This window comes from Stenotrophomonas sp. YJH_SMC_58, from assembly GCF_059369635.1.
The window spans coordinates 172,285-228,044 of sequence record NZ_JCAFSW010000006.1 but is presented as its reverse complement, the minus strand read 5'-3'; the positions used below and the strand labels follow the sequence as shown (position 1 = coordinate 228,044).

General features: G+C 66.4%; 53 protein-coding genes and 1 tRNA gene (2 of these 54 only partly in view). 22 read left to right on the top strand and 32 right to left on the bottom strand.

Going from position 1 to position 55,760, the window contains the following annotated elements; genetic code table 11:
* On the bottom strand, positions 1-257 hold the 5' portion of the coding sequence (locus AC5P68_RS10625) for a Maf family nucleotide pyrophosphatase (protein WP_032966937.1). 352 nt of this gene lie to the left of the window's left edge; 257 of the gene's 609 nt are visible here — the first part of the coding sequence; the start codon lies at positions 255-257; the stop codon falls past the left edge of the window.
* 131 nt (positions 258-388) lie between these two features.
* Between AC5P68_RS10625 and AC5P68_RS10620 the strand changes: the two genes are divergently transcribed.
* The 4 genes from AC5P68_RS10620 (at position 389) to AC5P68_RS10605 (ending at position 6,574) form a co-directional block, all read left to right on the top strand.
* Positions 389-1,126 carry an SIMPL domain-containing protein gene (locus AC5P68_RS10620; RefSeq protein ID WP_005410531.1) on the top strand — a complete coding sequence of 246 codons (738 nt, stop codon included), beginning with the start codon at positions 389-391 and terminating at the stop codon, positions 1,124-1,126.
* A 213-nt stretch (positions 1,127-1,339) separates the two neighbouring features.
* Positions 1,340-1,990 carry an energy transducer TonB gene (locus AC5P68_RS10615; RefSeq protein WP_033835323.1) on the top strand — a complete coding sequence of 217 codons (651 nt, stop codon included), beginning with the start codon at positions 1,340-1,342 and terminating at the stop codon, positions 1,988-1,990.
* Between the two features lie 196 nt (positions 1,991-2,186).
* Positions 2,187-5,024 (top strand): TonB-dependent receptor, encoded by a 2,838-nt coding sequence (locus tag AC5P68_RS10610; protein ID WP_005410533.1) that lies wholly within the window; start codon positions 2,187-2,189, stop codon positions 5,022-5,024.
* Between the two features lie 128 nt (positions 5,025-5,152).
* A complete protein-coding gene (locus tag AC5P68_RS10605; RefSeq protein WP_033835339.1) occupies positions 5,153-6,574 on the top strand; it encodes a basic amino acid/polyamine antiporter in 1,422 nt (473 codons plus the stop codon).
* A 73-nt stretch (positions 6,575-6,647) separates the two neighbouring features.
* Here AC5P68_RS10605 and AC5P68_RS10600 read toward each other — a convergent pair.
* From AC5P68_RS10600 to grxD, 11 genes are all read right to left on the bottom strand, one after another.
* Positions 6,648-6,724 (bottom strand) — tRNA-Asn (locus tag AC5P68_RS10600).
* A gap of 47 nt (positions 6,725-6,771) precedes the next feature.
* On the bottom strand, positions 6,772-7,197 hold the full coding sequence (locus tag AC5P68_RS10595; protein WP_005408861.1) for a type IV pilin protein: 426 nt from the start codon (positions 7,195-7,197) through the stop codon (positions 6,772-6,774).
* A gap of 13 nt (positions 7,198-7,210) precedes the next feature.
* Entirely contained in the window at positions 7,211-11,014 is a 3,804-nt protein-coding gene (locus AC5P68_RS10590) for a pilus assembly protein (protein ID WP_049454052.1), read from the bottom strand.
* 11 nt (positions 11,015-11,025) lie between these two features.
* A complete protein-coding gene (locus AC5P68_RS10585; protein WP_005408859.1) occupies positions 11,026-11,547 on the bottom strand; it encodes a pilus assembly PilX family protein in 522 nt (173 codons plus the stop codon).
* Between the two features lie 3 nt (positions 11,548-11,550).
* Positions 11,551-12,720: a PilW family protein gene (locus tag AC5P68_RS10580; protein ID WP_005408858.1), complete on the bottom strand. Its 1,170-nt coding sequence runs from the start codon at positions 12,718-12,720 to the stop codon at positions 11,551-11,553.
* Positions 12,717-13,217, bottom strand: a complete 501-nt coding sequence (pilV, locus tag AC5P68_RS10575) for a type IV pilus modification protein PilV (protein WP_005408857.1) — start codon at positions 13,215-13,217, stop codon at positions 12,717-12,719. The genes AC5P68_RS10580 and pilV overlap by 4 nt, the downstream gene beginning before the upstream one ends.
* The gene (locus AC5P68_RS10570) at positions 13,214-13,729 is read right to left on the bottom strand and encodes a GspH/FimT family pseudopilin (RefSeq protein ID WP_005408856.1); all 516 of its coding nucleotides are present in this window, start codon (positions 13,727-13,729) and stop codon (positions 13,214-13,216) included. Before AC5P68_RS10570 ends, pilV begins: the two co-directional genes overlap by 4 nt.
* 161 nt (positions 13,730-13,890) lie before the next feature.
* Positions 13,891-15,279, bottom strand: a complete 1,389-nt coding sequence (gene ppnN / locus AC5P68_RS10565; RefSeq protein ID WP_495216614.1) for a nucleotide 5'-monophosphate nucleosidase PpnN — start codon at positions 15,277-15,279, stop codon at positions 13,891-13,893.
* A gap of 252 nt (positions 15,280-15,531) precedes the next feature.
* Positions 15,532-18,777, bottom strand: a complete 3,246-nt coding sequence (locus AC5P68_RS10560) for a TonB-dependent receptor (RefSeq protein ID WP_005408854.1) — start codon at positions 18,775-18,777, stop codon at positions 15,532-15,534.
* 231 nt (positions 18,778-19,008) lie between these two features.
* Positions 19,009-19,785, bottom strand: a complete 777-nt coding sequence (locus tag AC5P68_RS10555) for an SDR family NAD(P)-dependent oxidoreductase (protein ID WP_414497672.1) — start codon at positions 19,783-19,785, stop codon at positions 19,009-19,011.
* Entirely contained in the window at positions 19,782-20,102 is a 321-nt protein-coding gene (gene grxD / locus AC5P68_RS10550; protein ID WP_414497734.1) for a Grx4 family monothiol glutaredoxin, read from the bottom strand. The genes AC5P68_RS10555 and grxD overlap by 4 nt, the downstream gene beginning before the upstream one ends.
* 121 nt (positions 20,103-20,223) lie before the next feature.
* Here grxD and AC5P68_RS10545 point away from each other — a divergent pair, with 121 nt between their 5' ends.
* Complete coding sequence (locus tag AC5P68_RS10545) at positions 20,224-20,802, top strand: superoxide dismutase (protein ID WP_414497671.1); 579 nt, start codon at positions 20,224-20,226, stop codon at positions 20,800-20,802.
* A gap of 114 nt (positions 20,803-20,916) precedes the next feature.
* On the opposite strand, the gene AC5P68_RS10540 is transcribed toward AC5P68_RS10545, so the two are convergent.
* The 3 genes from AC5P68_RS10540 to purE all read right to left on the bottom strand — a co-directional run bounded on the left by AC5P68_RS10540 (position 20,917) and on the right by purE (position 23,019).
* A complete protein-coding gene (locus tag AC5P68_RS10540; RefSeq protein WP_049431900.1) occupies positions 20,917-21,258 on the bottom strand; it encodes a carboxymuconolactone decarboxylase family protein in 342 nt (113 codons plus the stop codon).
* Between the two features lie 112 nt (positions 21,259-21,370).
* Positions 21,371-22,519 (bottom strand): 5-(carboxyamino)imidazole ribonucleotide synthase, encoded by a 1,149-nt coding sequence (locus AC5P68_RS10535; protein ID WP_049454048.1) that lies wholly within the window; start codon positions 22,517-22,519, stop codon positions 21,371-21,373.
* Positions 22,516-23,019: a 5-(carboxyamino)imidazole ribonucleotide mutase gene (gene purE, locus AC5P68_RS10530; RefSeq protein WP_005412808.1), complete on the bottom strand. Its 504-nt coding sequence runs from the start codon at positions 23,017-23,019 to the stop codon at positions 22,516-22,518. The genes AC5P68_RS10535 and purE overlap by 4 nt, the downstream gene beginning before the upstream one ends.
* 58 nt (positions 23,020-23,077) lie before the next feature.
* Here purE and AC5P68_RS10525 point away from each other — a divergent pair, with 58 nt between their 5' ends.
* The 4 genes from AC5P68_RS10525 to AC5P68_RS10510 all read left to right on the top strand — a co-directional run bounded on the left by AC5P68_RS10525 (position 23,078) and on the right by AC5P68_RS10510 (position 25,728).
* Positions 23,078-23,347 (top strand): Trm112 family protein, encoded by a 270-nt coding sequence (locus AC5P68_RS10525; RefSeq protein WP_049402738.1) that lies wholly within the window; start codon positions 23,078-23,080, stop codon positions 23,345-23,347.
* Complete coding sequence (nadC, locus tag AC5P68_RS10520; protein ID WP_005408846.1) at positions 23,344-24,195, top strand: carboxylating nicotinate-nucleotide diphosphorylase; 852 nt, start codon at positions 23,344-23,346, stop codon at positions 24,193-24,195. The genes AC5P68_RS10525 and nadC overlap by 4 nt, the downstream gene beginning before the upstream one ends.
* 113 nt (positions 24,196-24,308) lie before the next feature.
* Positions 24,309-25,310 carry a DUF2272 domain-containing protein gene (locus tag AC5P68_RS10515; RefSeq protein WP_005412807.1) on the top strand — a complete coding sequence of 334 codons (1,002 nt, stop codon included), beginning with the start codon at positions 24,309-24,311 and terminating at the stop codon, positions 25,308-25,310.
* Between the two features lie 67 nt (positions 25,311-25,377).
* Positions 25,378-25,728, top strand: a complete 351-nt coding sequence (locus AC5P68_RS10510) for a DUF3301 domain-containing protein (protein WP_005408844.1) — start codon at positions 25,378-25,380, stop codon at positions 25,726-25,728.
* 46 nt (positions 25,729-25,774) lie between these two features.
* On the opposite strand, the gene AC5P68_RS10505 is transcribed toward AC5P68_RS10510, so the two are convergent.
* The 7 genes from AC5P68_RS10505 to AC5P68_RS10475 form a co-directional block, all read right to left on the bottom strand.
* Positions 25,775-26,227, bottom strand: a complete 453-nt coding sequence (locus tag AC5P68_RS10505) for a ClpXP protease specificity-enhancing factor (RefSeq protein WP_005412806.1) — start codon at positions 26,225-26,227, stop codon at positions 25,775-25,777.
* An 84-nt stretch (positions 26,228-26,311) separates the two neighbouring features.
* Positions 26,312-26,947, bottom strand: coding sequence for a glutathione S-transferase N-terminal domain-containing protein (locus AC5P68_RS10500; protein ID WP_005408842.1), 636 nt, complete (start codon positions 26,945-26,947; stop codon positions 26,312-26,314).
* Positions 26,948-27,081: 134 nt separating this feature from the next.
* Positions 27,082-27,831 carry a cytochrome c1 gene (locus AC5P68_RS10495; RefSeq protein WP_288418297.1) on the bottom strand — a complete coding sequence of 250 codons (750 nt, stop codon included), beginning with the start codon at positions 27,829-27,831 and terminating at the stop codon, positions 27,082-27,084.
* Positions 27,824-29,083, bottom strand: coding sequence for a cytochrome b (locus AC5P68_RS10490; RefSeq protein WP_005408840.1), 1,260 nt, complete (start codon positions 29,081-29,083; stop codon positions 27,824-27,826). Before AC5P68_RS10490 ends, AC5P68_RS10495 begins: the two co-directional genes overlap by 8 nt.
* On the bottom strand, positions 29,083-29,703 hold the full coding sequence (gene petA / locus AC5P68_RS10485) for a ubiquinol-cytochrome c reductase iron-sulfur subunit (RefSeq protein WP_004151998.1): 621 nt from the start codon (positions 29,701-29,703) through the stop codon (positions 29,083-29,085). The genes AC5P68_RS10490 and petA overlap by 1 nt, the downstream gene beginning before the upstream one ends.
* Before the next feature lie 194 nt (positions 29,704-29,897).
* A complete protein-coding gene (locus AC5P68_RS10480) occupies positions 29,898-30,818 on the bottom strand; it encodes a lytic transglycosylase domain-containing protein (protein WP_049431894.1) in 921 nt (306 codons plus the stop codon).
* A gap of 46 nt (positions 30,819-30,864) precedes the next feature.
* Positions 30,865-31,833, bottom strand: coding sequence for a helix-turn-helix transcriptional regulator (locus AC5P68_RS10475; protein WP_033834738.1), 969 nt, complete (start codon positions 31,831-31,833; stop codon positions 30,865-30,867).
* Between the two features lie 80 nt (positions 31,834-31,913).
* Between AC5P68_RS10475 and AC5P68_RS10470 the strand changes: the two genes are divergently transcribed.
* Positions 31,914-32,534 (top strand): glutathione S-transferase family protein, encoded by a 621-nt coding sequence (locus AC5P68_RS10470; RefSeq protein ID WP_049402735.1) that lies wholly within the window; start codon positions 31,914-31,916, stop codon positions 32,532-32,534.
* Positions 32,535-32,699: 165 nt separating this feature from the next.
* Positions 32,700-34,118 (top strand): tRNA (N6-isopentenyl adenosine(37)-C2)-methylthiotransferase MiaB, encoded by a 1,419-nt coding sequence (gene miaB, locus AC5P68_RS10465; RefSeq protein ID WP_231522171.1) that lies wholly within the window; start codon positions 32,700-32,702, stop codon positions 34,116-34,118.
* 60 nt (positions 34,119-34,178) lie between these two features.
* On the opposite strand, the gene AC5P68_RS10460 is transcribed toward miaB, so the two are convergent.
* From AC5P68_RS10460 to AC5P68_RS10450, 3 genes are read right to left on the bottom strand one after another with little or no spacing between them, the layout of a single operon-like run.
* Positions 34,179-35,291, bottom strand: a complete 1,113-nt coding sequence (locus AC5P68_RS10460; RefSeq protein WP_049431887.1) for an ABC transporter permease — start codon at positions 35,289-35,291, stop codon at positions 34,179-34,181.
* Positions 35,288-36,211 carry an ABC transporter ATP-binding protein gene (locus AC5P68_RS10455; RefSeq protein ID WP_012479664.1) on the bottom strand — a complete coding sequence of 308 codons (924 nt, stop codon included), beginning with the start codon at positions 36,209-36,211 and terminating at the stop codon, positions 35,288-35,290. The genes AC5P68_RS10460 and AC5P68_RS10455 overlap by 4 nt, the downstream gene beginning before the upstream one ends.
* Positions 36,212-36,231: 20 nt before the next feature.
* Positions 36,232-37,188, bottom strand: a complete 957-nt coding sequence (locus AC5P68_RS10450; RefSeq protein ID WP_049402732.1) for an HlyD family secretion protein — start codon at positions 37,186-37,188, stop codon at positions 36,232-36,234.
* Between the two features lie 482 nt (positions 37,189-37,670).
* Here AC5P68_RS10450 and AC5P68_RS10445 point away from each other — a divergent pair, with 482 nt between their 5' ends.
* The 8 genes from AC5P68_RS10445 (at position 37,671) to AC5P68_RS10410 (ending at position 44,289) form a co-directional block, all read left to right on the top strand.
* The gene (locus AC5P68_RS10445) at positions 37,671-38,657 is read left to right on the top strand and encodes a PhoH family protein (RefSeq protein ID WP_033834734.1); all 987 of its coding nucleotides are present in this window, start codon (positions 37,671-37,673) and stop codon (positions 38,655-38,657) included.
* Positions 38,654-39,139, top strand: a complete 486-nt coding sequence (gene ybeY / locus AC5P68_RS10440) for an rRNA maturation RNase YbeY (RefSeq protein ID WP_032966554.1) — start codon at positions 38,654-38,656, stop codon at positions 39,137-39,139. The genes AC5P68_RS10445 and ybeY overlap by 4 nt, the downstream gene beginning before the upstream one ends.
* A 48-nt stretch (positions 39,140-39,187) precedes the next feature.
* Positions 39,188-39,796: a hypothetical protein gene (locus AC5P68_RS10435; RefSeq protein ID WP_414497670.1), complete on the top strand. Its 609-nt coding sequence runs from the start codon at positions 39,188-39,190 to the stop codon at positions 39,794-39,796.
* Between the two features lie 75 nt (positions 39,797-39,871).
* Positions 39,872-40,480 (top strand): hypothetical protein, encoded by a 609-nt coding sequence (locus tag AC5P68_RS10430; RefSeq protein ID WP_111108360.1) that lies wholly within the window; start codon positions 39,872-39,874, stop codon positions 40,478-40,480.
* On the top strand, positions 40,480-41,067 hold the full coding sequence (locus AC5P68_RS10425; protein ID WP_172958410.1) for a hypothetical protein: 588 nt from the start codon (positions 40,480-40,482) through the stop codon (positions 41,065-41,067). The genes AC5P68_RS10430 and AC5P68_RS10425 overlap by 1 nt, the downstream gene beginning before the upstream one ends.
* Before the next feature lie 64 nt (positions 41,068-41,131).
* A complete protein-coding gene (locus AC5P68_RS10420; protein ID WP_005408827.1) occupies positions 41,132-42,013 on the top strand; it encodes a CorC family transporter in 882 nt (293 codons plus the stop codon).
* Positions 42,010-43,260, top strand: coding sequence for a lipoprotein N-acyltransferase Lnb domain-containing protein (locus AC5P68_RS10415; protein ID WP_033834730.1), 1,251 nt, complete (start codon positions 42,010-42,012; stop codon positions 43,258-43,260). The genes AC5P68_RS10420 and AC5P68_RS10415 overlap by 4 nt, the downstream gene beginning before the upstream one ends.
* Positions 43,261-43,266: 6 nt before the next feature.
* Positions 43,267-44,289, top strand: coding sequence for a magnesium and cobalt transport protein CorA (locus AC5P68_RS10410; RefSeq protein WP_414497669.1), 1,023 nt, complete (start codon positions 43,267-43,269; stop codon positions 44,287-44,289).
* A gap of 118 nt (positions 44,290-44,407) precedes the next feature.
* Here the strand turns inward: AC5P68_RS10410 and AC5P68_RS10405 are convergent, their stop codons facing one another.
* From AC5P68_RS10405 to AC5P68_RS10390, 4 genes are all read right to left on the bottom strand, one after another.
* Positions 44,408-45,772: an NAD-dependent succinate-semialdehyde dehydrogenase gene (locus AC5P68_RS10405; protein ID WP_099474829.1), complete on the bottom strand. Its 1,365-nt coding sequence runs from the start codon at positions 45,770-45,772 to the stop codon at positions 44,408-44,410.
* An 83-nt stretch (positions 45,773-45,855) separates the two neighbouring features.
* On the bottom strand, positions 45,856-46,698 hold the full coding sequence (locus AC5P68_RS10400; RefSeq protein ID WP_005408823.1) for an ABC transporter permease subunit: 843 nt from the start codon (positions 46,696-46,698) through the stop codon (positions 45,856-45,858).
* On the bottom strand, positions 46,695-47,627 hold the full coding sequence (locus tag AC5P68_RS10395) for an ABC transporter permease subunit (protein WP_049454030.1): 933 nt from the start codon (positions 47,625-47,627) through the stop codon (positions 46,695-46,697). The genes AC5P68_RS10400 and AC5P68_RS10395 overlap by 4 nt, the downstream gene beginning before the upstream one ends.
* Positions 47,624-48,760 carry an ABC transporter ATP-binding protein gene (locus AC5P68_RS10390; RefSeq protein ID WP_033834728.1) on the bottom strand — a complete coding sequence of 379 codons (1,137 nt, stop codon included), beginning with the start codon at positions 48,758-48,760 and terminating at the stop codon, positions 47,624-47,626. Before AC5P68_RS10390 ends, AC5P68_RS10395 begins: the two co-directional genes overlap by 4 nt.
* Before the next feature lie 273 nt (positions 48,761-49,033).
* Here AC5P68_RS10390 and AC5P68_RS10385 point away from each other — a divergent pair, with 273 nt between their 5' ends.
* On the top strand, positions 49,034-50,434 hold the full coding sequence (locus AC5P68_RS10385) for a flavin-containing monooxygenase (RefSeq protein ID WP_033834727.1): 1,401 nt from the start codon (positions 49,034-49,036) through the stop codon (positions 50,432-50,434).
* Positions 50,435-50,472: 38 nt separating this feature from the next.
* Here AC5P68_RS10385 and AC5P68_RS10380 read toward each other — a convergent pair whose 3' ends face one another.
* From AC5P68_RS10380 to AC5P68_RS10370, 3 genes are all read right to left on the bottom strand, one after another.
* Positions 50,473-51,582 carry a polyamine ABC transporter substrate-binding protein gene (locus AC5P68_RS10380; protein ID WP_005408819.1) on the bottom strand — a complete coding sequence of 370 codons (1,110 nt, stop codon included), beginning with the start codon at positions 51,580-51,582 and terminating at the stop codon, positions 50,473-50,475.
* A 91-nt stretch (positions 51,583-51,673) separates the two neighbouring features.
* Entirely contained in the window at positions 51,674-53,071 is a 1,398-nt protein-coding gene (locus AC5P68_RS10375; protein ID WP_005408818.1) for a glutamine synthetase family protein, read from the bottom strand.
* Positions 53,068-53,829 carry a gamma-glutamyl-gamma-aminobutyrate hydrolase family protein gene (locus tag AC5P68_RS10370; RefSeq protein WP_033834726.1) on the bottom strand — a complete coding sequence of 254 codons (762 nt, stop codon included), beginning with the start codon at positions 53,827-53,829 and terminating at the stop codon, positions 53,068-53,070. The genes AC5P68_RS10375 and AC5P68_RS10370 overlap by 4 nt, the downstream gene beginning before the upstream one ends.
* A 161-nt stretch (positions 53,830-53,990) precedes the next feature.
* Here AC5P68_RS10370 and AC5P68_RS10365 point away from each other — a divergent pair, with 161 nt between their 5' ends.
* Entirely contained in the window at positions 53,991-55,268 is a 1,278-nt protein-coding gene (locus AC5P68_RS10365) for an NAD(P)/FAD-dependent oxidoreductase (RefSeq protein ID WP_049402721.1), read from the top strand.
* Positions 55,269-55,318: 50 nt separating this feature from the next.
* On the top strand, positions 55,319-55,760 hold the start of the coding sequence (locus tag AC5P68_RS10360) for an MASE1 domain-containing protein (protein ID WP_049431862.1). The gene runs 1,163 nt beyond the window's last position; 442 of the gene's 1,605 nt are visible here — the first part of the coding sequence; the start codon lies at positions 55,319-55,321; the stop codon falls past the right edge of the window.

Here is a 55,760-nt window from a genome sequence, read left to right as displayed (position 1 = left end):
TCGGCCGGCTTGCCGAACACTTCACCGTCCAGCACCACCTCGGTGTCCGAGCCGAGCACCCGCGCCTGCGGATCATCGGCCAGCACCCGGGCCAGGCCGGCGCGCGCCTTGTCGGCGGCGACCCGGCACACATACTGTTCGGCGCTTTCAGCGGGCGCGCGCTGCTCGACGACCTCCAGGTCCAGGGCCTGGAAGGGGCGTCCGAGTCGGGCCAGCAACTGGTTGCGTCGGGGGGAGCGGGAAGCAAGATAGAGCATCGGCACAGCATAACCTGAGGCCGCCACCTGAATCGTCGGCAACCCGTCCCGGAACGCGTTGAACCCCGAACGGGCTCACAGCGCGTTCATCGCTACGACACCACCCTCAACGGCACAACAAGGAGTTCTCCATGCGCCTGACCGCCACCCCGCTGCTGCTTGCCCTGTCCCTCGCCCTTGGAACCTCGATGACTGCCCATGCCGCCCCGTCGTCGCCGTCGATCGCCGCCGCGGCCGAAGGCACGCTGCTGAACATCTCGGCCAATGCCGAAGCCACCCGCGTACCGGACGTGGCCACCCTGTCGGCCGGTGTGGTCACCCAGGCCGCCGATGGCAACAGCGCCATGCGCCAGAACGCCCAGCAGATGGACAAGGTACTGGCCGCGATCAAGGCCGCCGGCATCGCCGAGCGCGACGTGCAGACCAGCGGCGTCAGCCTCAATCCGCAGTACCGCTATGCCGACAACGAAGCGCCGAAGATCACCGGCTACCAGGCCAGCAACACGGTCAGCCTGAAGGTCCGTGACATCGCCAAGCTCGGCAAGGTGCTGGACGCGCTGGCCGCTCAGGGCGCCAACCAGATCAACGGCCCCAGCTTCGAGATCGACCAGCCGGAACCGGTCTATGACGAAGCGCGCCTGGCCGCGCTGAAGAAGGCCCAGGCCCGCGCCCAGACCTATGCCAAGTCGCTCGGCCTTCAGGTGCGCCGCATCGTCAGCATCTCCGAGAATGCCGGCGGTGGTTACCGCCCGATGCCGATGATGCGGACCATGGCCGCCGGCGCGGCGATGGACAAGGCCACGCCGGTCGCCCCGGGCGAATCCACTGTGTCGGTCAATCTGGACGTGGTGTTCGAGCTGGGTCGCTGATCCCATCCGTTCCGGTAGACAGAGGCGGGTCCCGCAGGGGCCCGCCTTTTTCATGGACCGGGGCGGCTGGCTGAAGGCCAGCCCAACGATCCTGCCCCTGCCTCTAGGCAGTGGCCGGGGCCTGGCGTTAATGATTGGCTGCCAGCCGCGTGCGGCAACCCCGCCACGGGCCCTGGTGCGTTGAGGACTTCGTCACTGGCATGGAGGTGGACCATGGTTCGTACGTATCCCGTTGCATCCCCGCACTTCGACCCCGCCCGCGTTGCCGCCTGGAGCGCGGCCATCGCCCTGCACCTGCTCGCGTTCCTGCTGCTCCTGATCCCGGCGACCTACCAGGCCGTGCAGGTCCCGCGTGACAAGACCACGGTCAGGCTGATCGAGAAGATCCCGCCAACGCCGCCCCCACCGGTGCTGCAGGAACCGAAGGAAGTCGCCCGGGTCGTGCCGAAACCGCAGGCACAGCCGGCGACACCGCCACTGCCGGCCCCAACCGCGACCGTGGAGGAAACGCAGGGCATCATGCTGCCGGCCGCCGAACCGGCCCCGCCGCAACTCGCGTCGAGCATCGACACCCATGCACCGCTGGCCGGCGCCCAGCTGCAATACCGCAGCGCCCCGCCACCGGCCTATCCGGTCGCCGCACTGCGCAACCATGAGCAGGGCACGGTGCTGCTGCGGGTGGAGGTCGACAGCGGCGGCCAGCCGGTCGCGGTCAGCATCGAGCGCAGCAGTGGCTCCCGCCACCTGGACCAGGCTGCACGCCAACAGGTGCTCAAGCGCTGGCGCTTTGAACCGGCCCAGCGTGATGGTGTAGCGGTACCGGCCATCGGTTTGGTGCCGGTGCAGTTCTCGTTGCCGGACTGACGACCCGGGCCGGTCCGACCGCCTGTCGGACCGGCCTTCGGGACCGAACTGCCAAACTCGGCAAAGTTCCAGTTCAAACGTTACGGATTAAGCAAAATTTCACGACTTCGTCACCCGTCGGAAACCTAGATTGGCCCGTCCCGGACACTCCGGAGACAGCCCTCAACGCTACGGTTTTCCAGTTAGGAGAGAAGCTGTGAAACACCTGATCCAACGGCCCGCCAGCCGCCGCCGCTGCACCCTGGCATCGTCCATCACCCACATCCTTACCGGCGGCACATTGCTGCTGGTTGGCGCCGTGGCTTCCACCTCCGCCTTCGCGCAGGAGAAGGCCACCAACCTGGACCGCATCACGGTTACCGGTTCGAACATTCCGCGCACCAACACCGAAACACCGTCCCCGGTGCAGGTGGTGACCCGCCAGGAAATCGACCGCACCGGCAAGACCACGGTCGCCGAATACCTGCAGACCATCACCGCCAACGGCGCCGGCTCGATTCCCAAATCATTCGGCAACGGCTTCGCCGGCGGTGGCGCCGGCATCTCCCTGCGCGGCCTGGGCGCGGGCTCGACCCTGGTCCTGTTGAACGGCCGCCGCATGGCGACCTATGGCCTGGCCGATGATGGACAGAAGGTCTTCACCGACCTGAGCACCATCCCCCTCGACGCCGTTGAACGCGTGGAAGTGCTGAAGGACGGCGCCTCGGCGATCTATGGCTCCGATGCCATCGCCGGCGTGGTCAACATCATCCTGCGCAGTGATTTCCAGGGCGCCATCCTGCGTGGCTCCTATGGCGTCTCCGGCGACGGCGACGGCGATACCCGCAAGGCGACCCTGACCGCCGGTACCGGCGACATGGCCACCGACGGCTGGAACGCCTTCTTCAGCCTGGACGTCGGCAAGAGCGACGCGATCAAGATCAGCGACCGCAAGAACCGCAAGTGGATCGGCACCGGCGACACCCGCCAGTGGGGCTACGGCAACAATGCACAGTTCCTGGGCGGCGCCTTCCTCAGCGGCAGGACCCGTGGCGGTGTCGGACCGAACGGTTCGGTGTATGACGACCGCAATGTCACCGAGACCAATCCGGCGACGCTGGTACCGCTGCCGGGCTGCCAGGGCCTGACCACCATTGGTGGCCAGACCGATGCTTCGGTGGCCGCGCAGGGCTGCCTGTGGGATCCGGCGCAGCTGTACCGCGACATTTCGCCGGAAGAGAAGTACGTCAACGTGTTCGGACGTGCCAGCTTCGCCTTCGGCGAGGGCGGCGAGATCTACACCGAGATCGGCTACTCGAAGAAGGAAACCACCTTCAGCAACACGCCGTCCGGTGTTTCCGGCGGCTGGGGCTACCCGGGTGGCCCGGTCAACGCCAACAGCGGCGACGGTGCCGTGGTGCTCGGCCCGAATCATCCTGACCGGCCTGCCGGCCTGGGCAACGGCCCGTTGCGCCTGCGCTACAGCGCCTGGGATGTCGGCCCGCGCGTGACCGACAACACCAACGAGTTCAACCGCTTCCTGGTCGGCGTCAAGGGCAACTGGGGCGACTGGAGTTATGACACCGCCTACCTGCATTCGGGCACCGACCTGGTCAACGAGCGCACCGGCTTCCTGCGCTACAGCGCCGTGAAGTGCGCGCTGGGCGACGCGAACTGTGCCGGTGGCGTGTGGCGCATCGGTGACAATGCCAACCTGAACTCCAAGGCACTGTACGACTACATCTCGCCGAAGATCAGCGCACGCGCCAAGTCCAGCCTGGACATGTTCGACTTCACCGTGTCGCGCAGCCTGATGGATCTGAAGGGGGGGCCGCTGGGCCTGGCGATCGGTACCGAATGGCGCAAGACCAGCAACAGCCTGACCCCGCAGACCTACACCGACACGGGTGACATCATCGGCCTGGGCTACTCCGCCTATGACGGCACGCAGAACGTCTACGCCGGTTACGTCGAACTGTCGGCACCGGTGCTGGAGCAGTTGGAACTGTCCGCTGCACTGCGCTACGACAAGTATGAAAGCGGTGAAGGCAAGGCCACGCCGAAGCTGGGCGTGAAGTGGACGCCGGCCGACTGGATCGCCTTGCGCGCCAGCTACGCCGAAGGCTTCCGTGCACCGAACCCGGCCGAGAACGGAGACGGTGGCCTGGCCGCCTTCTCCACGGCCTCGGATCCGATCCGTTGCCCGGACGGTGAAAATCCGGCCCCGGGTGCTTCGCCGGACGACTGCGGCTCGCAGTCGGTTGCGATCATCACCCGTCCGAACAAGGACCTGAAGCCGGAAGAGTCTAAGAGCTACTCGGTGGGCATCGTATTGCAGCCCACCAGCTCCACCTCGCTGACCGTCGATGCCTGGGAAATCAAGCGCACCAACGAGATCGCCCAGGGCGATACCGATGACGCGATCCGTGCCGGCAATGTCCTGCGCGACAACAACCTGCTCAACGGCGTCGCAGGCACCGGCAGCATCCTGGCCGTCAATACCGCCTACATCAACGCCAGCTCCTCGCGCGTTCGCGGCATCGACACCGACATCCGCCAGACCTTCGACATCGGCCCGGGCCAGCTGGAGATGGATCTGCAGTGGAGCCACCTGCTGAAATTCGAGCGCACCAGCGGTGGCAGCACCGATGACTTCCTGGGCACGCACGGCAACTGCGACGTGACCAACTGCATCGGTACGCCGAAGGATCGCATCAACTTCGGTACCACTTGGAAACAGGGTCCTTGGAGCGTGAGCGGCGTTGCCAATTACATCTCCAGCATGGACAACACCGACAAGCGTGGCGGCAAGTACCAGTTCTTCTACTTCGACGGCACGCCGGTGAAGAAGATCTCCTCGTTCACCACCTTCGATCTGTCCGGCCGTTGGGCTGTTACCGACGAGTTCGAGCTGAGCGCTTCGGTCGAAAACGTGTTCGATCGCATCGCTCCGCTTGATCCGCTGACCTATGGCGGCGTGAACTACAACCCGATGCACTTCAGCGGCGCCATCGGTCGTTACTTCACTGTCGGCGCCAAGTACACCTTCAAGTAATACCGCTCAACGCACCACCGTCGAAGGCCCGGGCACCTGCCCGGGCCTTCGTCGTTGTGCGCCTTGCAGGCATGTTCACGGGCCCACCGCTACCGTGGGTCAGCGGCATCAGCGCCGCAGGGGACATCATGGCCGCGACATCACAACGCCTCGGGCTGCCCGCGTTGACCGCACTGGTGGTCGGCTCGATGGTCGGTGCCGGCATCTTTTCATTGCCGCAGAACGTAGCGCGCAGCGCCGGTCCGGCGGCGGCGCTGCTCGGCTGGGCGGTCAGCGGCGCCGGCATGCTGATGCTGGCCTTCGTGTTCCAGGCGCTGGCCAACCGCCGGCCGGATCTCGATACCGGCATCTACGCATACGCGCGCGAAGGCTTCGGCAACTACATCGGCTTCTCCGCCGCGTGGGGCTACTGGGTTGCCTCGGTGCTCGGCAACGCCAGCTTCTTCGTGCTGATCTTCAGTGGCCTCGGCCACTTCGTGCCGGTCTTCGGTGAAGGCAATACCCCGGCCGCCGTGGCCGCTTCGTCGCTACTTCTCTGGACCGTGCACCTGCTGGTGCTGCGCGGCCTGCGCACCGCCGCCATCGTCAACGGCCTGGTAACGGTGGCCAAGCTGCTGCCTATCACGTTGTTCCTGATCCTGGCCGCCGGTGCCTTCCGCATGGATGTGTTCCGCGCCGATTTCCTGGGCACGCCCGCACTCGGCGACCTCGGCCAGCAGCTGCGCGGCATGATGCTGGTGACCGTGTGGGTATTCATCGGCATCGAAGGCGCCAGCATCTACTCGCGGCGCGCGGCCCGTCGCGCCGATGTCGGCCGCGCCACGGTGATCGGCTTCCTCGGCGTCTGGCTGCTGCTGGTACTGGTCAGCCTGCTGTCGATGGGCGTGCTGTCGCAGGCCGAACTGGCGGGGTTGCCCAATCCGTCGATGGCTTACGTGCTGCGCGCCATCGTTGGCGAGTGGGGCGCGACGGTGATCATCGTCGGCTCGATCATTTCGGTACTCGGCGCGCTGCTGGCCTGGGTGCTGCTGTGTGCCGAAGTGCTGTACGCCGCTGCAGGCGACGGCACCATGCCGGCCTTCCTGGGACGCGAGAATGCGCGCGGCGTGCCCGCCAACGCGCTGTGGCTGAGCAATGGCTTGATCCAGCTGTTCCTGCTGCTGGTGCTGGTCAACTCCGGCAGCTACACGGGCCTGGTGCTGCTGGCGGCCTCGATGAGCCTGGTGCCCTACTTCCTGTCCACCGCGTTCGGCGTGCAGCTGGCGTGGCGCGGGGACGCCTATGCGGGTGAACCGGGCGTGCGCTGGCGTGATTTCGCGGTGGCGCTGCTGGCCAGTGCCTACGCGTTGTGGCTGGTGTATGCAGGAGGCCTCGACAACCTGCTGCTGTCGGTGCTGCTGTATGTGCCCGGCGTGGTGGTGTTCGCACTGACCCGGCTGCAACGCGGTGAGCAGGTATTCACGCGTTGGGAATGGGTGTTGTTCGGCGCCATTCTGGTGGTGGCCATCGCTACGCTGGTGGCGTTCTCCAGAGGTGAGCTGGCACTGTAGAGTCGAGCGAGGGCTCGGCTCTACAACAACGCAAAAAAAAGACCTGCATCTTGCGATGCAGGTCTCTTCAAGGTGGCGCCCGAAGTTGGACTCGAACCAACGACCCCCTGAGTAACAGTCAAGTGCTCTAACCGGCTGAGCTATTCGGGCGGGGAGGCGCATTGTACTGGGCGTTCAGAGGAAGATCAACACCTGATTTACCAGCAATCGGAAACCGTGCCGCTGGCCGTTTTGCGGTTGGCCTGGTCCACGCTCAGCGTCCCGCAGCTGTCCTTGGTCTGGTTGCCCTGGGGCGTCGCAGTCAGCGTGAACGAGGACGCCTTGCCATCGAACGTGATCGCGTACCGTGTGGTCCCGCCCTCGCGCGGCGACACCTTGCTGGGCAGCGCGAAGCCCGAGTAGGTGTTGTTCACCGAGTAGTAGCGCTCGGCACGCTGCGCGTATTCCACCAGGTCCGCCTTGGCCACGCCCCGGTGCGACTGGCGGATGTACTGCTGGTACGACGGAACGACAATCGCGGCCAGGATGCCGAGCACGATCACAACGATCATCAGTTCGATGAGGGAGAAACCGTGCTGCTTGCCGGGACGACGCAGGGTACGGGAAAGAGTGTTCAGGCTCATGGGCATGTCTTCGTTACTGGATCTGGCGCCAGGATTGGCGACCGCAGGGATAAGGCACGTACATCGTCGGAGCACCCGCCACGTTGACCGCCATCCAGCAGGCACGTCCGCCTCGATCGGCACCCTTTGCCAGGCGCGGCATCACCGAGACATTGACGTCCTTCACCGGTGCGGTGCCGCCGGTGTCGAGACTGACGCCAGCCGTGCCCGCTCCGTAGGGCGTACCGGTAATGGACCCGACCCGCGCCTGCTCCAGCGATGCAACGCCCGAGATCGGATTGAGGCCAAACAGCCAGTTGCTTCCCTCGGTCGAACAGCCACGGCCACCCGCGGTGGGCATGTAGGTAGGCATGAACACCGTTCCCGACGCCACGGCAGGATTACCAACAAAGCGCTCACCTGCGCCGGGCAGTGCAATGCTCCATCCGCGCGCCGCGCCGGAGAAGGGTGTGGCCGTGACCGTGCGCAACTTGTTGGTGGTGGTCACTGTATAGGCCACCAGATTGGCGGGCACGATCGTGGCCTCCGGCTGGTCCTTGCTGGTGTCGTTGACACCGTACAGCGACTGCGCGGTGAGATCCTGGGGGTCATTGTCGAAGGAGAAGCTGCCGGTACCCAGCACCAGCATCACGCCACCACCGGGTCCGGTCACGGCGGTCATGCCACCGGTAATCGGCTGGCGATACACCTGGTTGTTGTTGTTGGTCTGGCGCGCCGTGGTGAACACCGGCGTGGTGACCGAGGTCGCCGTGCTTTCCAGGTCGAACTTCCACAGCGCGCCGCGCTGGTCGGCCGCATAGATCGTGTCCGCCAGGCCGTCACGGCCACGTACACGCCCCGTCCCACCGGCGCTGTCTGCGCGCCAACGGTCGACAGCCACGATGTTGCCCAGGCCATTGTCACCGGCAGGTGCGGTTGCTGCGGCCTCGGTAGCAGTGATCATCCGCACCGCGCCCGATCCCAGGTCGACCACGAACAGCACGGCCTTGCGGCTGAGGCTGTTGTAACCGTTGCCGAAGATCGCTTTCCACGCCACCCCGGTCCCTTCCTTCACCGGCACGATCACCGGCTTGCCAAGGACATGGCCGATGTTCGCCTTTACGGTGCTATCGAGCCCCGGCGCCACGTCACTGATTTCCCACAGGCGATTGCCGGTACCGAAGCTGGACGGCGTGGTCACATCCAGCGCGAACACCGAGCGCCCACCGGCGCCCGCCGTACCGACCAGCGCCGTGGCCCAGTTGCCACCGATCTGTGCGTCCGCCACCGCGATCGGTCCATCCACGTAGTAGCGATGACGGAAGCGCTGGTCGGACTTGTTGGCCGCCACGTAGGGATACAGCAGGTTGGCCATGTGGCCCAGCGCGGTTCCAGGGATGTAGGCGAAGGTCTCGCTGCCACCGGCACCGTCACTTACGCCACTGCCGTTCATGCCACCGTCGAAGGCATGCAGCATGCCGTCATTGGCACCGACATAGACCATGTAGCGGCCATTGTTGCGCTTGCGGGTCAGATACGTGGCATACGAGGTCGCCATCGCGGTGCTGATGCGCTGGTAGCCATAGTCGTCGCGGGGCGAACTGATCACCGGGCTGGAATTGACGATGTCGCCCAGCACGGTGGTACGGGTGCGATAGATGCCGCCCGAATTGCGTACTTCGCGCGATGCGTCGCCGCGCAGATAAGCCATGGCCGTGGCGATGTCGCCGCCCAGCTTTTCAGCCTCGGTCGCGGAACAGCGCGCAATGCCCGGATACTGCTTCTCATCCTTGTTGCAGAGGTCGCTGAAGGCGATGTTGGTGCTGCTGAAGTCAACTGCAGCATTGCCCTTGGTGGCAACGATGGTGCGCGAACGCTGCGCTCCCAGTTTCTCCGCCGCTTCCCACACCTGCGTGTACTCGGTCTGCTGCGTCTTGTCGTTCACCGCAAGCTTGGATGCCTTCAGGCGACTGAACCAATCGGTTTCCTCGTTGGCCACTTCGAACTGGGGTGTGACCGCCAGCGACCCGGTACCGATACGCGCGCCGGTCAGGCCCTGGCTGCCCGAAGGCGCTGGCCCGGAGGTGACCGACGACAGCACCCGGCGCATGGCCGCGGTGATGTCTGCCGGAGTACGCGCGTTGATGTACTCACCGCGGGTATTGGTCGCGGCGTGCCAGATGTCATCCACGGTGCTGGGGTTGTCGTTCTGGCGACTTGGCCAGTTGCTGTAGACCGCCGAATCGGTATACGGGTTCTGCTGCTTGTCCGGGTCGAACAGGTTGCCACGCGCACCCAGGGTGATCCCGTAGAAGTTGATATGCAGGTTCTTGTTGCAGTCCAGCGACTTGTCGGTACTGGTCGCGCACTGCTCCGGCACCGGCACATTGCCCTTGGGCATCGCGGTATCGGTGCGCAACGGATTGACGTAATAATACGCCGCGATATCAGCCATCGTATCCGAGTTGCTGTCCTTGAACGGGGCACCCATGGCACCGTCAATGTTCCCTGGGGTGGGAATCGAACTCGATGGGAACCCGTTGCCGTTGTTGCTGTAGCCATCGGTGAACAGCATCACCGCGTTTTTCTGGCAGGAAAGCTTGATGGGGGCCGCATCGTCGGTTCGCATGAACTGCAGGCCGGCCGCATTTACCGCATTGCGGTTTGGCGTGCCACCGCTGGCCGTCAGTGCGATCATGTCGTTATACAGCTGAGTCTTCTGACCAATCAGGCTCATGTCCTGGATCGTTAGACGCTTCGCAGCATCCGTCGAGCTGTTGTACTTCAGGAAATCGTTGATCCTGAAATAGCCGACATACATATCGTTGACATTCAACGCATGCGTCATGCCCGCGATCATCGCGCGGTTGCGGTTTCCGTAGTAGGTAAACCAGTTGGCGAAGTTCTGCATTGCCGCCGCATCACTTGCCGTGAGCACGTACTTCCACATGTGGCAACCCTTGCCGCAGGCATCCAGGACCTTGGTCCGATTGTTGCCCGCGTTGGCATAGGCATTGGGCGTTCCTGCCAACTGCGGATAGGGGTCGCCATCGCTCTTGAAGGGCATATAGAACGTCGCAGGCGTGTACTCCAACGACGCGTTGGCCGCGGACGACCATGAGGTCCCAGATTTGTTCTCCTGCACGGAACTGAACCGTCCGGAGTCGGATACGGTCATGTATCGCTGGCCCGGCGGGGCATACATGCCGTCCTGCATGCGCTGCACATCCCAGGATCGAGTTCCCAGGTAGCTGCTCGATACATTTACGACATAGTTGCTGTCATTCTGGTTACGCGGATCAATGAGCGCGGCGCTGGCGACCGATGCCGGGTAGGATTCAACAGCCTCATTGACGATACGGAGCCAGGGTTGATACTGGATCGAGGGATCGTAGTAGGCTGGATTGTAGGCAGCGGATCGGGCAAACCCGAACACGTCCAACGCAGGGATTCCGAGATAACTGGTGTTGATCCGCGGCCCCGGCAACAGGTAGAAATAGTTGCACTGCCCATCGTTGTAGGGCCTGTTCCACGAATCGTAAGCAATGATGTCATCCGGTTTGTTCAGGACCCCGGCCGACTTGAAGAAGCTCTTGCGCGCGTTGCTCCAGCACGCCGTTCCATCCTGCCCTGGGAACTGAGTCTGAAAGGTCATCGAACCCGAATCATCCACCGCCATGATGAATGACGGCGGCGCGGAGACCTTCAGGTTCATCGGGTGCTGCGACAATGTGCCCTGCGCCTGCGCGGCGAACAGGTTCATCGCAAGCCAGGTGCCGCCAGCCACCGCCAGCAACAGCCCGGAGCCGGCCAGGATCTTGATCTTTCGGGTCGCCATGACCGGGTTCCTCAAAGCTTGAAAACAGTGTCGACAGCCGCCGAGGAAGTACCCTCGTTGCTGGTGGCGGCATCGCGATCGGAGCCGAACGCGGTGATCTGGTAGACGCGGGTGGGCTCTTCGCTTTCCGGCGTGCCCATGCCCAGCGTCGATTCGCCCTGGATGCAGGCGTCGATGCGGCGCACGCTAACCACCGGCGCCGCCGACAGTTTCTGCTCTCCCACCCAGCGGGTGGGATCGAAGCCGTCATCGCAGATGCGCTTGATGGCGTCAGCCTTCAACGAGCCGCCGTCGCCGGTATTGTTGTCGATCTCCTCGATCGACCGCTCGGCGTCACGGACCGCCCGCTCGCTGGCCTGGAACGCCACGTTGGCGGCCCGGTAGTTGGAGGACATGCGCTCCTGCATGCTCGCCACCTGCATGCCGACCACGCCGATCAGCGACAGCAGGATCAACAGCATCAGAGCCACGTACAGCACCGCACCGCGCTGCTGCGTACGCCCCTGGAATCGACGGGAGACGGAGGGCTTCATGGGTCAGTTCCCGAACAGTCGGTTGCGCAGTGCCACGGACACCTCGTAGGAGGCACGGTAACGATCGTCGTAGGTCGTGGGCGGATTGAAGCCAACGCCGAGCACACCCAGCTGGGCCACGGCCGTATTGGCCTGCTCGGCCGCGGCGCGCTGCGGGCTGCGCACCAGCAGTCCAAACTGCACCAGGCCAACCCGTCGCCACGCAGCGACAGCGGCGGCATCGGTACCGGTACTGACCCCGCTGGCAGTCTTCTGGAAGGCGATTACCCCGGTCGGCGGCGCGGTGCTGCTGATCGCCGTCTCGGTATCCTGGCCGTAGAGGAACTGCAGGCTCTCAATGCCTTCCACCAGCTCCTCACCGGTGGCGAACGTGTTGTCGCCAGCGCCACGCGCGCGGTACAGCGCGGGTTCGCCGGCGGTATTCGTTGCCACGTAGTACGCCATCGATTCCACCCGATAGACCATGGTCACCGCGTTGTTGGCCGAGTACGCCGAGAGATCGGCTTTGCTGGCCGTGATCGTGCTGCCGGCGATTTTTCCCGCAAACACGTCCACCTTGCTGCAATCGGCCACGGCAAACGCCGAGGGCGTGGTGACGGCACCGGCCGACAGGCGGGCCGCCGCGTCACTGGCGATCGTGATGTCCGGCGAAGTGCCGGAGCCGATGGACAGCACCGGCGAGCCTTCCGGCGCCAGATAGCGCATCACGATGATGTCGCTGCCGCCAAGCGGTTTGGGCTTCAGATTGGTGATCGCCGACGGCGTGCTGCCGGCAGCCCCCCAGCTTGCGCCGAGGGTCAGCTTGTTGCCAGGCGCGGTGCCCTGCGCCTCGTAACCCTGGATCGGCACCGAGAAGTCCATCGGGCTGCCATCACCCGACTTCACGCCGGCAATGTTGACCTTGACACTGTCCTGGGCGCGCACCAGGTGCGCCTGGTCATTCACGCAGCCCATGTGCCCGGCCATCCGGATGTCGCGCTCGAGGAACTCCAATGCGAATCGGGCGTTCTCCTGGGTGCGCGCGACACCTTCGGACAGCTGCGAGGCCGCCCGCGAAGCCATGAAGATCTGGGTCACGCCCAGCATCAGCACCAGGCCGATGACCAGCGAGATCAGCAGTTCAACCAGCGAGAGGCCAGCCGCATGGCTGGCAGCGGAAGGCGCGCGCTTCATAGACGGGTAACCAGGGTGAACGTGGTGATGCTGTCGGGATTGGCTGCGTTCCATCGCTCGTCTCCCCAGCCGATGCCCACCGTGACCAGACCATCATTGACGGTCACGTTGGCGCTGGCCTTGCCTCCCAGCACCTTGACGACCTGGCATTGCCAGCGCGCCACGTTCGCCTTGGAGGCTGTCACGTCGGCACTGTTGGGCCAGGTGCAGGGGCCAGCCGGCGCGGTGACCGAGCCGGCAGTGAAGGAGGCCTTGGTGTATTCGCCACCGTTGAGGGTTTCGCTGCGCTGTACGCGCATCAGCTCGATCAGATCGTAGGCCAGGCTGGTGGCCTGGGTGCGCTGGCTGGCGCTCTGCACGAACCGCACGTTCATGGTCTGCAGCAGCGCAAAGCCAAGCAGGCCGAACGCCAGCACCAGCAGCGCGATCAGCACCTCGATCAGGCTGAAGCCACGACTGCGGGCAGGCCCGCCCATGCCGGAACGACGACGTTTCATTTGCAGGTTCCTGCGGTGGAGCGGACCTGGCCGGAGAACAGGACGGTCAGGGTCCGCATGGGGTCACCCGTCTTGCAGCCTTGCGGCACCAGGCTCACGACCTGGTCGGCGGACGCGCGGCGGCGCCCCTGGGAATCGAAGGTGATGACGGTTGGGCTGGGAGCCTCGACCGCCAGGCTGCTGCTGCCCTTGGAGAAGCGCAGCACGCTTTCGCTGCCGCTGACGGAGCCATCGCCATCGGCGTCGCCCCAGGCCAGCATGCCCTTGCTCCACTCACCATCGCAGGACGTGCCGTTGCTGCTGCCGCACACCCCGCCACCATGGCGGTTGCGGATGGCCTCGCTGCGAGCGAGCGACAACAGACCGATCACCTCGTTGTTGGTGGTGGTCAGCCGGTTCGAGCGCATCGCGGTGCGGAAGCTGGGATAGGAGATGCTGGCCAGAATGACCAGGATGACCAGCGTGATCATCAACTCGACCAGCGTGAAGCCGTTTTGCCGGCGCAAAGACATTGGACGCTCCCCAGCGTGTTGATGGCCACGATGGGCCATCGTCCCGCCACCGGCAAGCGGCGGCAGGATGAACGGTCAATCCAGGGCGACGGGCGTCAAAGCCTTGACGACCCGCACCTTCCCACCCCGGCCGGCGCGATCCCCATCGCACCGGCCCGGGCTCAGGCCAGCACCTGGTAGCAGGGCTGGTATTCGCCGGAGATCTTCATCCGGCGCTGCTCGACGAAAGCGCGCAGCAACGCGTCCAGCGCCTGCATCATGTCCGGGTCGCCATGGATCTGGAACGGTCCGAACTGTTCGATGCGACGCATGCCGTCTTCCTTCACGTTGCCGGCGACGATGCCCGAGAACGCGCGGCGCAGGTCGGCCGCCAGCGCATGCGGCGCACGCCCGTGGTGCAGGTCCAATGCGGCCATCGCCTCGTGGGTGGGCACGAACGGCTGCTGGTACTCCCACGGAATCTCGATCGACCAGTTGAAGAAGAACGAGTCCTTCTGCGCCAGGCGGTGCTCGCGCACGCGCTTGATGCCATTGGCCATCTTCTTCGCCACCGCCACCGGGTCGCCGATGATGATCTCGTAGCGCTCGGCGGCCGCGTCACCCAGGGTCAGGCGGATGAAGCGGTCGATCTGCTCGAAGTACGGCGCCGCCACGGTCGGTCCGGTCAGGATCAGCGGGAACGGCAGGTCCTTGTTTTCCTCGCGCAGCAGGATGCCGAGCAGGTACAGGATCTCCTCGGCGGTACCGACGCCACCGGCGAACACGATGATGCCGTGGCCGATGCGGACGAAGGCCTCCAGGCGCTTCTCGATGTCCGGCATGATCACCAGGTGGTTGACGATCGGGTTCGGCGACTCGGCGGCGATGATGCCCGGCTCGGTCAGGCCGATGTAGCGCGTCACGGTACGGCGCTGCTTGGCATGTGCGATCGTGGCACCCTTCATCGGACCCTTCATCGCGCCCGGGCCGCAGCCGGTGCAGATGTCCAGGCCGCGCAGGCCCAGTTCATAGCCCACCTGCTTGGTGTACAGATACTCTTCGCGCGAGATCGAGTGGCCGCCCCAGCACACCACCAGGTTCGGGTCACCCGGGTTGAGGATGCGCGCATTGCGCAGCAGGCCGAACACCGCGTTGGTGATGCCCTCGGACGACTCCAGCTCGGCCGCGTAGGCAGGGCCCATCTCGATGGCCATGTAGGCCAGGTCACGCACCACGGCGAACAGCAGTTCGGCAACACCGCGGATGATCTCGCCATCGACGAAGGCCATGGCCGGTGCGTTGACCAGGTCGATGCGCACGCCGCGATCCTGCTGCGCGACCTGGATGTCGAAATCGGGATACAGATCGCGCGCCGCGCGCGGATCGTCAGAGGCACTGCCGCTGGTCAGCACGGCCAGCGCGCAGCGGCGCAGCAGCTCGTGCATGCCGCCGGCAGAGGCATCGCGCAGGCGGGCCACTTCGGCCCGCGACAGCACATCCAGCCCACCGCGCGGGTAGATCCGTGCGTCCTGCACCGGCAGTGCGCGGGCTGATTTTTCGTTCGTGGTCATGTCCAATTTTTTGCTTCCTTCAAGGTTTCCGACTGTACTGCCGCCCCCTTAAAAAGCAAAACGGCCGGGAAGCCCGACCGTTGGATGTGTGCTCCCCGCGTTCGCCTTTCCGGGACCGCATCGGCGGCGTTGGCACCGCGCACATTTCCGGATGCTACGCCGATGCAGAGTGGCCTGCAAGGACTTTCGCCTGAACGGAAAACGGCCGGGTTTTCCCGGCCGTTTCCACTTACTGCTTCAGGTTCTGACGGATCAGAACTTGTACTTCAGGGTCAGCTGCATCGACCAACGCGACACGGCGGTGTTGCCCTTGTCGTTGTTGTTTTCCTGGATCGAGGAATTGTCGGTACGGCCGGTGAAGTTGTACAGGTACTTGCCGGTAGCCGGGTCGATACCCGAGTAGTTGGCAACGCGACGGGTGGCGTAGAAGCCGTAGTCGTCGATCAGACCCCACTTCTTGTTCAGCAGGTTGCCGACATTCATGATGTCCAGGGCGACTTCACCCTTGTGACCCTTCACGAAGCCCGGGAATTCCTGGCTGATACGGACGTCGAAGCTGTTGACCCACTTGGCACGGTGCGAGTTGGCCGGGACCACGCTGCCACGGTAGGCCTCGAGTTCCGGATTCTGCGCCAGCCATTCGAAGAACTTCTTCTCCATGTCGGCGCCGCCGGTGAAGATCACGTCACCCGGGCCCTTCGGCACGTAGAACAGGTCGTTGGTACCGGCACCGTCGCCATTCACGTCGTTGTAGTAGACGTAGCTGTACGGACGGCCCGAACGGCCTTCATAGAACAGGCCAACGCGGGTGGCGTTGTCACCGAAGAAGTTGTGCTTCCACTCCAGGGTACCGGTGATGCGGTCCTTGATCGCGTAGCGCGAGTTGTACGCAACGTTGTCGTTGGCGTTCAGGCTCAGCGTGTTGTTCCAGTTCGAGGTGTTCTGCGAGCTGGACAGCGGGCTCACTTCCTTGGACTGGGTGTAGGTGTAACCCAGCGACCAGCCCCAGTTCTCGGTCAGCGGCTTGGCCAGCGAGAAGGTAGCCTGCGAACCGCGACCCTTGTCGGTGTTGCGCAGCAGGATCACGTCGCCGATGTCACCCGGACGGTTGACGCGGTCACCCGGGCAGGTCCGATCGGTCGCCGAGCAGGCGCGACCATTCTTCTGGCCAGCCTGCATGCCGTTCGGGCCGGCATTGGCACCATTCATGCCGTAGTCGTTCCAGTACAGCGCGCGACCGTCCTGACCGACCGAACGATTGGCATTCGGGGTCATCACGTCCAGGCGGTCGAAGTACAGTCCATCCTTGACCTTGGTGAACAGCACTTCAGCCGACGCCACGATGCCGTACCACGGCAGCTCGTGGTCGAACGCCAGGTTGGCCTTCCACACCGACGGCAGACGGGTGCCCGGAGCGATCAGGTCAACGTTCTGGCGGGCCGAGGCCAGCGACGGGTTCGGGATGTACGGGTTGTCGGCGTCGAAGCTGAAGCCACCCGGGTTGCGGGTCAGGTTGTACTCGGAGTAGTTCAGGCCGGTGTTCTGGTAGGCACCTGCCAGCCACACGTTCGGAGCAGCGCCGCCGAACAGGCCAACGCCACCGCGCAGCTGGGTCGGACGATCGGTGTCGAAGGTGTAGTTGAAGCCGACGCGCGGCTGGAACAGCTTCTTGTCGACCAGCTGGGTGTTGTTGAAGCCGTACAGCTGTTCGATGCGCGGGTTGTACAGGCGCTGGGTGCTGAAGTCCGGCATGTCGATACGGATACCGAACATCAGGCTCAGGTTGTAGTTGATCGCCCAGGTGTCCTGGATGAACAGGCCGGTGTTCTTCAGGTGGAACTTGGCCGGAATGTCGTCGACGCTGCCGCCGGCGCGCGGGACGCGCACCTGGTAGGCCGACGGGGTACCGGCTTCAAACGCAGCCAGGTCGGCGAACTCGTACGCGCCGTACAGGTTGCGGCCGTAGAAGTTCATCAGGTCGTTGTCGGTGTAATCGAAACCGAACTTGACGGTGTGGTCACCGATGTACCAGGTACCGGCACCGAAGGCGCTCAGTTCCTTCGACTCGACGATGTTGGTGTGGGTGTTCTGCTCGGTACCCAGGTACAGCGAGTTGTTGCCGAAGCGCACGCGGATCTGCGGCAGGTGCGAGGCAGCAACGCGGTTGGACGAGTAGTCCTTGTGCGAAACCTTGAACTCGGTCGAGAAGTTCTCGGACCAGTCACTGAACAGTTCACCCATCCAGGTTTCGTACTGGGTCGGCTGGGTGTACCAGAAGTCACTCAGCGAGATGGCGCTGTTGTTGACCTGCGGGAAGCGGACGACGTCCTGCTTCATCTTGTTGTAGCGCAGGGCCGCGCGGTGGTTCTCGTTGATGTTCCAGTCGAGCTTGATCGCGTACTCTTCGATCGAGGTCTTGTTGTCCAGCGCGCCGATGCCGCCAACCGGGTAGCCCAGGTCGGACATGCGCTTCTGCACGCGGGCGATGTCGGCGTCGCTGATGCCGTTCGGCTTGTTGTACGGGGTTTCGCCGAGGCTCACGCCGCCGCCGCTACGCTCGTACTTTTCATAGTTGGTGAAGAAGAACAGCTTGTCCTTGACGATCGGGCCGCCCAGGGTCATGCCGTAGGTCTTCTCGTCCTTGAAGCCGTTGAAGTCCGTCGTGTCACCTTCCAGGCGCGTACGGATCATGTCCTTGTCGCGGTACGAACCGTACACGGTGCCGTGGAACTCATTGGTACCCGACTTGGTCACGGCGTTGATCACCGCACCGGTACCACCGGCGATGGTGGTGTCGTAGTTGGCCAGGTCGATGTTGATTTCCTGGATGGCGTCCATCGACACCGGCTGACGCTCGGTCGGCAGGTTGTTGGAGCCCAGGCCGAACGGATCGGAGGCGCTGATGCCGTCGATGCGGATGGCGTTGTAGCGGGTGTTCTGGCCACCGGCCGAGATCGCGCCGTCAGCCTTGCTGACCTGCGAGATGCGCGGGTCCAGGCGGATGTAGTCCTGGATGTTGCGGTTGGCCGACGGCAGCGCGTCCATCGTTTCGCGGGTCACGTTGCTGCCGGTGCCCATCTTGTTGGCGCTGAACAGGTCCAGGCCGCCGGCGGTCGCAACAACGTTCACCGCGTCCAGGTTGGTCGCAGCCAGGTCACCGCCCAGGTTGGCGTTGACCGTGTTGACCTGGTTCAGGTTCAGGTAGACACCCTCTTCGGTCTTGGTGCCTTCACCGGACTTGGTGATGGTGATGGTGTACGGACCACCCACGCGCAGGCCGCGCGCGTTGTATCGACCCGACGCATCGGTGGTGGCACGCGAAACGGTGCCCGACTCGGTGTGGGTGATGGTGACTTCAGCGCCGGCGACAGGCTGGCCTGCGGCGGACATCACCTGGCCGCCGACACCGGCAGAGGTGCTCTGGGCGAAGGCGGGAGCGGCGGCGAGCGCAGCCACGAGACCAAGGGTGAGCTTGGACATCCGGAGTGGGTGGGTCATTTTTCGGTAGCCTCGATGCGAGTTGGCGATGGCGGAAAAAAGCGCATCCAAACAGCCCTGCGGGTGGCTGGTCGGAGATTTATCTGGGGTTCCCTACCGCTTGGCTGAAGGCAGCCACAACGGTTAACACTAGATTAACACGCTACGCCATCAATGTGACGGTTGTGCGACAAACGGCACCGGATCGCAACGCAATCGTGACGGGTTCTTCACTCCGCCTTTCCCCCGGCCTCATTCCGGCAGGGGCGCCTCACTGGCGTCGAGAACCCGGCCCCGCCAGGCAAGCCCAGCGCCGGACAGCAGGGTCACGGCCGCCGCAGCGGCGGCCTCCGGGCCCCGGGCGGCCGGGTCCTGGTCGACGGAATAGGCCCTGGCGCGCAGCGCCGTGCGCAGGGGGCCCGGATACAGGCCGCTGACCCGCACCGGGCTGCGGCCGAGTTCGTCATGAAGGCTGGTGATCAGCCCGCGCAGGCCATGCTGGGCCACACCGTATCCCCCCCAATAGGCCTGCCCCACCCGTTCGGAGGCATCGACCGCAAACACCAGGGCCGCGTCCTCGCGCTGCCGCAGCAGCGGCAGGCAGGCCTGGGCCAGCCACGCCGGGGCAGTGAGCGTGACATGCACCGCACGGGCGAAACTGGCCGGGTCGGCCAGTTCGAACGGGGTCAATCCGGGGAAATGGGAGGCACAGACCAGCACTCCATCCAGGCGCCCCAGCTCGCGCTGCAGGGCCTGGGCCAGTTCGGCATAGTCGTCGGGGCCCGCACCCTCCAGATCCAGCGGATACAGCAGCGGTTCCGGGCCGACGGCCTGGACCTGGGCATAGACACGGTCCAGGCGGCGCGGCTTGCGCCCCAGCAGGACCACGGTGGCCCCGGCGGCGGCGGCGGCAACGGCCGCCGCACTGCCCAGCCCACCGCCGGCGCCGGCAACCAGCACCACGCGATCCTGCAACGGGCGGCCATCGAGCGCCCCGTTGGTCGGTGACGTCGATGGCCAGGCACTCATCCCTGGGTCGCCTCTTCGACGATGCGCTTGAGCTCGCCGGCTTCAAACAGTTCCAGGACGATGTCGCAGCCGCCGATCAGCTCTCCATTGATGAACAGCTGCGGGAAGGTCGGCAGGTTGGAGAACCGCGGCAGGTTGGCGCGGATCTCGGGTTCTTCCAGCACGTTGACGGTGCGCAGGGTGGCCGCGCCGGCTGCCATCAACGCCTGTACGGCGCGGCTGGAGAAACCGCACATCGGGTATTGCGGGGTGCCCTTCATGAACAGCACGAGCGGGTAACGATCGACCTCGGCCTGGATTTGCTGCATTACCGCCACAACCTCACTCCTTGCTTCGCCGGACAAACCGACCGCGGTGGTCGGCTAGACTGCCCACGGTAGCCGCCATTGTAAGCGGATGGAACCGGCTGCCGCCGCCCCTCTGGCCACGAACCTGTCCATGCCTGTCGAATTGCCTGCCCTGCCCTACCTTTCCGGCTCCCTGCAGCCGCACCTGTCCGCACAGACCCTGGAGCTGCACCACGGCCGCCACCATCGCGCCTACGTGGATGCGGTCAATGCCGGCATCCTCGGCACCGAGTGGGAAGACGCGTCACTGGAAGAGATCGTCCGCCAGGCCCAGGGCAAGCTGTTCGATGCGGCCGCCCAGGCGTGGAACCACGGCTTCTACTGGCAGTGCCTGCGACCGCGTGGCGGTGGCGAACCGCAGGGTCGCCTGGGCGAGCTGGTGAAGCGCCAGTTCGGCGACGTGCAGCGCCTGCGCGAGGAATTCAACCGCACCGCGCTGCGCCTGTTCGGCTCCGGCTGGGTGTGGCTGGTGCAGCATCCGGGCGGACAGCTGGGCATCCAGGCGACCCGCAATGCCGGCACGCCGCTGACGGGTGAAAGCACGCCGCTGCTGTGCTGCGATGTCTGGGAGCACGCCTACTACACCGACTACCACAATGATCGCGCGCGCTATCTGGACGCGTTCTGGCAGATGGTCAACTGGGAATTCGCTGAGAGCCAGCTACGCTGAGGCAGCGGCTCCGCCCCGGGGTAGTGCCGGGCGCTGGCCGGCATCCCCATCGGTGTACAGAGATGGCGAATCTGCCGGCCAGCGGCTGCCACTACCGGAAAGCAGAGCGTGGCTTCACGCGTTCTCGTGCGCGGCCACCGCATCCATCACCCGCGCCGAGTACACCAGCGCCGCACCGGCATTGAGCGACACCGCCACACCCAGCGCCTCGGCGATTTCCTCGCGGTTGGCACCGTGCTTCAGCGCGGCATCCACGTGCACGGTGATGCAACCGTCGCAGCGGGTGGTCACCGCCACCGCCAACGCGATCAGCTCGCGGGTCTTCGCATCGAGGTGGTTGGTCTGCGCGCCAGCGTTGGCCAGGGTGGCGTAGCCCTTGACCGTATCCGGTGAGAGCCTGCCGATCTCACCGATACGGCCCTTCAGTTCCTTGCGGTAGGCATTCCAGTCGAGCATGGTCGTGACTCCTGTAAAAGGAGTTCCACGCTACCACCGGGAATGTTGCGCCGACGCCTGCACCGGCGCGCCACAGCGTTGCACTGCCGGCCAGCGGCCGGCACTACCGGACTCAGCGATTGCGCAGCGCGTGCACCGCCGGCGCCACCTGGGCCTGGCGATCCAGCTCCAGGCCGACCTGCTCCAGCGCATCGGCCAGCGCGGCAGCATCGTCATCGCGCAACGTGGCGTGGCCGACCTTGCGGCCTTCGCGCGGCTCCTTGCCATAGTCGTGCCAATGGCCGCTGGCCTGGCCCAGCACCGGTGCCGGGTCCGGCATCGCGCCCAGCCAGTTCAGCATGCAGGCGTGGCCGAGCATGCGGGTGCTGCCCAGCGGCAGGCCCAGCACGGCACGCAGATGGTTCTCGAACTGCGAGGTCTCGCTGCCCTCGATGGTCCAGTGGCCGGAGTTGTGTACGCGCGGCGCCATCTCGTTGGCCAACAGCTCGCCATCGCGACAGAACAGCTCCAGCGCGAACACGCCGACGTACTGCAGGTGCTCGGCGACACGGCGGGCATAGCCGATCGCGGCCTGCTGCTCGGCATCGGACAGCACAGCCGGTGCCACGCTGGCCGACAGCACGCCGTCGACATGCCAGTTGCCGGTGACCGGCCAGGCTTCGAAGCTGCCATCGCGGCCACGCACGGCGACCACGCTGACCTCGCGCTGGAACGCCACGAAGCCTTCCAGGATCAGGCCGGTTCGCTCGACCTGCGCGCCCAGTGCATCCCACGCGGCGTCGATGTCGGACTCGCTGCGCAGGCGGAACTGGCCCTTGCCGTCATAACCAAGGCGGCGGGTCTTGAGGATGCACGGCAGGCCGAACTCAGCCGCCTTCGCAGCCAGCTCGTCACGGCTGCGGATATCAGCGAAGGCCGGCAGCGGGATGCCCAACTGCTGGAACAGGGTCTTCTCGCTCAACCGGTCCTGGGCCACCGCCAGCGCGGCCGGCGGCGGATAGACCGGCACGCGGTTGGCCAGGAACTGCGCGCTGTCTGCGGGCACGTTCTCGAAATCGAAAGTGACCACATCGACCTTGGCGGCGAACTCCGCCAGCGCGTGGCGGTCATCGAAGGCACCGACGGTGAGCGGCGCCAGCGGGCCACTGCAGGCGTCGGCCGCCGGGTCGTACAGCTGGAAGCGCAGTCCCAGCGGCGCACCGGCCAGGACCATCATGCGGGCGAGCTGGCCGCCGCCCAGGATGCCGACGGTCAGGCTCATTGGCGCGGATCGTCGTGGGCCATCACGTCTTCGGTCTGGCGTGCACGGAAGGCGTCGAGCGCCTGGCCGATCGCCGGCTGGTCGCTGGCCAGCATCGCAGCAGCGAACAGCGCCGCGTTGGACGCTCCGGCATTGCCGATGGCGAAGGTGGCGACCGGGATGCCGGCCGGCATCTGCACGATCGACAGCAGCGAATCCATGCCGTTGAGGGCCTTGGACTGCACCGGCACGCCCAGCACCGGCACGGCGGTCTTGGCGGCGATCATGCCCGGCAGGTGGGCGGCCCCGCCGGCGCCGGCGATGATCGCGCGCAGGCCACGCGGACCCGCCTGCTCGGCGTAACTGAACAACACATCCGGCGTCCGATGCGCGGACACCACCTTCACTTCGAACGGAACACCCAGGGCTTCAAGCTTCTGGGCGGCGTGCTGCATGGTTTCCCAGTCGGAACGGGAACCCATGACGATGCCGACAAGCGGCGCGATCGGGTTGGGGGTCATTGGCCGTCACCTGCCTTAAAGACGTATTCTAGCCATCTTCCACGCAAGACGAAGAACCATGGATCGCAAGCTGCTCGACCTGCTGGTGTCGCCGGACACCCGCCAGCCCCTGTCCCTGCTGGATGGCAAGGGCCTGGAAGCCCTCAACAAGGCCATTTCCGTCGGCGCGGTGAACAAGGCCGATGGCAACCCGCTGGCGCAGCCGCTGCGCGAAGCGCTGGTCACCCGCGACCGCAAGCAGGTGTTCCGCGTTGACGACGGCATCCCGGTGCTGCTGGCCGAGGAAGCCATCCCGACCGCCCAGATCGCCGACTTCCCGGCCGCATGAGCGCGCTGCCGACGCCGGATGCGGCCGTTGTCGCCGCCGATGTCGCGCGTGCGCTGGCCGAGGACCTGGGCAGCGGCGACGTCACCGCCGCCCTGCTGCCCGACCAGGCCGACAGCGCTTACCTGCTGTGCAAGCAGGACGGGGTGATTGCCGGCCGTCCGTGGTTCGACGCCACCCACCGCGCACTCGACCCGGACGTGCGCATCGAATGGCGTGTCTCCGAAGGTGACGCGGTCACCGCAGGCACCGTGCTGGCCCTGCTGCACGGGCGCAGCCGCAGCCTGGTCAGCGCCGAGCGCACCTCGCTGAACTTCCTGCAGACGCTGTCTGGCACCGCCACCACCACTGCCCGCTACGTGGCGGCGGTGGCCGGTACCGGCACGCGCATCCTCGACACCCGCAAGACTCTGCCTGGCCTGCGCCTGGCGCAGAAGTACGCGGTGCGCTGTGGCGGCGGTGACAACCACCGCTTCGGCCTCTATGACACGGTGATGCTGAAGGAAAACCACATCCGTGCCGCCGGTTCGCTGGCCGCGGCGGTGGCCGCCGCGCGCCGGCAATGGCCCGCGCTGCCGCTGGTGGTCGAGGTCGAGGACCTGGCCCAGCTGCGCCAGGCGCTGGAAGCCGGTTGCGAGCGCATCCTGCTGGATGACTTCAGCCCCGACCTGCGCCGCGAGGCAGTGCGCATCACGGCGGGCCGCATTCCGCTGGAAGTATCCGGCAGCGTGGGCCTGGGTGGCCTGCGTTCGATCGCCGAGGACGGCGTTGACTGCATCTCCATCGGTGGACTGACCAAGCACGTGCAGGCCATCGATCTGTCGCTGAAGCTGGGCCCGCCGCCGGGTTGAGGCTTGGCGTGGGGGCCGATTCCTTTTCCATGGAAAAGCGATCTGACCCCGTTCTCACACCCGGCGTTCACGACAGCGCTGCGACGCTGAGGTATCCCCCACAGGAGCCGCGCATGCGCCGGATGCTCTTGCCTGCCTGCCTGCTGCTGGCCGCGGCGCCGTTGTCCGCAGCGGCCGCCGAGGCCTGCGATGTTCCGCCCCGCTTCGGTCTGAGTCCGTTGGCGGTGGCCATCCGCAACACCGCCTGCAATGAGCACCGGCTCTGGTACCGGCCCTTCATCGATCGTGAAGGCCGTGCCGCCAGCCTCAGCGTCACCGAGGCCGAAAGCGATCACCTGGCAGACAATGGCCTGATCGCCTGGCAGCGCGTGGCCGGCTACTGGCGCAACAGCGGCACGCTCAATGCGATGGGCAGCATCGCGGGCGCCAGCAGCTGCCTGGCGCCGTTGGGCACGCGCTACACCGACAGCGACTGCCGCGCCTTCCTGATCGACAACCCATGGTCGGCCGCGTTCATTTCCTGGGTGATGGTGCAGTCCGGCGTTCCTGGCTTCAATACGTCGCCACGCCACATCGACTACATCCGTGCCGCCTACCAGGGCGGCCCCTCGGGCGTGCCGTACCGGCTGGTCGACCCGGCCACGGCCAAACCCGCACCGGGCGACCTGCTGTGCTTCCTGCGCGACCGCAGCACCACGCTCAGCTACAGCGGGCTGGTGCAGGCACTGGGCAATGGCTCGGTGGGCCACTGGAAATCGCATTGCGAAGTGGTGGTGGCGGCCAACCTCGGCGGCGACCAGACCCTGTACCTGGTCGGTGGCAACGTGATGAACACCGTAGCGATGCGGTTGCTGCAGCTGGATCGTACGGGGCTGATCAAGCTGCCTCCGGCACGCGAACGCAACAGCACCGGCATCGACCCCGGCTGCACGCCAGGTCGCGAGGACGAATGCAGCTTCAACCGGCAGGACTGGGCAGCGCTGCTGCAGCTGACTGCAACCTCACCGCTGGTGATGCCCTCGCCCACTGCGACGCCGATGCAGCCCACTCCGGCACCTCAACCGGTCATCGTGCCCGCGCAGCCGATGTCCAGCGAACCGCAGCCGCGGCGGTGAGTGCAGCGCTTGATCCCGCGCGCGTTCGCCGCCATCTTTGCGGGATCGACCCCTGACGGCTGACGCCATGCCCACCCTGCTGCTGTTGCTGATTGCCGGCGGAATCATCTATTTCTTCTGGAACGCGGCGCGTTCGGCCGCCGAGCGCGCGGTCGAACTGGGGCGCAATGCCTGCCGTGCTGCCGACGTGCAATGGCTGGATCAGGCGGTGCACGCCACCGGCCTGCGCCTGTCGCGCGGCGAAGATGGCCGGCTCGGCTTCGAACGTACCTTCAAGTTCGAGTATTCCTACGACGGCATCGATCGCCACGTGGGCCGCATGGTGCTGCGCGGCGACCAGCTGATCTCATTCACTGGTCCGGGCGCGGCGCGGATCAGCCAGATCCGCGCGGATGTGGACGATGCCGAGGATGTGTAAGGGCTGAAGGCGTGCCGACCAATGGTCGGCACCCACCGTTACCTGGTTACTTGACCACGCGCAGGTTCGGGCGCCCCTTCGGCGGCGGGCTGGCTGGCGGCGTATCGTCCGGCGGCGTGCCTTCCTCGTGCAGCAGCTCATCGCTGGTCGGAGCGGTCTCGTTGCCCGGGATGTCATCCGGTAGCGCCATGCCCTGCCCGGTCTCGCGGGCGTAGACGGCCAGCACGGCGCTGATCGGCACCTGCACCGGGTAGCTGGTACCGGAGAAGCGCGCCGAGAAGCTCACCATCTCGTTGTCGATCATCAGTCGCACGACAGCACGTTCGGCGATGTTGAGCACGACCCGGCCATCCTTGACCGCCGAAGGCGGGACCTGCACGCCGGGAACGCCGGCGTCGACCAGGATGTGCGGGGTCAGCTGGTTGTCGTTGATCCATTCCACCAGCGCCCGCAGCAGGTACGGGCGGTGGCTGGTCATGTGGAAGAAGTCTTCGGTCATGCGTGAAGTGTACGCGCCCGGCGCCCCGCCGGGGCGGATCACCTGCACGCCGGTCGGCGTGCAGACGGGTAACGCAGGCCCGGATCAGACCGGCAGATCGCGCAGCTTCTTTTCCTGATCGGTCAGGCTGCGGACGAAGCCCGGATGGCGGAAGATGCGGTTGCCGTAGTCCTCGATCGCCTTGCCGTCCTTCGGCAGCGGTACGTCCAGCGACTGCAGGCGCCAGATGATCGGCGCCATCGCGCAGTCGGCCAGGCTCATTTCCGGGTTGAGGAAGAACTTGCTGGCCTTGAACAGCGGCAGCGAGGCGGTCAGCAGCTCCTTCAGGCGCTTGCGGCCAGCCTCGGCCTGGGTCTTGTTGCCGAGCTGGATGGCCTGCACCTGTGGCACCCAGTCGTGCTCGATGCGCAGCATCGCCAGGCGGATGCGCGCACGCGAGAGCGGATCGACCGGCATCAGCGGCGGATGCGGATAACGTTCGTCCAGGTACTCGCTGACCACTGATGCGGCGTACAGCACCAGCTCGCGTTCGACCAGGGTCGGCACCGAGTGATACGGATTGAGGTCGATCAGGTCTTCAGGCGGGTTCTGTGGATCGACCGGAACGAAGTCGAAGGTCACACCCTTGGCCGCCAGGACCAGGCGTACACGGTGGCACAGTACATCGTCGTTCGAGGAAAACAGCGTCAGTGTATTGCGCATGCGTACGCTCGCCGCCATCAAAGGCTCTCCCACGACAGGAGACCGCCTGCCGCATCGGCGCCGCCGGCACCGTGCCGGCGGTCGACTCCTCCCCGAGTGTGCAACCGACCATCACAAAAGCCAATAGGCCCGTGAGATGGCCGGCGGCAGATTCAGTGAACGTCCTTCCAGTATTCCTTCTTCAGCAGGTACAGCAGGAAGGTGAGCAGGGCCAGGAACAGGATCACCCACACGCCCAGCTGCTGGCGCTTGAGCGCGGCCGGTTCACCGGCATACTCGAGGAAGTTGGTGATGTCCCGCACCGCCTGGTCGTACTGCCCGGCATCGACCGACCCGGGCGTTTCGATCTTCAGGCCGGTCACCGGCGGGTCCATGCCGGGCGCTTCCGCCTTGCCGTGCACCGCATGCTGCAGGCCCTGCATCTCCCACAGCGGGTTGGGCATGGAGGCATTGGCGAACAGCGCGTTGTTCCAGCCCAGCGGGCGACTGCTGTCCAGATAGAACGACTTGAGGTAGGTGTAGACCCAGTCACTGCCCCGCACACGCGCGATCAGGCTGAGATCGGGCGGCATCTTGCCGAACCACTTCTCCGCGTTCTCCTTGGGCATCGCCACCGGAATCGGGTCGCCGATCGCCGAGCCGGTGAAGTTGAGGTTGTTCATCACCTCTTCCTCGGTCAGGCCCAGGTCCTGCGCCATCCGCGAATAGCGCAGGTACTTCAGCGCGTGGCAGCCGGAGCAGTAATTCATGTATAGCTGCGCGCCGCGCTGCAGCGAAGCGCGGTCGCCCAGATCGTTGCCGGCCTGCAGCAGCTTGGTGCCACCTTCGGCGGCGGAGGCCAGGAAACTGCCCAGCATCAGGGCGGCCGTCAGGGCCAACCGGACCATCCAGCGATCAGTCATGGGTGGTCACCCTCTCCGGTACCGGCTTGGTCTTGTCCAACCGCGTCCATAGCGGCATGGTGATGAAGAACGCGAAGTACAGGAAGGTCAGCACCCGCCCGATGTAGGTCTCGTGCACGTCGGTGCCCGGGCCGGAACCAATCACGCCCAGCCACACGAAGCACACCGCCAGCACGCCCAGCATCACCTTCGAGATCCAGCCGCGGTAGCGCACCGACTTCACCCTGGCCTTGTCCAGCCACGGCACCAGGAACAGGATCGCAATGGCCGAGAACATCACCAGCACGCCACCGAGCTTGTTCGGCACCACGCGCAACATCGCGTAGTAAGGCGTGTAGTACCAGACCGGCTTGATGTGTTCCGGGGTCACCAGGCGGTTGGCCTCGGTGAAGTTGTCATGCTCCAGGAACAGGCCGCCGAAACCGGGCGCGAAGAAGATGATGAAGGCGGCGATGATCAGCAGGAAACCGGCGCCGACGCCATCCTTGAGCGTGTAGTACGGGTGGAACGGGATGCCATCGGCCGGTGCGTTCGGCGACCAGCGGTTGCCCTTCGGCCCCTTCTTGATCTCCACGCCATCGGGGTTGTTCGAACCCACTTCGTGCAGCGCGCCCAGATGCAGTACCACCAGCAGCAACAGCACCAGCGGCAGGGCGATGACATGCAGCGCGAAGAAACGGTTGAGCGTGGCGTCACTGGGCAGGTAATCGCCCATGATCCATTCGGTCAGGCCGTTGCCGATCACCGGTATCGCGCCGAACAGCGAGATGATCACCTTGGCGCCCCAGAACGACATCTGGCCCCACGGCAGCACGTAGCCCATGAAGGCTTCGGCCATCAGCACCAGGTAGATCAGCATGCCGAGGATCCACACCAGCTCGCGCGGCTTCTGGTAACTGCCGTACAGCAGGCCACGGAACATGTGCAGGTAGACCACGATGAAGAACAGCGAGGCACCGGTGGAGTGCATGTAGCGGATCAGCCAGCCCCACTCCACATCGCGCATGATGTACTCGATGGAGCCGAACGCCTCGGCGGCGCTGGTCTTGTAGTGCATCGTCAGGAAGATGCCGGTGACGATCTGGTTGACCAGCACCAGCAGCGCCAGCGAACCGAAGTAGTACCAGATGTTGAAGTTCTTCGGCGCGTAGTACTCGCTGACGTGCTTCCGGTAGACCGGCATCAGGCCGGGCGCGCGGGCGTTGACCCAGTCGGCCACGCCGCTGGCGGTACGGCTGAGGATATTGGCCATCAGGCAGCCCCCTGCGGATCGACACCGATGATGATGGTGTTGTCGTCCTGGTAATGGTGCGCGGGCACCTTCAGGTTGATCGGCGCCGGCACGTCCTTGAAGACGCGTCCGGACATGTCGAAGCGCGACTTGTGGCACGGGCAGAAGTAACCGCCCTTCCACTGCGGGTCGTAGGGCTCGGGCCGGATTTCGGCGACCATTTCCGGCGAGCAGCCCAGGTGCGTGCACAGGCCGACCAGTACGGAGATATCCGGCTTGATCGAGCGCAGCTCGGGGTTCTGCTTCAGCACGTAGTCCGGCTGCTGGTCCTTCTCGCCGGACTCGGGGTCCTTGAGGCGGCCATCCAGCCCGTGCAGCGCGTCCAGGATCGCCTTGGACCGCTTGACGATCCAGATCGGCTGGCCACGCCATTCCACGATCAGGCGTTGGCCTTCCTGCAGGGCGCTGATGTCGGCCACCACCGGTGCGCCGGCAAGCTTGGCGCGGGCACTGGGGTTCCAGGATTTGATGAAAGGAACTGCGGTGAATCCGACGCCGACGGCGCCAACCACAGCAGTGGTGGCAGAAAGAAAACGCCGACGTCCGGTGTTGACTGGATCGTGTACCCCATCGTTGGCCATCCGGCACTCCGATATTGATTAGGTAGCTTTAAGGCTGCCAGCGGATCCGGTGGGGGCCAGAGCCGCATTGAATCACGGTCGAGTGTAGCGGAACCGTCGCGCGCCACACAACGCATTGCAACAACATTGATTGCGGGGTTGCCGGCCAGCGGCCGGCACTACCTTTCAAAGGAGTGCCGACCAACGGTCGGCACCTACTGGTGACTCAGGGCGGTGCGGTAACGCTCGGCCAGCTGCCCGACCCGGCGCACGTAGTACTGGGTCTCGCTGTAGGGCGGCACGCCACCGTGGCGGTCGACCGCGCCTTCGCCAGCGTTGTAGCCGGCTGCGGCAAGGGTCAGGTCGCCATTGAAGCGTTTCAGCAACCACGCAAGATACTGCACGCCGCCACGGATGTTCTGCCCGGCGTCATAGGAATCGCTTACGCCGAAGCGCGCGGCGGTCGGCGGCATCAGCTGCATCAGGCCCTGCGCGCCAGCACGGCTGAGCGCGGTCGGGTTGTAGGCCGACTCGGCATGGATGATGGCGCGCACCACCGCCTCCTCCACGCCGAACTCGCGCGCGGCCGAGGTGATCTCGGCCTGGAAGGCCGAGGTGTTCAGTCGCACGGTGCCGAAGTCCACGCGTGGATTGACCCCGCAGGCATAGCAGCGCTCCATGAAGCTGTAGCGGATGGTCCGGACCGGGCCGAGGTTGGCCACCTGTGCCGGGCGCGCACTGGTGTAGTGGCGCACGCCATCCTTCATGAAGGAATACACCTGGCCACTGACCATGCGCCCGCTGCGCGAGGCGACCGGCTGTGCGGGACCGGATGCCGGCACGGACGCAGGCGCGACCGTTGCCGGCGCTGCGGCACTCGCGGCAACTGCCACCGGGTTGCGTTCGATGCTGGCCATCGTGGTGGATGCCGGCCTGGGCGCGGCCACCACCGGTCGAGGTGCCGGGCGGGTGTCACGGGTGTAGCTGATGGTGCTGCAGCGCGCGCCGGCCACCCGCTTGCTCACATAACTGGTGACGCCGTCAGCGCCCTGGCACTTGTACAGGGTTCCAGCGCTGGCCGGCGCAGCGGTCAGCGCAGCGATGATGATCGCCGTTGTCCCCAGTATCCCCTTCATGGCGGCGAGTGTCCCAGCTTCGCCGGGGCTTGCCAAGCGACGTGGCTCAGCCTGTGACCGGCGGCACAGCCAGCAGCTGGCCGAGGCCCGCCAGGCGCTGTGCCAGTTCGTCGCGCAGGCCCGGCGGGGTGGTCCAAAGCGCCACGGGTAGGCGGTCCAGGCTGAGAATCTGCGCCAGCATCATGCCGCGGCTCTCGGCGCCCATGCGCAGCAGGCAGTGGTCTGGGCCATCCGCTTCCAGTACTCCACACCACGGCGGGATGCGGCCTTCCAGCTCGGAATGGCTGCCGGACAGGCGGAGGATGGCCTGCAGCGCGAACGGCGCCTGGCTGACCGCCTGCCGCACCATCACATCGGGCGGCGCCGGGGTGCGCCGGTGCAGGCCCGGCCCGGCGCACTCACGTACGGCGCCCATGCGGTCCACGCGCAGGGTGCGCCAGTCCTGCCGCCCCAGGTCCCAGGCAAGCAGATACCAGCGTCGCCCGTAATTGACCAGGTGCTGGGCCTCGACCTCGCGCTGGGTGACGGCTTCCTGCGCGCTGCGGTATTCGAAGGCCAGCCGTGACGCCTGTCGGCAGTGCTGGGCCAGCCGCCCGAGCAGGCGTGCGTCGGTGGACGGAAGGTCGGACAGGGTGGCCGTCGCTGCATGCACCTCGCCGGCCTGCTGGCGACGACGGGTCGGCACCAGCGGATCGAGCTTGGACAACAGGCCACGCGCGGTGTCGTCGATCCCGGCAACGGTGGCCGAGGCTGCGCGCAGGGCGATGGCCAGGGTGGTCGCCTCCTCCTCGTCCAGCAGCATCGGCAGCACCGGGGCCCCGGCCCCCAACTGGTAGCCGCCGCCGACCCCGGACGAGGCCTGCACCGGATAGCCCAGCTCGCGCAGGCGCTCGATATCACGGCGGATGCTGCGCCGGTCCACGCCCATGCGCTCGGCGAGCTCGGCCCCGGACCACTGGCGGCGGGCCTGCAGCAGGGCGATCAGGCGCAGCAGACGATGGGCGGTATGGCGCATGAAGGATCGAGGACAGAAGTCGTCCGCAATAGTGCCCCAGGATGGCCTCCAGTTCACCACCCACCGCAAGGAGCAATGCCATGAATTCACGCCAGATCACCCTGTACCACGCCGCCCGTTCCCGCTCGAGCGGCGCCGTGGCCCTGCTCGAAGCGCTGGGTGCCGACTACCGCATGCAGGTGCTGGACCTGAAAGCCGGCGCCAACCTGGCCCCGGCCTACCTGGCCATAAACCCGATGGGCAAGGTGCCGGCCATCGTCCACAACGGCGCACTGGTGACCGAGCAGGTGGCAATCTACCTGTACCTGGCCGACCTGTATCCGGAAGCCGGGCTGGCGCCGCCGATCGGTGACGCCCTGCGCGGGCCCTATCTGCGCTGGATGGCCTTCTATGGCGCCTGTTTCGAGCCGGCGATGGTCGACAAGGCGATGCACCGCGAGCCGCCGCCGCGCCTGATGTCGCCGTACAACGATGCCGAGACCGTGCTGCAGGTGGTCGAGGCCCAGCTGGCGCAGGGCCCGTACCTGCTGGGCGAGGTCATGAGCGCCGCCGACGTGCTGTGGGGCAATGCACTGGCGTGGACCACGGCCTTTGGCCTGGTACAGCCGGCGCCGGCCACGGCTGACTACATCGCACGGATGAGCGCGATGACCGCGTTCGACCGTTCGCGGCAGATCGATGCGGAGCTGGTGGCGGCCTGAGGCGTGCCGCCGGGCGCGGCCGGGGGGCGGACCCGCAGTTCCAGTAGATCCACGCCATGGGTGGATGAATACAGCCAGGCATGGCCTGGCTCTACTGGGCCGGCGCACGCGCCGGGATGCAGGTAGAATTGCCGGCTTTCCCGCCACCCGAATGGATTAAGCGCCATGACCGGGACGCCAGACGTCTTTCCGCCCGCCCCGCCGGGCGGTGCCCCGCTCGTTGCCCTGCCCGCCGGTCCGCGCAAGCCCGACCAGGTGAAAGGCAAGCTGTACATCAAGACCCACGGTTGCCAGATGAACGAGTACGACTCGGCCAAGATGGCCGACGTGCTCGCCGCCAGCGATGGCCTGGAACTGACCGATACCCCGGAAGACGCCGACGTCATCCTGGTCAACACCTGCTCCATCCGCGAGAAGGCGCAGGAGAAGGTGTTCAGCCAGCTCGGCGTCTGGAAGGGCCTGAAGAACAAGGGCCGCGAGGTCATCATCGGCGTGGGCGGCTGCGTTGCCTCGCAGGAAGGCGAGGCGATCATCAAGCGTGCGCCGTTCGTGGACCTTGTGTTCGGCCCGCAGACCCTGCACCGGCTGCCGGAGCTGATCCGCGCCCGCCGCGAGCAGAAGCGCCCGCAGGTGGACATCAGCTTCCCCGAGATCGAGAAGTTCGACCGTCTGCCGGAACCGCGTGCCGAAGGCGCTTCGGCGTTCGTGTCGATCATGGAAGGCTGCTCGAAGTACTGCTCGTTCTGCGTGGTGCCCTACACCCGCGGCACCGAAGTCAGCCGCCCGTTCGAGGACGTGGTGGTGGAAGTGGCGCAGCTGGCCGCGCAGGGCGTGCGCGAAATCAACCTGCTCGGGCAGAACGTCAATGCCTATCGCGGCCCCTATGGAGATGGCGAGTTCGCCGATCTCGGTCTGCTGATCCGGACCATCGCCGAGATCGACGGCGTCGGCCGCATCCGCTTCACCACCTCGCACCCGCTGGAGTTCAGCGACTCGCTGATCGATGCGTTCCGCGACGTGCCGCAGCTGGCCAACTTCCTGCACCTGCCGGTGCAGGCCGGCAGCGACCGCGTACTGTCGGCGATGAAGCGCGGCTATACCGCACTGGAATTCAAGTCGAAGATCCGCAAGCTGCGCGCGGTGCGCCCGGACATCTCGATCAGCTCGGACTTCATCGTCGGCTTCCCCGGCGAAACCGATGCCGATTTCGAGAAGACCATGAAGCTGATCGAGGACATCGGCTTCGACCACAGCTTCTCCTTCATCTATTCGCGCCGCCCGGGCACCCCGGCGGCCGACCTGGAGGACACGATCAGCGATGCCGAAAAGCACGCTCGCCTGTCGCGCCTGCAGGAGCGCATCAATGCGCAGGCCGCCGGCATCTCCGAGAAGATGGTCGGTACCGTGCAGACCGTGCTGGTGGAAGGCCCTTCGCGCAAGAACCCGAACGAACTGACCGGCAAGACCGAGAACATGCGTTCGGTGAACTTCCCTGCGCCGGCGCGGCTGATCGGCCAGTTCGTGGATGTGGTGATTACCGAGGCGCTGACCAATTCGCTGCGCGCGCGCGTGGTGGCGGAATAAGGTGCGCCGACCAACGGTCGGCACCCACCGGGGTGGATGCCGACCGTTGGTCGGCATGCCTCAATCCAGTCGCTTGCGGAAACGCAGGATCGCCAGGGTCATCATCACCGCGATGAAGGCCAGCAGCGCCAGCGCGTCGTGCCACAGCTCCCACAGCGACGCTCCGCGCAGCATGATGCCGCGCACCAGGCGCAGGAAGTGGGTCAGCGGCAGTACTTCGGCCAGCCATTGCACCGGCCGCGGCATGCCCGCGAACGGGAACATGAAGCCCGACAGCAGGATCGACGGCAGGAACAGGAACAGGGTCATCTGCATCGCCTGGAACTGCGAGCGCGCGCGCGTGGAAATCAGCAGCCCCAGTGCGAGGTTGGCCAGCACCAGCAGCACCGCGGCCAGGTAGATATCGAGCAGGCTGCCGCGGATCGGCACCTGGAACAGCCAGGTGCCCAGCACCAGCACCAGCGTGGTCTGCAGCAGGCCGATGGCTGCATAGGGCAGCACCTTGCCCACCATCAGTTCGCTGCGCGACACCGGTGTGGCGATCAGCAGCTCCATGTTGCCGCGTTCGCGTTCACGCACCACCGCCACCGCCGTGAACATCACCAGGGTCATGGTCAGGATCACCCCGATCAGGCCTGGCACGATGTTCACCGCCGAACGCCGCTGCGGGTTGTAGAAGCTGGTCACGCTGATTGGACCATCGGCGATGCTGCCTTCGCGCAGCGGCCGCGTGTTGCTGGTCGGTCGCGTCTCCAGCGGCACCTGCGCCAGCTGGATCGCCGCGCTCTGCACCACGGTGTCGCTGCCATCAACCAGCACCTGCACCGCCTCGCGTCCATCGAAGCGACGGCGCTCGAAGTCGGCCGGCACCACGATGCCGACACTGATCTCGCCACGCCGCAGCGCCTGCATCAACTGGTCGGGCGTATAGGCTTCGCTGCGCGGCGTGATCACGCCGGTGGCGACCATGTCCTGCACCAGCGCGCGTGACGCCGCACTGCTGGCCTGGTCGGCGACACCTGCGTCGAGGTGGCGCAGGTTGAGATTGATCGCGTAGCCGAACAGCAGCAGCTGCATCACCGGAATGCCGACGATCATCGCCAGCGTGATGCGGTCGCGGCGCAGCTGGCGCAATTCCTTGAGCATGATCGCCCACAGCCGGCGCAGGTTCATGCCGCTGGCTCCCGGCCACGGCCGCGGGTGGCGGCGACGAAGACGTCTTCCAGGTTCGGCGCCACCGCCTCGATGCGGGCCTGCGGGTCGGCGCTGGCCAGCGCGCGCCGCAACGCTGGCGTATCGGCGGCCGCCTCGCTGCACAGCACGCGCAGCTGCGTGCCGATCTGTGCCACGCTCAGCACGCCGGGCAGCTCAGACAATGCGCGGCTGGCCTGCCGCGGCTGCGCCGACGTGACCTGCAGCGTGCGGCCGTCCAGCCGTGCACACAGTTCGGCCGGCGTGCCATCGGCGACCAGCGCGCCTCGATCGAGGATCGCCAGCCGGTGGCAGCGCTCGGCTTCGTCCATGTAGTGGGTCGATACCAGCACGGTGGTACCGGCGTCGGCAAGTTCAAACAGGGCCTCCCAGAAATCGCGGCGTGACTCCGGGTCAACCGCGCTGGTCGGCTCGTCCAGGAACAACAGCTCGGGCGCGTGCACGACGGCGCCGGCCAGCGCCAGGCGCTGCTTCTGGCCACCACTGAGGGTGCCGGCCAGCTGCGGCTGCCGGTCCAGGAGACGGTACTGCTGCAGCAGTTCGTCGACCCGCTGCCGGGCCTGCGTACGCGGCAGGTCCTGGATGGCGGCGAGGAATTCCAGGTTCTCGCGCACCGAAAGGTCTTCATACAACGAGAAGCGCTGGGTCATGTAGCCGATGCGCCGGCGCAGTGCCTCGGCCTGCTCCGGCACGGCCAGGCCGAGCACCTCGATCTGGCCGGCGCTCGGTTCCAGCAGGCCGCACAGCATGCGGATGGTGGTCGACTTGCCCGACCCGTTCGGGCCCAGGAAGCCATAGACCTGGCCACGCGGCACGGTCAGGTCGACATTGTCCACGGCCAGCAGATCGCCGAAGCGGCGGGTCAGGCCCTGGGCATGCACCGCGATGTCGTTGCCGGTGTTCAGAAGGTCACCTGCACCGGCATTCCCGCCGGCAGCTTCCGCATGTCGGCGGCGTCGTCCACTTCGATCTCGGCGAGGTAGCTCAGGCGCGCGACGTCGTCACCGGTCAACGCGTAGTACGGCGTAAATGACGGCTCGCTGCGGATCGAGCGCACATGCCCCTTCAACGCAGTGCCCTGCCCTTCCAGGTGCACCTGCGCGACCTGCCCGACCTTGACCTGCAACCGCAATGGCTGCGGCAGGTAGACGCGCGCATAGGGGCGCTCGCCGACCAGCATCACCGCCAGCGGCGCGCCGACCGGCGCCTGGTCGCCCTGCCGGTAAGGCAAGGCATCGACCACGCCGTCGCGCGGCGCACGCAATTGCAGCTTCTGCAGGTTCACGGCCTGCACTGCCTGTTGCGCCTGCGCGGCATCGGCGGTGGCCTGGCCCTGGGCGATATCCTGCACACGGCTGCCGTGCACCCGCTCCAGCCAGGCCTGCTCGGCAGCACGCACGCTGGCCTCGGCATTGCCGGCGGCGGCACGTGCACGATCCAGCTCAGCGGCGGCAATCAAGCGCTGCTGTGCCAACGGCTGGACCCGTCGGTAATAGGCACTTGCTTCGGCAGCCTGCGCGCGCAGCGCGGCCAGTTGCGCCTGGGCCTGCGCGATCTGCTCCTGGCGTGGGCCGATCTTCAGTTCTTCCAGCTGCGCCTGCGCACGCGCCGTATCAGCCTGCGCTGCGGCGAACTGCGCGTCGCCGCGGGCCGGGTCGAGCTGCATCAGCACGGCGCCGGCCTTGACCTGCTGTCCCTCGCGCACCTCCACCGTGGCGATCACTTCGGCCGCCGGTGCCGGCACCGTGATCCGGTCCCACTCCAGCGTGCCCAGTGCAGTCGGTGTCGACTGCCCACACCCGGCAAGCAGGCCGATGCCCGCCAGTCCGATTCCTCGCATCCCGTTGCCGATGCCCATGCCATCCCCTCCTGCGACGGCGACACGGTGCCATGTGCCCCGTGCACCCTCAATGATTCCGATCAGCCCTGGCGGTTTTTTCGCCACGCGCGGGCACGCCTTTTGCTGCAAGGCTCCGCACCACCTATCCACAGGTTGATTCGGCATCATTCCACAACCGTTGTGGAAATCCGCCAGCGCGCGGCTTTGTTGCTCGCCCGGCAACGAAACCTGCACTGTCGTCACGATGAATGCCCCCGTGCAGGCCCCCCGTGGCAGTGTTGCCGAAGCGACGAGCGACCATGACGTTTTTTTCACCAGGACCTCATGGGCCTTGTGGCACAAGCATTGCGAGGGTCTATCCACAGGTTTTCGCGCGCCCCGTCCACACCGGGTGTGGAAAACGCTGTATCGACCGTCTGCTGGCCGTGTGCCCCGCACGCGCGCTACCCTTGTCTCCCCTGAATACACTGCGGTGGAAGGCGTCCGCCCCACCCGAAGCAATGAAAAGCATCGAGCATCGAGACTTCACCCTGTCGCCGGAAGACAACGAACGGCTGGCCAACCTGTGTGGCCCGTTCGACGGGCACCTGCGGCAGATCGAACTGAAACTCGGCGTGGAAATCGCCAACCGTGGCTTCGTGTTCCGCATCAGCGGGCCGAACGAAGCCATCGTCGAGGCGCAGAAGCTGGTTGAAGCGCTGTACGCCGAAGCCGGCGAAACGACCTTCGACAACCACGCCATCCACCTGCGCCTGGCGCAGGCCAATGTCGAGCAGATCGCCGAGCGCTCCTACGAAGCGCAGGAGGTGGCGATCAAGGTCAAGCGCGGCACGGTACGCGGGCGCGGTGCCAACCAGGCCCGCTACCTGCACCAGATCGCAACCCACGACATCAACTTCGGCATCGGGCCGGCCGGCACCGGCAAGACCTTCCTGGCCGTGGCCAGCGCGGTCGAAGCACTGAACGAATCGCGGGTGCAGCGGCTGATCCTGGTCCGTCCCGCGGTGGAAGCCGGCGAGAAGCTGGGCTTCCTGCCCGGCGACCTGAGCCAGAAGGTCGATCCCTATCTGCGACCGCTGTACGACGCCCTGTACGAGATGATGGGCGTGGAGAAGGTGGTCAAGCTGCTGGAAAGGAACGTCATCGAGATCGCGCCGCTGGCCTATATGCGTGGCCGCACGCTCAACGATGCGTTCGTGATCCTGGACGAAGCACAGAACACCACCATCGAGCAGATGAAGATGTTCCTGACCCGCCTCGGCTACGGCTCCACCGCGGTGGTCACCGGTGACCTGACCCAGACCGACCTGCCCAAGCACGTGAAGTCGGGCCTGCGCGACGCCATCGATGTGCTGCGCGACGTGGAGGGTGTCAGCTTCACCTTCTTCGAATCCCGCGACGTGGTCCGCCACCCGCTGGTGGCGCGTATCGTCAGCGCCTACGACCGCCGCGACCTGCATCAGATCCAACCTGGAGCAACTCCATGACCCGTGGTCCCGTGCGACTGGACGTCGCCGTCAGTTATGCCCTGCCGCGTGCCGGCCTGCCGGCGGCAGTGAGCTTCCGCAGGTGGGTGGCTGCCGCGCTGAAGGGCCGCATCCGCGAGGCCGACCTGGCCATCCGCGTGGTCGACGCCAAGGAAGGCCAGTCGTTGAACCGCCACTACCGTGGCAAGGACTACGCCACCAACGTGCTCAGCTTCCCGGCCGAAGTGCCCGAAGGCCTGCCCAAGGGCGTCAAGTTCCCGCTGCTCGGCGATCTGGTGATCTGTGCACCTGTCGTAGCGCGGGAGGCCGACGAACAGGGCAAGGCGCTCAACGCCCACTACGCGCACCTGACCGTGCACGGCGTGCTGCACCTGCTCGGCTGGGACCACGAGGACGACAAGGAAGCCGAAGCGATGGAACAGCTGGAACGGGAGATCCTGGCCGAGCTGGGCATCGACGACCCCTACGCGGGCGAGCGCTGACACCGGGCCCTGTTCCGAGCCCACGCACTCACGGAAGAGGAGCGCAGCATGACCCTGCCCGCACTTGTGCTTGCCGCGCTACTGCAGTCCGGGGCAGGCCTGATGCCCGATCCTGACCGTCCCTCACCGTTCCCCGCCAGCGACAGCGAGGCCGACATCGCCGCAAAGATCGCCGAACTACGGGCGTTCTTCGGCAGCAGCGAGCGCGACACCCGCAACATCGTCGCCACTGCCCAGCAACGGGCACTGATCGAGCGCCTGGAAGCGCGGCACGCGGCACGTCTGGCCGGCATATGGGTGGACAATGCGAGGGGCTGGAACGTTGTCGTGCGACTGACAGGCGCCGCACCCGAGGCCGATGAGACACATCCAGGGGCGGATGGCCCGCAACGTGTGCGCTACATCACCGGCGCCGCGATGACCGAAGCGGAGATGACGCGCCGCCTGCACGCACAGCAGGACTGGCTGCGGGCCCAGCTGCCCGACCTGTTCGGCCATGGCCTGGATGTCAAGACCGGGGAGCTGGAGGTGGAGCAGCGGGATACCCCAGCCAACCGCGCGACGGCGGCGGCCGTGCGTGACCACCTGCAGGCGCGACTGGGCTACCCGGTCAGGCTGCGCTGGTACCCAGCGGCCACGCGCTGGAATCCGCCCTGACTGCGCCACGGCTGGAGTGCCAGCCCATGCGCTGAGCTACTGTTCAACACCGGCCAGGACGCGGAAGGAAAAAGGATGAACCCAGGGAACAGCTTCACGACGTTTGCGATGGCCCCCGGCCTGCTCGCGGGCCTGCTGGTGCTGGGCGCTTACACCTTGCGCCGCATCAGCGCCCGCGACCCCGGCGGCAGGCACTGGCTGCTGCGCAGCCTGGCCCTGCTGTCGCCCGTGTGCCTGCTGGCCGGGCTGGCGATCGGCATGTTCGGCCCGCACCTCACAGGTAGAGCTGAACCCGCCCACCTGCCGGGGCTTTGGGAAACGTCGATGGTGCTGATACTGGTCGGTGCCTTGACCCTGCCAGTACTGTGGCGAACGCTGCTGCAGCAGTGGCTTGGCAGGCCGGCCAATGCACTCCCGTTCTTCCACGCCAGCCGCACCTCGCTGCTGGTGCTGTTCGTGCTGGCCGTGATCTACATGAAAGTGGCCAGGACAGCCGCGGCGGAACTGATGCCCTGGCTGACCAGCCCGGGCCTGTGGCCGGCGGTGGCGCGCATCGCGGGGCAATCGATGCAGGTCGCCATGCTTGCGGTTGTGCTGACTCTCTCACTGATGGTCGTACGGCGGGCGATGACCGGTTTCCTGCGCCTTCTCAGCGGGCTGTTCCGGCGCTCGCCGGGGCTATGATGGCGGCCCCTCGCCTGCGGAAACCGACTGTGTCACTGCGCTGCTGTCTGCCCCTGCTCTGTGCCCTCGCCGCTCCCTCCGCCTTCGCCGCCCGCCTGGACCTGCCGGCCCTGATCGAATGCCGCCAGGGCGTGGCCGAGCAGGCCGCGCTGGCGCCGCTGCTGGCCGATCCGCTGAAGGCCGTGGCCCAGGGCCTGCAGCCGCTGCCGCAGGGCAACCAGTTCATGAGCGAGTTCCGGCTGGCCAGCCCGATCACCGTCTTCGGCCAACAGACCGATCGGGTGGCGGTGGCCGGCGCCAGCGTCATGGCCGTCCTCGACCAGGCCGACCCACGCCCGCTGGCCAAACGGCTGGAATTGGAGACCGGCTACGACCAGGACGGCAAGTTCATGGCCGGCCGCGAGCTGGTCAGCCGCGACGTGACCGACCCGAAGACCGGCGAGGCCCAGATCGAGTCGATCATCCTCAGCGTCTCCACCGTGGCCTCCCACCCGGGCAAGACCCTGGCCGGCTGCACCTACAGCCTGGACCTGCCCGAGGAGGCGCCGGCCGCGGCCGCCCCAGCCCCGGCCACCGGCAGTCACTGACAGGCCGTCACATCCTGCTAGACTTGGGTCAACGCCCGGCCTGCCGGGTGCCTTTTTTCCAGAGATGTCAGAAGACGACAGTAGTAGCTCCCCTGCGGAGCACAGTGAAAAGAAGCGCGGCTGGCTTGAACGCCTGACCTCCGCCTTCTCCGGCGAACCCCATACCCGCGACGAGCTGGTCGCTGTCCTGCACACCGCGCAGGAAGAGGGTCTGATCGCCGCCGATACCCTGAAGATGATGGAAGGCGCCATTTCGGTGGCCGAGCTGACCGTGGGCGACGTGATGATCTCGCGCTCGCAGATGGTCTCGCTGCCGGTTGAAGCGCCCTTCCTGGAACTGATGAAGCAGGTGGTCGAATCCGGCCATTCACGCTTCCCGGTACACGGCGAGAACAAGGACGACATCCTTGGCATCCTGCTGGCCAAGGATCTGCTGCGCGGCGTGGTCGCCGACAACGGTCCGGCCAACGTGCGCGAGCTGCTGCGCCCGGCGGTCCTGATCCCGGAAGCGAAGAAGCTCAACGTGCTGCTGAAGGAATTCCGCCTGTCGCGCAACCACATGGCCATCGTGGTGGACGAGTACGGCGGTGTCGCCGGCCTGGTCACCATCGAGGACGTGCTGGAACAGATCGTCGGCGAGATCGACGATGAGCATGACGAGGCCGAGGATCCCTCGGCGCAGATCGCGATCCAGTCCGACGGCCAGTACGTGGTCGACGCGCTGACCCCGATCGGCGACTTCAACGAGCGATTCGGCGCGACGTTCTCCGACGAGGACTACGACACCATCGGCGGCCTGGTCACCGAGGCCGTGGGCCACCTGCCGGAAGTCGGTGACGAGCTGGCGCTGGACCGCTTCATGTTCCGCGTGGCCCGCGCCGATGCGCGCCGGGTACAGGCCTTCCACGTGACCGTGCTGCCGCCGGACGCGCAGGACGACGCTTGAAGCGCCGCGGCCTGATCCTCATGGTGTGGCTGGCACTCTACGTGCTGGCCATGGCCCTGCCGCTGGCCGCCTTCGCGCAGCCGGCGCCGGCCACACCTGCCGTGCCCGCGGCCAGCGCTGAAGCCCCTGCTCCGCGCATCGGCGTGGTGACCATGCAGCCGGGCACGGTATTCTTCGAACGCTTCGGCCATGACGCCATCGTGGTGGTCGATCCGCTCAGCGGTGAAGCGACCTCGTACAACTTCGGCTACTTCGATCCGTCCGAGGACGATTTCATCAGCCGCTTCGCGCGCGGCGACATGATGTACTACCTGGTGGCGCTGCCGCTGCAGCAGGACCTGTCGTACTACGACGAGACCGGCCGTGGCGCCAGCGTGCAATGGCTGGACCTGCGCCCGGACCAGGCGCGCTCGCTGGCCGCCGGCCTGGCCGAGCGGGCCAAGCCGGAAAACGCGCGTTACCACTACGATTACTACACCGCCAACTGCGCCACGATGGTGCGCGACACGCTGGACAAGGCGCTCGGCGGCGGCCTGCAGTCGCAGCTGTCGGGGCGCTCGCGTGGCAACACCTATCGCAGTGAATCGGTCCGTCTGGCCTCGCCGGCACCCTGGATGTGGCTGGGCTTCGATGTAGGCCTCGGACCGTTCGCCGACCAGCCGCTGTCGCGCTGGCAGGAAGCGTTCGTGCCGATGCGCCTGGCCGATGCCCTGCGCCAGGCACGCAACAGCGATGGCCGGCCGCTGGTGCAGTCCGAACAGGAACTGTTGCCGCACCGTATCGATCCGGAGCCGAAGGAGTTCGCACGCCGCTGGTGGCCGTGGCTGCTGTGTGGCCTGGTGATCGCCGCTGGCGTGCTGGCGCTGCGCAACCGCCCGCGCCTGCTGGCCGGGCTGGCCCTGCCGTTCTGGCTGCTGTGCGCCCTGTTCGGTGGCGTGCTGGTGTTCCTGTGGGGCTTCAGCATCCACTACGCCGCATGGGCCAACCGCAACCTGCTGCTGCTTTCGCCACTGGCCGTGCTGCTGCTGCCGGGCGCGATCGCACTGCTGCGCCGGCGCGTGCCGGGACGCATGTTCAGGATCGTGCTGTGGCTGCTGGCGGTACAGGCGGTGGCCGCGCTGGTGCTGCACTGGCTGAGCCTGCAGGCGCAGTACAACGTGCAGTGGATCGTGCTGCTGCTGCCGGTCCACGTGGCACTGGCGTGGGTGCTGGCGCGTCGTCCTCACTTGTCCGAAACACGGCCCTGAAGCACGATGGCGGGCATGTCATTGCCCGCCTCCGCTTCCGCCCCCGCTTCGGCCAACCCTACCTGCGTCATCAACTGCGTCCACTACGATGACGAGGGCAAGCGCCACGACATCAGCCTGGATGCCATCAGCGATGTCATTGCCAGCGGCAACGGCTTCGTCTGGGTCGGCCTGTACGACCCCAACGAAGACGTGCTGCTGAAACTGCAGGAAGAATTCTGCCTGCACGACCTGGCCATCGAGGATGCGCGCAACGCGCACCAACGGCCCAAGGTCGAGACCTATGGCAACTCGTTGTTCGTGGTGGTGACCACCGCGCAGATGGTCGACGAACGCATCCAGTATGGCGAAACCCATGCCTTCCTCGGCCCGCGCTTCCTGGTGACGGTCCGCCACGGCGCCTCGCTGTCCTACGCGGCGGTGCGCGCACGCGTCGAGCGCGAGCCGCAGCTGCTGAAGATGGGCCCGTCGTACTGCCTGTACGCGGTGACCGACTTCGTGGTCGACAACTACCTGCCGATCGTGCACCGCTTCCGCGACACCCTGGACCTGCTGGAAAAGGACATCTTCGCCGACACCTACAAGCGCAGCACGGTGGTGCGGCTGTACGAGCTCAAGCGCGAACTGAACAAGATGCGGATGGCGGTGGCGCCGTTGCAGGACGTGCTGGCGCAGCTGCGCCGCTACCAGGGCGAACTGATTCCCGATGAAGTGAAGCTGTACGTGCGTGACGTACATGACCATGCGGTGCGCATCAGCGATGTGATCGACACCCTGCGCGAGATGCTGGGCACCGCGCTGAGCGTGAACCTTTCGCTGGTGACACTGGCGCAGGGCGAGACGGTCAAGCGGCTGGGCGCCTGGGCTGCGCTGCTCGCCGCGCCGACGCTGATCACCAGCTGGTACGGCATGAACTTCAGTCACATGCCGGAGCTGAGCGAACCCTGGTCGTACCCGCTGATGATCGTTGGCGTGGGCGGTGTGTGCGTCGGGCTGTACCGGTTGTTCAAGCGCGCGAAGTGGTTGTAGGGCGTATCGACCAACGGTCGATACCCACCAAGCACGGCACATGCCCCGCTTCTGGTAGTGCCGGCCGCTGGCCGGCAACCCGGCAATGCCGGCCGGCGGCCGGCACTACCGTTCGGGATCAAGCCACGTAGACGGTCTTGATGTTCATGAACTCATGGATGCCATGGTCAGCCAGCTCCCGACCAAAGCCTGACTGCTTGCTGCCGCCGAACGGCAGCCGCGCGTCGCTCTTGACGATGGCGTTGACGAACGCCGCACCGCATTCCATGCGCTGCGCGAAGCGCTCGCCGCGTACCGGATCGCCGGTCCACACGCTGCCGCCCAAGCCGAAGCGGGTGTCGTTGGCCACGCGCAGTGCCTCGGCCTCGTCCTTGACCCGGATCACTGCGGCCACCGGCCCGAACAGCTCCTCGTCATACGCCGGCATGCCCGGGCCGACCTGGTCGAGCACCGTGGCCGGATAGCCGGCATGGGTGCCGGCAATCGGCTCACCACCGATCAGCACCCGCGCGCCCTTGGCCACGCTGGCCTGCACCTGCTTGTGCAGTTCGTCACGCAGGTCGGCGCGAGCCATCGGCGCCAGCGTGGTGCCCCGCTCATCGGGATCCCCGTACTGGCGCTCGCCCGCCGCCTGCACAAAGCGACGGGTGAATTCATCGGCCACCGCCTCGACCACGATGAAGCGCTTGGCCGCGATGCAGGTCTGCCCGCTGTTGTCGAAGCGCGACTTCACTGCCGCGGCCACGGTCTTGTCGAGGTCGGCATCGTCGAGCACCACGAAGGCATCGCTGCCACCCAGCTCCATCACCGACTTCTTCAGCTGGCTGCCGGCATTGGAGGCGATCGAGCGCCCTGCCCGCTCGCTGCCGGTCAGCGTCACCGCCTTCACCCGTGCGTCGCGCAGCACGTCGGCGGCCTGGTCGTTGTCGATGTGCAGCACGTCGAACACGCCATCAGGCAGGCCGCCGTCACGGCACACCGCCAGGATCAGGTCGGCGCACTGCGGCACGTTGCTGGCGTGCTTGAGCAGGGCGACGTTGCCAGCCATGAACGCCGGGGCGAGGAAACGGAACACCTGCCAGATCGGGAAATTCCACGGCATCACCGCGAACACGCAGCCGATCGGCTCGTAGCGCACGTAGCTGCGCTGGGCTTCGGTATCGATCAGCTGCGGCTTGAGATAGTCGGCCGCGTGATCGGCATAGTACTCGCAGGCGGCAGCGCACTTGTCGACCTCGGCCAGCGCCTCGGCCTTGAGCTTGCCCATCTCGTGGGTCATCGCCTGCTGCAGGTCGTCGCGCCGCGTGCGCAGCTGCGCGGCGATCTGGCGCAGGATGGCGCCGCGGTCCTGCAGCGAGCGATCTGCCCAGCCCGGAAACGCATCGGCAGCGGCCTGCAGGCGCTGCTCGATGTCGGCTGCGCCCATCAGTTCATGGCGGTAGGTCACCTGTCCGGTGGCCGGGTCGACGATCTCGACGGTCATGGGGGATCTCCATCTGGAAGACCCCCATTGTGCGCCGCCGGCTGTGAGCCGGGTGTTGCCGGCGTTGTCGGCAGACCGTGTCCTCAGCCGTTGTCCTGCCGCGCCAGCTGCAGGTCGCGCTGGCGCCGCTTCTCGGCGCGGGCGTTGATGTACCAGCCGATCACCGCGGCGATCGACACCGCCGACACCAGCAGCGTGGCCAACGCGTTGATCTTCGGGCTGATGCCCATGCGCACCGAGGCGAACACCTTCATCGGCAGCGTGGTCGAGCCCGGGGTGGCGACAAAGCTGGCCACCACCACGTCATCCAGCGACAGGGTGAAAGCCAACAGCCAGCCCGCCACCAGCGCCGGCGCGATGATCGGCAGGGTGATGCGACCGAACACGGTCAGCCGGCTCGCCCCCAGATCCATCGCCGCTTCTTCCAGCGACAGGTCCATTTCCTGCAGCCGCGAGGACACCACCACGGTGACGAAGCACAGGGTGAAGGTGACGTGGGCGATCCAGATGGTGGCCAGGCCGCGTGCCGGGAAGCCGGGAATCGCGCCCATCGAGGCCAGCAGCGCCATCAGCGAGAAGCCCAGGATCACATCCGGCATCACCAGCGGTGCGGTCACCAGCGCGCCGAACAGCGGCTTGCCACGGAAGCGCTTGAAGCGGGTCATCACCATCGCCGCCAGCGTACCCAGCACGGTAGCGGTACAGGCGGTCCAGAACGCCACCACCAGGCTGGTCCACATCGCATCCATCAGCGCGCGGTCGGCGAACAGGTCGCTGTAGGCACGGGTGGAGAACCCGGCCCAGACCATCGCCAGCCGCGAGCTGTTGAACGAATAGAACATCAACAGCAGGATCGGCAGGTACAGGAAGGCGAAGCCGAGCAGCAGCACGCCCAGCCCCAGGCCCTTTGCGCTACGCGGGCTCATGCCTGCTTCCCTTCCAGCAGGCGCTGCTGGGAACGGTTGAACAGCAGGATCGGCACCAGCAGCAACAGGATCATCGCCACCGCCATCGCCGAGGCGCCCGGCCAGTTGCGGTTGTTGAAGAACTCATTCCACAGCTGGCGGCCGACCATCAGCGTTTCCGAGCCACCCAGCATTTCCGGGATCACGAATTCACCGATCGCCGGAATCATCACCAGCATGCAGCCGGCGATGATGCCCGCTTTGGACAGCGGCAGGGTGATGCGCAGGAACGCCTGCCACGGCCTGGCACCGAGGTCGTAGGCCGCTTCCAGCAGGCGGTGGTCATGCTTGACCAGATTGGCGTACAGCGGCAGCACCATGAACGGCAGATAGCAGTAGACGATGCCGATGTAGGCGGCGGTCGGGGTGTCGATCAGCTGCAGCTTGGGCAGACCCATGCTGGTCATCAGCGATTGCAGGCCGGTGAACTGCAGGAACTGGTCGAGCAGGCCATTGCGGTCCAGGATCGCCTTCCACGCATACACGCGGATCAGGAACGAGGTCCACGACGGCAGCACCACCAGCATCATCGCCACGTTGCGAGCGGCGGGCGACAGGCGCGCGATGGCATAGGCCATCGGATAGCCGATCAGCAGGGTCAGGAAGGTCGAGATCGCCGCGATCTTGATCGAGCTCAGGAACGCCTGGGCATAGATCGAATCGCGGAACAGCGCCAGGTAGTTTTCCAGGTTCAACTTCAGCGAGAAACCGCCGTCGGCGTACTGCAGCAGCCAGGTGTACGGCGGCGAGCCGACCCGGCTGAGCGAGAAGCTGATCATCAGTACGATCAGGAACGGCACTGCGAAGAACAGCAGCAGCCACAGGTACGGAATGCCGATCACCGTGGCACGCAGCCCCGGCAGCCAGCGCTTCAGGCCGGCGGTGCTCATGAGGTGAGCACCACGCCGTCGTTGTCGCGCCAGTGCACCCACACCTCGTCGCCCCAGGTGAGGCCATCACTGGCCCAGCGCTGCGAATTGGCGAAGTTGGCCAGCACCTTGGCGCCGCTGGGCAGGCGCACGTGGTAGACCGAATGGCTGCCGAAGTAGGCGATGTCCTCGATCACGCCCTGGGCCTTGTTGGTGTGCCCTTCCGGTTCGTCCTTGCCGATCATCACCTTCTCCGGGCGCAGCGCGAACGCGACCGGCTGCCCTTCATAACCGGTGATGCCATGGGCGATGTAGATCGGCGCCGGGAACAGCGGCGAGCGTACGGTCACGTACTCCGGCAGGTCCTCGTCGATCACCCCGTCGAACAGGTTGACCGAACCGATGAACTCGGCGACGAAGCGGTTGGCCGGCTGCTCGTAGACCTCGTCCGGCTTGCCGACCTGCTGGATCCAGCCGGCATCCATCACCGCGATGCGGGTGGCCATGGTCATCGCTTCTTCCTGGTCGTGGGTGACCATCACGCAGGTCACGCCCGACGATTCGATGATGCTGACCAGTTCCAGCTGCATCTGCGAGCGCAGCTTCTTGTCCAGCGCGCCCATCGGCTCGTCCAGCAGCAGCAGCTTCGGCCCCTTGGCCAGCGACCGCGCCAGCGCCACGCGCTGCTGCTGGCCGCCGGACAGCTGGTGTGGCTTGCGCTTGCCCAGGTGGCCCATCTGCACCAGGTCGAGCATCTCGCCGACGCGCTTGCTGATCGCGTCCTTGCCCAGGCCATCCTGCTTCAGGCCGAAGGCAATGTTCTGCTCGACCGTCATGTGCGGGAACAGCGCATAGGACTGGAACATCATGTTGACCGGCCGCTGGTACGGCGGCAGCGCATCCAGGCGCTGGCCATCGAGGGTGATGCTGCCCTTGGTGGGCGTCTCGAAGCCGCCCAGGCAGCGCAGCAGGGTCGATTTGCCACTGCCGGAGCCACCGAGCAGGGCAAAGATCTCGCCCTTGCGCACGTCCAGGTTGACGTCGTCGACGGCGACGAAACCGTCGAATTCCTTGCGCAGGTCACGAATGGAGAGATAGCCGGGCACACCGGTCGTGTCAACGACGGCGGCTACCGGCTGGGCTTCAACGGGCATGGGGGCTCCGGGAGCGGGCGGTGGACAGCGGCCGCCATTCTAACGGCCGGGGGGCCCAGGGGATATGACGGCGGCAGGCGGAAGCGGCCGCTGGCCGGCTCCGGGGGCCCCAGGAGTGTCGGTTTTCCCCCGCCATGGTGGCCTGCCCGCGCAAAGGCCCGGGCTCCCCGGGACGACCCTGCGGCCGTCCCGGCCAGACACCACAGGCGACGCCTCGATCTGCAACGTTTTTCAGAACCGGATCTGTTGAAGGCCCGGGGCATTCCCCGCGCAATGGCCCTGGTCAAGGCCTTGCATGGACCCACCCTCGTGACTTCCCCGGACAGCCCCTCCCCTTTCCCGCCCCGCCTGCCGGGCTCCCTGCCTGCAAGGCTGCCGCTGGTCATCATCGGCGCCGGCCAGGCCGGGCTGTCCCTCAGCGCGCTCCTGCAGGAAGCCGGCGTCGAGCATCGCGTGCTGGAGGCCGAAACCGTAGGCGCCAGCTGGCAGCGGCGCTGGGAGTCGTTCCAGACCAACACCGCCAACGCGACGATGGCCCTGCATGGTCATGCCTATTCCGGCGATGACCCGGATGGCTTCATGGGCGCCCCGGAGGTGATCCGGCACCTCCGCGACTATGCCCACGAGCGTTCCCTGCCGATCAACGAGGGATGCGGGGTGCATCGGGTTGGGCCTGGGCCCGGTGGCTACGCCATCCACAGCAGCCAGGGGCTGATCCATGCCCGCGCGGTGGTGGTCGCCACCGGTGAATACCGCCGCGCACGGATGCCCCGGGTCCCGTTCGCGCCCGCGCCAGGCCTGACCGTGCTGCACTCGGGCGACTACCGCAGTGCCCGCCAGCTGCCCGATGGCGCCGTGCTGGTCATCGGGGGTGGGCAGTCCGGCGCGCAGATCGCCCAGGACCTGCGCGACAGCGGTCGCAGCGTGCACTGGTCACTGGCCCAGCGGCATTCGCATACCCGCCGGCTGCGCGGCAAGGACTCGATGACCTGGTGGGACATGGCCGGGCGCATCCACCAGCATGTGAGTGAGGCGGCCGCCGTACTGGCCGGGGAACCGGATGCGCTGCGCAAGGCCCGCACCGCGGAGTTCCCGCTTATTTCCGGCAAGGGAAACGGTGGCCTGGGCAGCTCGATCAGCCTGCTGGCGATGCACCGCGCGGGCATCAGGCTGCTGGGCCGGTTGCAGGGCTTCGATGGAAACGTCGCCCGCTTCGCCGATGTGCGCCCGCAGCTGCGTACCGCGATCGAGGCCACGCAGGCCGAGTACGCCTATCTCGATTCGCTGGCCAGCGCGTACTACGCCACGCGTCCCGAGCCACGCACCGACGATGCCCGCTACATTCCGGAGGAGGTCTATCTGCACTGGGAGCCGGACGCCGCCCCGCGTGAACTGGATCTGCAGGCGGAAGGCATCCGCTCGGTGGTGCTGGCCACCGGCTTCGTCGCCGAATGGCCCTGGCTCGACGTACCGGGCGCGCTGGATGCACATGGCTACCCGCTCGGCGACTTCGGTGTTTCACCGCAACCGGGGCTGTTCTTCATCGGCATGCACAACCTGCAGCGGATGAGTTCATCGTTCCTGTGCAACGGCGGTCGCGATGCACGCGACCTGCTGCCTGCCATCCTGCGGCACCTGGGCCGAAGCGGGAGTACCGGCATCGACCCAGGGTAAGGCAGCCGCCGGGCATGACCCGGCGGCACCAGGCCGGCTCAACGGCCGGTCTTCACCTCGGTCCACAGCCGGGTGTAGAGCTTGTCGGTTTCCGGCGTGTTGATCGAGTACGTGAACATCTTCGCGGCCACGTCGGCCGGCGGGTAGATGGTCGGGTCGGTACGGATCGCCTCATCCACCAGCGGGGTCGCGGTCGGCACCGGGTTGGCGTAGTGGATGAAGTTGGTGTTGGCCGCGGCAACCTTCGGCTGCAGTAGGTAATTGATGAAGGCGTAAGCGGCCTCCGGATGCTTGGCGTCCTTCGGGATCGCCAGCATGTCGAACCACTGCGGGGCGCCTTCCTTCGGGATCGAATAGGCCACGTGCACGCCATTGCTGGCTTCCTCGGCGCGGTCGCGGGCCTGGATGATGTCACCCGACCAGCCGACCACCAGGCAGGTGCCGCCATTGGCCAGCGAACCCACGTACTGCGAGGAGTGGAAATTCTGCACGTACGGTCGGATCGACTTCAGCAGGTCGGCCGCCTTCTGCAGCTCGGCCGGGTCACCGCTGTGCGGGTCCAGGCCCAAGTAATGCAGCGCGATCGGGATCATGTCGGCCGGCGTGTCCAGGATGGTCACGCCGCAGTCCTTCATCTTGCTGATGTTCTCCGGCTTGAACACCAGGTCCCAGCTGTTGGCGATGTCGGTGCTGCCACCGAAACGCTGCTTCAGCATCTCCACGTTGTAGCCGATGCCGGTGGTGCCGATCATGTACGGCACGCCGTACTGGTTGCCCGGGTCCTGGGTGGCGATGCGCTTCATCACCGCCGGATCGAGATTGGCCAGGTTCGGGATCTTGCTCTTGTCCAGCGGCAGGAACACACCGGCCTGGATCTGGCGACCGAAGAAGTTCAGGGTCGGCACCACCACGTCGTAGCCGCTGTTGCCGGCCAGCAGCTTGGTCTCGACCATCTCATCGCTGTCGAACACATCGTAGGTCACCTTGATGCCGCTCTCCTTCTCGAAGGTCGGGATGGTGTCCTCGGCGATGTAATCGCTGTAGTTGTAGACGTTCAGGACCTGGCTGTCCTGCGCGCCGCCATTGCCACCGCCACAGGCGGCGAGCATGGCGGAGGCCAGGCCGAGCGTGAGGATACGCAGCTTCATCGGGTGCTCCAGAATGCGGGAAGGGGGGCCGGCGGGGCCGGCGACGGGTGCCAGCCTACCCCCCGGCGGCGGATTTTTCTATTCCGGATGCTTAGACGTTCAGCAGCAGGAACTCGCGCTCCCACGAGCTGATGACACGGAAGAAGGTCTCGTATTCCTTGCGCTTCACCGAGATGTAGGCCCGGCAGAAGCGTTCGCCCAGCAGGGCCTGCAGTTCGCTGCACTGCTCCAGCCCATCCAGCGCTTCGCCCAGCGAGCGCGGCAGGTTGTAGCCCAGTTCCTTGGCGCTGCCGGTCACCGGCGCATCCGGTGCCAACCGCTCGCGGATGCCCAGCAGGCCGCAGGCCAGGGTCGCCGCCATCGCCAGGTAGGGGTTGGCGTCGGAACCGGCGAAGCGGCTCTCCACGCGCATGTTTTCCGGCGTGTCCAGCGGCACGCGCAGGCCACAGGTGCGGTTGTCGAAGCCCCAGTGCACGTTGCTCGGCGAGACTTCGCCGAACACCAGCCGGCGGTAGGAATTCACGTTCGGCGCGAAGAACGCCATCGCCTGCGGCGCGTACTTCTGCAGGCCGCCCAGATAGTGGCCGAACACCGGGCTGAACTCGCCTTCGGCATCGGTATCGCCAGCGAACACATTGCTGCCGTCGCTCACCCGCACCAGGCTCTGGTGGATGTGCATGGCACTGCCCGGCTCGTTCTCCATCGGCTTGGCCAGGAAGGTGGCATACACGCCGTGGCGCATCGCCGCCTCGCGCATGGTGCGCTTGAACAGGAACACCTGGTCGGCCAGGTCCATCGCATCGGCATGGGTGAAGTTGACCTCCAGCTGCGCCGCACCGGATTCGTGGATCAGCGTGTCCACATCCAGCTTCATCGCATCGGCGTAGTCGTACATCAGGTCGAGGATCGGGTCGAATTCGTTGACCGCATCGATCGAGTACGACTGCCGCGCGGTTTCCGGGCGCCCGGAGCGGCCGGCCGGTGGCAGCAGCGGGAAGTCCGGGTCGGTGTTCTTCTGCACCAGGAAGAACTCAAGCTCCGGCGCCACCACCGGCCGCAGGCCCAGCTCGGCGTAGGCCGCCAGCACGCGGCGCAGTACGTTGCGTGGCGCCAGCTCGTGCGGCTCACCGTTCTTGGTGTAACAGTCGTGGATGACCTGCGCGGTGGCGTCGGCCGCCCACGGCACCATGCGCACCGTGTCCGGATCGGGACGCAGCATCATGTCCGAGTCCGACGGCGAGGTCAGCTCGTAGTAGTCATCAGGGAACTCGCCGGTGACGGTGGTGGCGAAAATGCCTTCGGGCAGCCGCGTACCGTAATCATGCGAGAACTTGTCGGCGGGAATGATCTTGCCGCGCGCGTTGCCGGTGATGTCCGGGACCAGGCATTCGACCTCGGTGATGCGCCGCTCCTTCAGCCAGCGCAGCAGGCTGCTTTCCTGCGGTGCGGGGGGCGTAGCCGTCTTGCGCGGGCGCGTTCGGGAACTCATCGGGAATCCAGTCGGTTCTGTTGGTGCTGCCGGCAAGCTTGGCCGAACGCACGGAAAATAGCGTGATAGAACGGCGAGTCCATGACACGCCACTCCGGGTGCCACTGTACGCCGAGCACGAAACGATGGCGTGGGCTGCGCGCTGCCTCGACCAGTCCATCATCGGCCCTGGCCTCGACCTGCAGCCCGTGTGCCAGTCGGTCGATGCCCTGCCCGTGAACCGAATTGACCTGTGCGCGGTCACCGCCTTGCCACTGCGCCAGCCAGCCATCCGCCGCCAGGGCGACCGCATGGGCCGGCCCGTACTGCACATCAACCGGCGCCTTCGGGTCTTCACGATGATCCGAAAGACCGGGCGCCGCGTGCACCTGCGGATGCAACGTGCCACCCAGCGCAACGTTCAGCTCCTGCAGGCCGCGGCAGATCGCCAGCACCGGCAGGTCCAGCGCCAGCGCCTCGTGCAGCAGCGCGAACGCGTTGGCGTCACGGGCCGGGTCATGCGGATTGCCCGGCCAGCTGCGACCGCCGTCGTAATGCTGCGGTTCGATGTTGCTGACCGCACCGGTCAACAGCAGGCCATCGAGCCCCTGCAGCCAGTCGCCGGCCGGCAGCGGCGGCTGCACGCTCGGCAACAGTACCGGGGTCACCTCGGCGGCCTCGGCCAGCGCGCGCACGTACTTCTCGCCGGCCACCGCGAAACGGTGATGGCCGAGCACGGTGCTGTCGGTGGGCAGGCCCACCCAGGGCAGGCGGCGCATGGGAAAACTCCTTGGCGTGCCGACACGTTACCCGCCGTCAGGCGAAGGCGGCAAGTCGTCGCCGTCACACCATGGCTGTCACGCATCGGCGAAACTACTCGGGTGAATGCTGATCGTCCTCCCCCGCTCTCCTCCACCGCACTGCGCCCGCGAGGCCTGCGGTGAGTGCCGCGTTCCCGCCCAGCTGGTATGCCGCCAGCCTGCCCGAACCACCCGCGCTGCCCCCGCTGCAGGGCGAGGTTCAGGCCGATGTCGCAGTGCTTGGTGCGGGCTACACCGGCCTGACCGCGGCCCTGGAACTGGCCTCACGTGGCCAGCGCGTGGTGGTGCTGGAGGCGCAGCGGATCGGTTGGGGCGCGTCCGGCCGCAATGGTGGCCAGGCGCTGGTCGGCTACGGCTGCGAGGTGGACGAACTGGAGCGTCAGCTGGGTCGTGATGATGCACGCCACCTGTTCGACTGGTCGCGCGACGCGGTGCAGGCGATGCGCACGCGCATCGATCGCCACCGCATCGACTGCCATTGGGTTGAAGGCCACGCCAGCGTGGCCATCCGTGAACGCCACGAGCGTGACCTGCGCGCCAACTGCGAGCACCTGCAACGCCACTACGACTACCCCATGCAGTGGTGGGGCCGTGACGCTCTGCGCGCGCAGCTGGACAGCCCGCGCTACCGCGCCGCGATGTTCGACCCGCTCAGCGCACACCTGCACCCGCTGGCGTATGCACGCGGTCTGGCCGATGCAGCGCGCGCGGCAGGTGTGGTCATCCACGAGAATTCGCCCGTCGTGCGCATCCAGCGCGGGCCACGGCCGAGCCTGCACACTGCCCAGGGCAGCGTGCGCGCCATGCATCTGGTGGTGGCCGGCAATGCCTGGCTGCAGGGCCTGCTGCCCGAGCTGGAACGGCGGATCATGCCGGTGGGCACCTATATCGGTGCCAGTGAGCCACTGGGCGCAGAACGTGCCCGCGCCCTGATCGGCAACAACATGGCCGTGGCCGACACCGCCTGGGCACTGGACTACTTCCGCCTCAGCCACGACCACCGCCTGCTGTTCGGCGGCCGCGCCAGCTACTCGGCACTGCCCCCGCCCGGCCTGCGCGGGGTGATGCAGCGACGCATGCACGACGTCTTCCCGCAGCTGGCCGACGTGGTACTGGACCAGGTCTGGGGTGGCTACGTGGACATCACCCGCAACCGCGCCCCGCACTGGGGCCGGCTGGACGGCAACCTGTACTTCGCGCAGGGATTCTCCGGCCATGGGGTGGCCGCCGCCGGACTGGCCGGCGAGGTGATCGCCGCCGCCATTGCCGGCCAGAGCGAGCGTCTGGACGTGTTCCAGCGCCTGCGGCATGCGCCCTTCCCCGGCGGCCGGCTGCTGCGCACGCCCCTGCTGGTGGCGGCGATGTCGTGGTACAAGCTGCGGGATGCGTTGTGGTAGCCGGGCCCTTCCCAGCCACATAATCGGCGCAGGAGCTGGGGAGCACGTGGATGCAGTGGTGGAAGGACGGCCTGCTGGTGAGGATACGGGTCAGCCCAGAAGGGCTGGCGCTGGCGCTGCTCTATGCCCTCGCCTGCTGGGGAGCGCGCAAGCTGTCACTGGACCAGTTCTTCCTGCCTGCCGGCGTGCGGGTGGCCGCGCTGTTGCTGTGCCCGCCGCGTCTTTGGCCCTACCTGCTGATGGGTGAATACGCCTACTTCGCGCATCTGCGCATCCCCCTGATCAGCAAATACAACCTGACCTGGGTAATCCTGGCCTCGGTGTTCCTGATGCCTGCCGTGATGCTGATCGTGCGCCTGCACCGGAAGCTGCTGGCACGCACCACGATCGTCGGCGTGATCTCCATTGCGGTATGCGCCGCGACGGTCGTCAGCCTGCTCAACCTCGGAATCTCGTATGTGATGTGGGCACCGTTGCATGAAGAGACATTAC

Coding starts and splice junctions, on each gene's coding strand:
- AC5P68_RS10620 (WP_005410531.1), top strand. CDS start 389: ATGCGCCTGACCGCCACCCCGCTGCTGCTTGCCCTGTCCCTCGCCCTT.
- AC5P68_RS10615 (WP_033835323.1), top strand. CDS start 1,340: ATGGTTCGTACGTATCCCGTTGCATCCCCGCACTTCGACCCCGCCCGC.
- AC5P68_RS10605 (WP_033835339.1), top strand. CDS start 5,153: ATGGCCGCGACATCACAACGCCTCGGGCTGCCCGCGTTGACCGCACTG.
- AC5P68_RS10595 (WP_005408861.1), bottom strand. CDS start 7,197: ATGAGCCTGAACACTCTTTCCCGTACCCTGCGTCGTCCCGGCAAGCAG.
- AC5P68_RS10590 (WP_049454052.1), bottom strand. CDS start 11,014: ATGGCGACCCGAAAGATCAAGATCCTGGCCGGCTCCGGGCTGTTGCTG.
- AC5P68_RS10585 (WP_005408859.1), bottom strand. CDS start 11,547: ATGAAGCCCTCCGTCTCCCGTCGATTCCAGGGGCGTACGCAGCAGCGC.
- AC5P68_RS10580 (WP_005408858.1), bottom strand. CDS start 12,720: ATGAAGCGCGCGCCTTCCGCTGCCAGCCATGCGGCTGGCCTCTCGCTG.
- pilV (WP_005408857.1), bottom strand. CDS start 13,217: ATGAAACGTCGTCGTTCCGGCATGGGCGGGCCTGCCCGCAGTCGTGGC.
- AC5P68_RS10570 (WP_005408856.1), bottom strand. CDS start 13,729: ATGTCTTTGCGCCGGCAAAACGGCTTCACGCTGGTCGAGTTGATGATC.
- ppnN (WP_495216614.1), bottom strand. CDS start 15,279: ATGACCACGAACGAAAAATCAGCCCGCGCACTGCCGGTGCAGGACGCA.
- AC5P68_RS10560 (WP_005408854.1), bottom strand. CDS start 18,777: ATGACCCACCCACTCCGGATGTCCAAGCTCACCCTTGGTCTCGTGGCT.
- AC5P68_RS10555 (WP_414497672.1), bottom strand. CDS start 19,785: ATGAGTGCCTGGCCATCGACGTCACCGACCAACGGGGCGCTCGATGGC.
- AC5P68_RS10545 (WP_414497671.1), top strand. CDS start 20,224: ATGCCTGTCGAATTGCCTGCCCTGCCCTACCTTTCCGGCTCCCTGCAG.
- AC5P68_RS10540 (WP_049431900.1), bottom strand. CDS start 21,258: ATGCTCGACTGGAATGCCTACCGCAAGGAACTGAAGGGCCGTATCGGT.
- AC5P68_RS10535 (WP_049454048.1), bottom strand. CDS start 22,519: ATGAGCCTGACCGTCGGCATCCTGGGCGGCGGCCAGCTCGCCCGCATG.
- purE (WP_005412808.1), bottom strand. CDS start 23,019: ATGACCCCCAACCCGATCGCGCCGCTTGTCGGCATCGTCATGGGTTCC.
- AC5P68_RS10525 (WP_049402738.1), top strand. CDS start 23,078: ATGGATCGCAAGCTGCTCGACCTGCTGGTGTCGCCGGACACCCGCCAG.
- nadC (WP_005408846.1), top strand. CDS start 23,344: ATGAGCGCGCTGCCGACGCCGGATGCGGCCGTTGTCGCCGCCGATGTC.
- AC5P68_RS10515 (WP_005412807.1), top strand. CDS start 24,309: ATGCGCCGGATGCTCTTGCCTGCCTGCCTGCTGCTGGCCGCGGCGCCG.
- AC5P68_RS10510 (WP_005408844.1), top strand. CDS start 25,378: ATGCCCACCCTGCTGCTGTTGCTGATTGCCGGCGGAATCATCTATTTC.
- AC5P68_RS10505 (WP_005412806.1), bottom strand. CDS start 26,227: ATGACCGAAGACTTCTTCCACATGACCAGCCACCGCCCGTACCTGCTG.
- AC5P68_RS10500 (WP_005408842.1), bottom strand. CDS start 26,947: ATGGCGGCGAGCGTACGCATGCGCAATACACTGACGCTGTTTTCCTCG.
- AC5P68_RS10495 (WP_288418297.1), bottom strand. CDS start 27,831: ATGACTGATCGCTGGATGGTCCGGTTGGCCCTGACGGCCGCCCTGATG.
- AC5P68_RS10490 (WP_005408840.1), bottom strand. CDS start 29,083: ATGGCCAATATCCTCAGCCGTACCGCCAGCGGCGTGGCCGACTGGGTC.
- petA (WP_004151998.1), bottom strand. CDS start 29,703: ATGGCCAACGATGGGGTACACGATCCAGTCAACACCGGACGTCGGCGT.
- AC5P68_RS10480 (WP_049431894.1), bottom strand. CDS start 30,818: ATGAAGGGGATACTGGGGACAACGGCGATCATCATCGCTGCGCTGACC.
- AC5P68_RS10475 (WP_033834738.1), bottom strand. CDS start 31,833: ATGCGCCATACCGCCCATCGTCTGCTGCGCCTGATCGCCCTGCTGCAG.
- AC5P68_RS10470 (WP_049402735.1), top strand. CDS start 31,914: ATGAATTCACGCCAGATCACCCTGTACCACGCCGCCCGTTCCCGCTCG.
- miaB (WP_231522171.1), top strand. CDS start 32,700: ATGACCGGGACGCCAGACGTCTTTCCGCCCGCCCCGCCGGGCGGTGCC.
- AC5P68_RS10460 (WP_049431887.1), bottom strand. CDS start 35,291: ATGAACCTGCGCCGGCTGTGGGCGATCATGCTCAAGGAATTGCGCCAG.
- AC5P68_RS10450 (WP_049402732.1), bottom strand. CDS start 37,188: ATGGGCATCGGCAACGGGATGCGAGGAATCGGACTGGCGGGCATCGGC.
- AC5P68_RS10445 (WP_033834734.1), top strand. CDS start 37,671: ATGAAAAGCATCGAGCATCGAGACTTCACCCTGTCGCCGGAAGACAAC.
- ybeY (WP_032966554.1), top strand. CDS start 38,654: ATGACCCGTGGTCCCGTGCGACTGGACGTCGCCGTCAGTTATGCCCTG.
- AC5P68_RS10435 (WP_414497670.1), top strand. CDS start 39,188: ATGACCCTGCCCGCACTTGTGCTTGCCGCGCTACTGCAGTCCGGGGCA.
- AC5P68_RS10430 (WP_111108360.1), top strand. CDS start 39,872: ATGAACCCAGGGAACAGCTTCACGACGTTTGCGATGGCCCCCGGCCTG.
- AC5P68_RS10425 (WP_172958410.1), top strand. CDS start 40,480: ATGGCGGCCCCTCGCCTGCGGAAACCGACTGTGTCACTGCGCTGCTGT.
- AC5P68_RS10420 (WP_005408827.1), top strand. CDS start 41,132: ATGTCAGAAGACGACAGTAGTAGCTCCCCTGCGGAGCACAGTGAAAAG.
- AC5P68_RS10410 (WP_414497669.1), top strand. CDS start 43,267: ATGGCGGGCATGTCATTGCCCGCCTCCGCTTCCGCCCCCGCTTCGGCC.
- AC5P68_RS10405 (WP_099474829.1), bottom strand. CDS start 45,772: ATGACCGTCGAGATCGTCGACCCGGCCACCGGACAGGTGACCTACCGC.
- AC5P68_RS10400 (WP_005408823.1), bottom strand. CDS start 46,698: ATGAGCCCGCGTAGCGCAAAGGGCCTGGGGCTGGGCGTGCTGCTGCTC.
- AC5P68_RS10395 (WP_049454030.1), bottom strand. CDS start 47,627: ATGAGCACCGCCGGCCTGAAGCGCTGGCTGCCGGGGCTGCGTGCCACG.
- AC5P68_RS10390 (WP_033834728.1), bottom strand. CDS start 48,760: ATGCCCGTTGAAGCCCAGCCGGTAGCCGCCGTCGTTGACACGACCGGT.
- AC5P68_RS10385 (WP_033834727.1), top strand. CDS start 49,034: ATGGCCCTGGTCAAGGCCTTGCATGGACCCACCCTCGTGACTTCCCCG.
- AC5P68_RS10380 (WP_005408819.1), bottom strand. CDS start 51,582: ATGAAGCTGCGTATCCTCACGCTCGGCCTGGCCTCCGCCATGCTCGCC.
- AC5P68_RS10375 (WP_005408818.1), bottom strand. CDS start 53,071: ATGAGTTCCCGAACGCGCCCGCGCAAGACGGCTACGCCCCCCGCACCG.
- AC5P68_RS10370 (WP_033834726.1), bottom strand. CDS start 53,829: ATGCGCCGCCTGCCCTGGGTGGGCCTGCCCACCGACAGCACCGTGCTC.